This window comes from Kitasatospora kazusensis, assembly GCF_039529945.1.
GTDB classification, from domain to species: Bacteria; Actinomycetota; Actinomycetes; order Streptomycetales; family Streptomycetaceae; genus Kitasatospora; species Kitasatospora kazusensis.
In genome coordinates this window covers 1-55,596 of record NZ_BAAANT010000041.1, presented here as the reverse complement: position 1 = coordinate 55,596, position 55,596 = coordinate 1, and the positions used below count along the sequence as shown (strand labels likewise).

At 71.1% G+C, this 55,596-nt stretch carries 64 protein-coding genes; 44 read left to right on the top strand and 20 right to left on the bottom strand.

Going from position 1 to position 55,596, the window contains the following annotated elements; translation table 11 throughout:
* Positions 1-480: 480 nt before the first annotated feature.
* The 7 genes from ABD330_RS32565 to ABD330_RS26440 all read right to left on the bottom strand — a co-directional run bounded on the left by ABD330_RS32565 (position 481) and on the right by ABD330_RS26440 (position 8,652).
* A complete protein-coding gene (locus ABD330_RS32565) occupies positions 481-1,302 on the bottom strand; it encodes a DciA family protein (RefSeq protein ID WP_425555643.1) in 822 nt (273 codons plus the stop codon).
* Positions 1,303-1,363: 61 nt separating this feature from the next.
* Positions 1,364-2,542, bottom strand: coding sequence for a DciA family protein (locus ABD330_RS26465; protein WP_344468517.1), 1,179 nt, complete (start codon positions 2,540-2,542; stop codon positions 1,364-1,366).
* Entirely contained in the window at positions 2,539-3,339 is an 801-nt protein-coding gene (locus ABD330_RS26460) for a DciA family protein (protein ID WP_344468516.1), read from the bottom strand. The genes ABD330_RS26465 and ABD330_RS26460 overlap by 4 nt, the downstream gene beginning before the upstream one ends.
* Positions 3,339-5,945: a hypothetical protein gene (locus ABD330_RS26455; protein WP_344468515.1), complete on the bottom strand. Its 2,607-nt coding sequence runs from the start codon at positions 5,943-5,945 to the stop codon at positions 3,339-3,341. The genes ABD330_RS26460 and ABD330_RS26455 overlap by 1 nt, the downstream gene beginning before the upstream one ends.
* Before the next feature lie 877 nt (positions 5,946-6,822).
* Positions 6,823-7,506 carry a YdcF family protein gene (locus tag ABD330_RS26450; protein WP_344468519.1) on the bottom strand — a complete coding sequence of 228 codons (684 nt, stop codon included), beginning with the start codon at positions 7,504-7,506 and terminating at the stop codon, positions 6,823-6,825.
* Positions 7,506-7,850, bottom strand: a complete 345-nt coding sequence (locus tag ABD330_RS26445) for a hypothetical protein (RefSeq protein ID WP_344468514.1) — start codon at positions 7,848-7,850, stop codon at positions 7,506-7,508. The genes ABD330_RS26450 and ABD330_RS26445 overlap by 1 nt, the downstream gene beginning before the upstream one ends.
* Positions 7,840-8,652, bottom strand: coding sequence for a GntR family transcriptional regulator (locus ABD330_RS26440; RefSeq protein ID WP_344468513.1), 813 nt, complete (start codon positions 8,650-8,652; stop codon positions 7,840-7,842). Before ABD330_RS26440 ends, ABD330_RS26445 begins: the two co-directional genes overlap by 11 nt.
* Positions 8,653-9,046: 394 nt before the next feature.
* Between ABD330_RS26440 and ABD330_RS26435 the strand changes: the two genes are divergently transcribed.
* The 17 genes from ABD330_RS26435 to ABD330_RS26355 all read left to right on the top strand — a co-directional run bounded on the left by ABD330_RS26435 (position 9,047) and on the right by ABD330_RS26355 (position 22,047).
* A complete protein-coding gene (locus tag ABD330_RS26435) occupies positions 9,047-9,889 on the top strand; it encodes a hypothetical protein (RefSeq protein WP_344468512.1) in 843 nt (280 codons plus the stop codon).
* Between the two features lie 110 nt (positions 9,890-9,999).
* Positions 10,000-10,227, top strand: coding sequence for a hypothetical protein (locus tag ABD330_RS26430; RefSeq protein ID WP_344468511.1), 228 nt, complete (start codon positions 10,000-10,002; stop codon positions 10,225-10,227).
* 346 nt (positions 10,228-10,573) lie between these two features.
* Positions 10,574-11,065, top strand: a complete 492-nt coding sequence (locus ABD330_RS26425; RefSeq protein ID WP_344468510.1) for an ATP-binding protein — start codon at positions 10,574-10,576, stop codon at positions 11,063-11,065.
* Between the two features lie 94 nt (positions 11,066-11,159).
* A complete protein-coding gene (locus tag ABD330_RS26420; RefSeq protein ID WP_344468509.1) occupies positions 11,160-11,579 on the top strand; it encodes a hypothetical protein in 420 nt (139 codons plus the stop codon).
* A 31-nt stretch (positions 11,580-11,610) separates the two neighbouring features.
* Positions 11,611-11,862, top strand: coding sequence for a WhiB family transcriptional regulator (locus tag ABD330_RS26415; protein ID WP_344468508.1), 252 nt, complete (start codon positions 11,611-11,613; stop codon positions 11,860-11,862).
* Positions 11,863-11,962: 100 nt separating this feature from the next.
* Positions 11,963-12,220, top strand: a complete 258-nt coding sequence (locus tag ABD330_RS26410) for a hypothetical protein (RefSeq protein WP_344468507.1) — start codon at positions 11,963-11,965, stop codon at positions 12,218-12,220.
* 110 nt (positions 12,221-12,330) lie between these two features.
* Complete coding sequence (locus ABD330_RS26405) at positions 12,331-12,561, top strand: hypothetical protein (RefSeq protein ID WP_344468506.1); 231 nt, start codon at positions 12,331-12,333, stop codon at positions 12,559-12,561.
* Positions 12,562-12,593: 32 nt separating this feature from the next.
* Positions 12,594-12,938, top strand: a complete 345-nt coding sequence (locus tag ABD330_RS26400) for a hypothetical protein (RefSeq protein ID WP_344468505.1) — start codon at positions 12,594-12,596, stop codon at positions 12,936-12,938.
* Positions 12,931-13,515 (top strand): hypothetical protein, encoded by a 585-nt coding sequence (locus ABD330_RS26395; RefSeq protein WP_344468504.1) that lies wholly within the window; start codon positions 12,931-12,933, stop codon positions 13,513-13,515. Before ABD330_RS26400 ends, ABD330_RS26395 begins: the two co-directional genes overlap by 8 nt.
* 51 nt (positions 13,516-13,566) lie before the next feature.
* Positions 13,567-14,178: a hypothetical protein gene (locus ABD330_RS26390; protein ID WP_344468503.1), complete on the top strand. Its 612-nt coding sequence runs from the start codon at positions 13,567-13,569 to the stop codon at positions 14,176-14,178.
* A 303-nt stretch (positions 14,179-14,481) separates the two neighbouring features.
* Positions 14,482-16,020, top strand: a complete 1,539-nt coding sequence (locus ABD330_RS26385; RefSeq protein ID WP_344468502.1) for a DUF2637 domain-containing protein — start codon at positions 14,482-14,484, stop codon at positions 16,018-16,020.
* A gap of 162 nt (positions 16,021-16,182) precedes the next feature.
* Positions 16,183-16,701 (top strand): hypothetical protein, encoded by a 519-nt coding sequence (locus ABD330_RS26380; RefSeq protein WP_344468501.1) that lies wholly within the window; start codon positions 16,183-16,185, stop codon positions 16,699-16,701.
* 1 nt (position 16,702) lies between these two features.
* Positions 16,703-16,885, top strand: coding sequence for a hypothetical protein (locus tag ABD330_RS26375; protein ID WP_344468500.1), 183 nt, complete (start codon positions 16,703-16,705; stop codon positions 16,883-16,885).
* A gap of 118 nt (positions 16,886-17,003) precedes the next feature.
* A complete protein-coding gene (locus ABD330_RS26370; RefSeq protein ID WP_344468499.1) occupies positions 17,004-19,106 on the top strand; it encodes a hypothetical protein in 2,103 nt (700 codons plus the stop codon).
* A gap of 10 nt (positions 19,107-19,116) precedes the next feature.
* The gene (locus ABD330_RS26365) at positions 19,117-19,641 is read left to right on the top strand and encodes a hypothetical protein (protein WP_344468498.1); all 525 of its coding nucleotides are present in this window, start codon (positions 19,117-19,119) and stop codon (positions 19,639-19,641) included.
* Positions 19,642-19,747: 106 nt separating this feature from the next.
* On the top strand, positions 19,748-20,581 hold the full coding sequence (locus ABD330_RS26360) for a hypothetical protein (protein ID WP_344468497.1): 834 nt from the start codon (positions 19,748-19,750) through the stop codon (positions 20,579-20,581).
* On the top strand, positions 20,581-22,047 hold the full coding sequence (locus ABD330_RS26355) for a transfer protein (RefSeq protein WP_344468496.1): 1,467 nt from the start codon (positions 20,581-20,583) through the stop codon (positions 22,045-22,047). The genes ABD330_RS26360 and ABD330_RS26355 overlap by 1 nt, the downstream gene beginning before the upstream one ends.
* Here the strand turns inward: ABD330_RS26355 and ABD330_RS26350 are convergent.
* The gene (locus ABD330_RS26350; protein ID WP_344468495.1) at positions 22,041-22,265 is read right to left on the bottom strand and encodes a hypothetical protein; all 225 of its coding nucleotides are present in this window, start codon (positions 22,263-22,265) and stop codon (positions 22,041-22,043) included. The two genes, ABD330_RS26355 and ABD330_RS26350, sit on opposite strands and share 7 nt — an antisense overlap.
* A 106-nt stretch (positions 22,266-22,371) precedes the next feature.
* Between ABD330_RS26350 and ABD330_RS26345 the strand changes: the two genes are divergently transcribed.
* The 12 genes from ABD330_RS26345 (at position 22,372) to ABD330_RS26290 (ending at position 31,290) form a co-directional block, all read left to right on the top strand.
* Positions 22,372-22,566 carry a hypothetical protein gene (locus tag ABD330_RS26345; protein WP_344468494.1) on the top strand — a complete coding sequence of 65 codons (195 nt, stop codon included), beginning with the start codon at positions 22,372-22,374 and terminating at the stop codon, positions 22,564-22,566.
* A gap of 49 nt (positions 22,567-22,615) precedes the next feature.
* Positions 22,616-22,960, top strand: a complete 345-nt coding sequence (locus ABD330_RS26340) for a hypothetical protein (protein WP_344468493.1) — start codon at positions 22,616-22,618, stop codon at positions 22,958-22,960.
* Positions 22,961-23,042: 82 nt separating this feature from the next.
* Positions 23,043-23,777 (top strand): hypothetical protein, encoded by a 735-nt coding sequence (locus ABD330_RS26335; RefSeq protein ID WP_344468492.1) that lies wholly within the window; start codon positions 23,043-23,045, stop codon positions 23,775-23,777.
* A gap of 118 nt (positions 23,778-23,895) precedes the next feature.
* Positions 23,896-24,546, top strand: coding sequence for a hypothetical protein (locus ABD330_RS26330; RefSeq protein ID WP_344468491.1), 651 nt, complete (start codon positions 23,896-23,898; stop codon positions 24,544-24,546).
* A 126-nt stretch (positions 24,547-24,672) separates the two neighbouring features.
* Positions 24,673-24,933, top strand: a complete 261-nt coding sequence (locus ABD330_RS26325; protein ID WP_344468490.1) for a hypothetical protein — start codon at positions 24,673-24,675, stop codon at positions 24,931-24,933.
* A 129-nt stretch (positions 24,934-25,062) separates the two neighbouring features.
* Positions 25,063-25,593 (top strand): hypothetical protein, encoded by a 531-nt coding sequence (locus ABD330_RS26320; RefSeq protein WP_344468489.1) that lies wholly within the window; start codon positions 25,063-25,065, stop codon positions 25,591-25,593.
* 148 nt (positions 25,594-25,741) lie between these two features.
* On the top strand, positions 25,742-26,446 hold the full coding sequence (locus tag ABD330_RS26315) for a hypothetical protein (protein ID WP_344468488.1): 705 nt from the start codon (positions 25,742-25,744) through the stop codon (positions 26,444-26,446).
* 37 nt (positions 26,447-26,483) lie between these two features.
* Complete coding sequence (locus tag ABD330_RS26310; protein WP_344468487.1) at positions 26,484-26,729, top strand: hypothetical protein; 246 nt, start codon at positions 26,484-26,486, stop codon at positions 26,727-26,729.
* Positions 26,730-26,821: 92 nt separating this feature from the next.
* Complete coding sequence (locus ABD330_RS26305) at positions 26,822-27,061, top strand: hypothetical protein (protein ID WP_344468486.1); 240 nt, start codon at positions 26,822-26,824, stop codon at positions 27,059-27,061.
* A gap of 123 nt (positions 27,062-27,184) precedes the next feature.
* Positions 27,185-27,937: a hypothetical protein gene (locus tag ABD330_RS26300; RefSeq protein WP_344468485.1), complete on the top strand. Its 753-nt coding sequence runs from the start codon at positions 27,185-27,187 to the stop codon at positions 27,935-27,937.
* A 454-nt stretch (positions 27,938-28,391) separates the two neighbouring features.
* Entirely contained in the window at positions 28,392-29,609 is a 1,218-nt protein-coding gene (locus tag ABD330_RS26295) for an IS110 family RNA-guided transposase (protein WP_344468518.1), read from the top strand.
* 73 nt (positions 29,610-29,682) lie between these two features.
* Positions 29,683-31,290 carry an SMI1/KNR4 family protein gene (locus ABD330_RS26290; protein WP_344468484.1) on the top strand — a complete coding sequence of 536 codons (1,608 nt, stop codon included), beginning with the start codon at positions 29,683-29,685 and terminating at the stop codon, positions 31,288-31,290.
* Between the two features lie 206 nt (positions 31,291-31,496).
* Here ABD330_RS26290 and ABD330_RS32560 read toward each other — a convergent pair whose 3' ends face one another.
* The 3 genes from ABD330_RS32560 to ABD330_RS26280 all read right to left on the bottom strand — a co-directional run bounded on the left by ABD330_RS32560 (position 31,497) and on the right by ABD330_RS26280 (position 34,618).
* On the bottom strand, positions 31,497-31,589 hold the full coding sequence (locus tag ABD330_RS32560) for a helix-turn-helix domain-containing protein (protein ID WP_425555644.1): 93 nt from the start codon (positions 31,587-31,589) through the stop codon (positions 31,497-31,499).
* Between the two features lie 39 nt (positions 31,590-31,628).
* Positions 31,629-33,917 carry a hypothetical protein gene (locus ABD330_RS26285; protein WP_344468483.1) on the bottom strand — a complete coding sequence of 763 codons (2,289 nt, stop codon included), beginning with the start codon at positions 33,915-33,917 and terminating at the stop codon, positions 31,629-31,631.
* A gap of 233 nt (positions 33,918-34,150) precedes the next feature.
* A complete protein-coding gene (locus ABD330_RS26280; RefSeq protein ID WP_344468482.1) occupies positions 34,151-34,618 on the bottom strand; it encodes a hypothetical protein in 468 nt (155 codons plus the stop codon).
* A 173-nt stretch (positions 34,619-34,791) separates the two neighbouring features.
* Between ABD330_RS26280 and ABD330_RS26275 the strand changes: the two genes are divergently transcribed.
* On the top strand, positions 34,792-35,058 hold the full coding sequence (locus ABD330_RS26275; protein WP_344468481.1) for a hypothetical protein: 267 nt from the start codon (positions 34,792-34,794) through the stop codon (positions 35,056-35,058).
* Positions 35,059-35,211: 153 nt separating this feature from the next.
* On the opposite strand, the gene ABD330_RS26270 is transcribed toward ABD330_RS26275, so the two are convergent.
* Together ABD330_RS26270 and ABD330_RS26265 are read right to left on the bottom strand one after the other, a co-directional pair.
* Positions 35,212-35,364, bottom strand: coding sequence for a hypothetical protein (locus ABD330_RS26270; RefSeq protein ID WP_344468480.1), 153 nt, complete (start codon positions 35,362-35,364; stop codon positions 35,212-35,214).
* Between the two features lie 190 nt (positions 35,365-35,554).
* On the bottom strand, positions 35,555-35,929 hold the full coding sequence (locus tag ABD330_RS26265; RefSeq protein WP_344468479.1) for a hypothetical protein: 375 nt from the start codon (positions 35,927-35,929) through the stop codon (positions 35,555-35,557).
* Here ABD330_RS26265 and ABD330_RS26260 point away from each other — a divergent pair, their 5' ends adjacent.
* The 4 genes from ABD330_RS26260 to ABD330_RS26245 all read left to right on the top strand — a co-directional run bounded on the left by ABD330_RS26260 (position 35,930) and on the right by ABD330_RS26245 (position 38,583).
* Positions 35,930-36,205, top strand: a complete 276-nt coding sequence (locus tag ABD330_RS26260) for a hypothetical protein (protein ID WP_344468478.1) — start codon at positions 35,930-35,932, stop codon at positions 36,203-36,205.
* A 419-nt stretch (positions 36,206-36,624) separates the two neighbouring features.
* Complete coding sequence (locus ABD330_RS26255) at positions 36,625-37,434, top strand: hypothetical protein (protein ID WP_344468477.1); 810 nt, start codon at positions 36,625-36,627, stop codon at positions 37,432-37,434.
* Positions 37,435-37,450: 16 nt separating this feature from the next.
* Positions 37,451-37,843 (top strand): hypothetical protein, encoded by a 393-nt coding sequence (locus ABD330_RS26250; RefSeq protein WP_344468476.1) that lies wholly within the window; start codon positions 37,451-37,453, stop codon positions 37,841-37,843.
* Entirely contained in the window at positions 37,822-38,583 is a 762-nt protein-coding gene (locus tag ABD330_RS26245) for a type 1 glutamine amidotransferase (protein WP_344468475.1), read from the top strand. Before ABD330_RS26250 ends, ABD330_RS26245 begins: the two co-directional genes overlap by 22 nt.
* 103 nt (positions 38,584-38,686) lie before the next feature.
* Here the strand turns inward: ABD330_RS26245 and ABD330_RS26240 are convergent, their stop codons facing one another.
* The 3 genes from ABD330_RS26240 to ABD330_RS26230 all read right to left on the bottom strand — a co-directional run bounded on the left by ABD330_RS26240 (position 38,687) and on the right by ABD330_RS26230 (position 41,700).
* Complete coding sequence (locus ABD330_RS26240; RefSeq protein WP_344468474.1) at positions 38,687-39,532, bottom strand: hypothetical protein; 846 nt, start codon at positions 39,530-39,532, stop codon at positions 38,687-38,689.
* A gap of 357 nt (positions 39,533-39,889) precedes the next feature.
* Positions 39,890-40,969 carry a ParB/RepB/Spo0J family partition protein gene (locus tag ABD330_RS26235; protein ID WP_344468473.1) on the bottom strand — a complete coding sequence of 360 codons (1,080 nt, stop codon included), beginning with the start codon at positions 40,967-40,969 and terminating at the stop codon, positions 39,890-39,892.
* On the bottom strand, positions 40,969-41,700 hold the full coding sequence (locus ABD330_RS26230; RefSeq protein WP_344468472.1) for a nucleotide-binding protein: 732 nt from the start codon (positions 41,698-41,700) through the stop codon (positions 40,969-40,971). Before ABD330_RS26230 ends, ABD330_RS26235 begins: the two co-directional genes overlap by 1 nt.
* 623 nt (positions 41,701-42,323) lie before the next feature.
* Here ABD330_RS26230 and ABD330_RS26225 point away from each other — a divergent pair.
* The 5 genes from ABD330_RS26225 to ABD330_RS26205 all read left to right on the top strand — a co-directional run bounded on the left by ABD330_RS26225 (position 42,324) and on the right by ABD330_RS26205 (position 45,849).
* Entirely contained in the window at positions 42,324-42,536 is a 213-nt protein-coding gene (locus ABD330_RS26225; RefSeq protein ID WP_344468471.1) for a hypothetical protein, read from the top strand.
* A gap of 18 nt (positions 42,537-42,554) precedes the next feature.
* The gene (locus ABD330_RS32555; protein WP_425555642.1) at positions 42,555-43,721 is read left to right on the top strand and encodes a helix-turn-helix domain-containing protein; all 1,167 of its coding nucleotides are present in this window, start codon (positions 42,555-42,557) and stop codon (positions 43,719-43,721) included.
* 217 nt (positions 43,722-43,938) lie between these two features.
* Positions 43,939-44,427, top strand: a complete 489-nt coding sequence (locus ABD330_RS26215) for a DUF1877 family protein (RefSeq protein ID WP_344468469.1) — start codon at positions 43,939-43,941, stop codon at positions 44,425-44,427.
* A gap of 90 nt (positions 44,428-44,517) precedes the next feature.
* Positions 44,518-45,276, top strand: coding sequence for a DUF4241 domain-containing protein (locus ABD330_RS26210; RefSeq protein WP_344468468.1), 759 nt, complete (start codon positions 44,518-44,520; stop codon positions 45,274-45,276).
* Positions 45,277-45,633: 357 nt separating this feature from the next.
* Positions 45,634-45,849 (top strand): hypothetical protein, encoded by a 216-nt coding sequence (locus ABD330_RS26205; protein WP_344468467.1) that lies wholly within the window; start codon positions 45,634-45,636, stop codon positions 45,847-45,849.
* A 642-nt stretch (positions 45,850-46,491) separates the two neighbouring features.
* Here the strand turns inward: ABD330_RS26205 and ABD330_RS26200 are convergent.
* Positions 46,492-46,692, bottom strand: a complete 201-nt coding sequence (locus ABD330_RS26200) for a hypothetical protein (protein WP_344468466.1) — start codon at positions 46,690-46,692, stop codon at positions 46,492-46,494.
* Positions 46,693-46,837: 145 nt separating this feature from the next.
* On the opposite strand from ABD330_RS26200, the gene ABD330_RS26195 reads away from it, so the two are divergent.
* From ABD330_RS26195 to ABD330_RS26175, 5 genes are all read left to right on the top strand, one after another.
* Positions 46,838-48,277 (top strand): hypothetical protein, encoded by a 1,440-nt coding sequence (locus ABD330_RS26195; protein ID WP_344468465.1) that lies wholly within the window; start codon positions 46,838-46,840, stop codon positions 48,275-48,277.
* A gap of 473 nt (positions 48,278-48,750) precedes the next feature.
* Positions 48,751-49,992: a hypothetical protein gene (locus tag ABD330_RS26190; protein ID WP_344468464.1), complete on the top strand. Its 1,242-nt coding sequence runs from the start codon at positions 48,751-48,753 to the stop codon at positions 49,990-49,992.
* 1,052 nt (positions 49,993-51,044) lie between these two features.
* On the top strand, positions 51,045-51,632 hold the full coding sequence (locus ABD330_RS26185; protein WP_344468463.1) for a hypothetical protein: 588 nt from the start codon (positions 51,045-51,047) through the stop codon (positions 51,630-51,632).
* A gap of 74 nt (positions 51,633-51,706) precedes the next feature.
* Positions 51,707-51,970: a hypothetical protein gene (locus ABD330_RS26180; RefSeq protein WP_344468462.1), complete on the top strand. Its 264-nt coding sequence runs from the start codon at positions 51,707-51,709 to the stop codon at positions 51,968-51,970.
* A gap of 74 nt (positions 51,971-52,044) precedes the next feature.
* The gene (locus ABD330_RS26175) at positions 52,045-52,182 is read left to right on the top strand and encodes a hypothetical protein (RefSeq protein WP_344468461.1); all 138 of its coding nucleotides are present in this window, start codon (positions 52,045-52,047) and stop codon (positions 52,180-52,182) included.
* 182 nt (positions 52,183-52,364) lie between these two features.
* Here ABD330_RS26175 and ABD330_RS26170 read toward each other — a convergent pair whose 3' ends face one another.
* The 3 genes from ABD330_RS26170 to ABD330_RS26160 form a co-directional block, all read right to left on the bottom strand.
* Positions 52,365-52,586, bottom strand: coding sequence for a hypothetical protein (locus tag ABD330_RS26170; RefSeq protein ID WP_344468460.1), 222 nt, complete (start codon positions 52,584-52,586; stop codon positions 52,365-52,367).
* A 586-nt stretch (positions 52,587-53,172) separates the two neighbouring features.
* Positions 53,173-53,451: a DUF6225 family protein gene (locus ABD330_RS26165; protein ID WP_344468459.1), complete on the bottom strand. Its 279-nt coding sequence runs from the start codon at positions 53,449-53,451 to the stop codon at positions 53,173-53,175.
* Between the two features lie 467 nt (positions 53,452-53,918).
* Positions 53,919-55,596: tetratricopeptide repeat protein (locus ABD330_RS26160; protein ID WP_344468458.1), on the bottom strand; the 1,678-nt coding region annotated here is incomplete at its 5' end.

Genomic DNA, 55,596 nt, shown 5'->3' with positions numbered 1-55,596 from the left:
GCGGGGACCGCTCCCTGATCGTCTTCATCGACCCCGGGTACGAGACGTCTGCCCCGCGCTCGCGGGGATCGCTCCGCCTACATCGCGATGGGCTGCAACGGCCCGGCGTCTGCCCCGCGGTCGCGGGGATCGCTCCTCCACGGCCAGCTCCAGTTGCTCCGCCACGGTGTCTGCCCCGCGCTCGCGGGGATCGCTCCCGAGCACGATGCCCGCCTCGTTGTGTCGGCAGCGGCTGAAATCGGGCCGGTCCGGTCGGCCCCGTGCTCCCGGGGCTTGCTCTACGGTCTGGCGCTTCGACCCCTCCGGACTCGCGTCCGCCTCGCGCTCGCGGGGTTGCGGCCGGCCCTGTGTGTACGTCAGCTTGCTCGAACTGATGCTGTGCGGGGATGGGTGGCGGTAGCGTTGCAGGTCACGAAGCGTCAGCCCCGCGCTCGCGGGGATTGCTCCCCGCACCAGCCTGCGTACTGGGTAGATCATGCGTCAGCCCCGCGCTCGCGGGGATTGCTCCGGCCGGACCGTCACCGCTCCGCGCACCACCACGTCTGCCCCGCGCTCGCGGGGATTGATCCCGATTTGGCCCTTAAGGGTCTGGCCGTTCTGAGTCTGCCCCGCGCTCGCGGGGATTGCTCCTGAGGTGCTGACCGTGCCCACGGCGGTCGGCAGTCTGCCCCGCGCTCGCGGGGATCGCTCCTCCTGGACCAGCCACGGCCACGGGAGGGCCTGCTCTGCCCCGCGCTCGCGGGGATCGCTCCCTGTGACGTGAGGCTGAGCCTCCGACGTGGGACGGCCTCCCCTTCGGCGGCGGCCTCGTCGAACGCGGCCTGGCGAGCGGGGCTGGACCGGCTGTGTGGTCGGCCGGTCGCCGAGGTCCTGATTGTGCTGCACGACGGGGGCGGGCCCGACACGGACGTCGATGGCCCGGACGGTGCCAGGGCGCAGCTGGTCGAGGTCGGTGAGGATGCGGCGCTGGTGGAGGCGGAGTTGGGCGGCCCAGGTCGGGGAGTCGGCGAGCACGCGCCGGCGGCGGGTGGTGGGGTTGTAGCCGGCGAGGTGCCAATGGGCGGCGGCGTCGGGTCCGACAATGGCGGGCCAGTGGTCGCGCAGGCCTCCGCGTGGATCCGGGAGCACACCGGCCCAAAGGGCGGAGCCCAGTACCGGCTGTGCAAGGTGTGCGGCCCGAAGATCCCGTAGCGGCCAGGGAGTGCGGATGCGTCGGCTCGGGGCGTTTTCGCTGGTGAGAGCCACCGGGTAGACACGACGCAGGGCGGTGCGGTCCAGGTCGGCCCCTGTGGTCGTGGTCATCGGCTGCTCCCGGCAAGTTCGCGCTCACGGCGGCGGGCGGGTACTGGAGCGGGCGGCAGGATCAGAGTTCCGGGACGCAGACCCGGCAGAACTTGTAGTTCTTCCTGCCCTTCGGGCTGGTTCGTTCCTTCACCCAGGACAGCGCCTCCTCCCTGGTGGTCGCGAGAAGGGCCGGGTAGGGGTAGCGGGTTGCGAAGTTGTCGTCCCGGTTCTGCTCGGGCAAGTGACTGTAGGTCTGCAGGCAGAACTCGTAGCGACTTCCCATCGGCCGGTCGTGCGCCGAGCCGGTCCCTGCACCACGCATCGCGTGGGCAGCGCCGGAACAAGGCGTGCGGTGGAGCGTGTGCCTTCCGGCAGCAAAGGGATAGAGCTCCGGTTGCCCGTACCGACGGTAGCGCTCGTCGACATCGTCGAAGAACCGGTCGAGCCCTTCGCGGCCCCGGGTGCAGGCGGGACATCCCTCGCCTAGGCATTCTTGGCCTTCAGCCGCTGGTTGTTTCGCACCGGGTCGGCTGCGGTATCTCCGAGAGCTGCGAATGCCGCGCTCCAGGGCGACATCGTCGGTGTGGGGCGCGGCGGGATCGAACCAGCGGGTTGGGGTGCCGGCCTGCCGGACGTCCAGTGCCAGTTGCGTGGTGTAGGGGTTCCAGTCGTCCGGGTAGAAGGCGAGGGCCAGGTCCGGCCGGTCTGCCGCCAGGCGGGCGTCGCGGCGGCGGGCTGCGTCCGGGCAGTACTCGATCCAGTCTCGTTGGCGGACCCGCCGATGGCCGGTTTCGGTGGGGCAGTCGTGCGAGCAGAAGGCCCACGCGACCGTGCGCTGGGTGGCATAGATGCCGTTGTTCTCCGCCCATTGCGTTGCCCAGGTCTCGGGACCGTCTTGGCCGGTGGTCACGACCTCGATCCGTCGTCCGTCGTCCTGGGTGGCGTCGTGCCATGCCTCCAGAAGTGCTTGCTCGACCAACTCGCGGCCAAAGAGGGTGGGCGTGCCGGTGACCAGGACCCACCGGGCGTCCAGCGCCAAGCGGATCTGCCTGACCTCGGGGGTGCCGTCGGCGGCTGCGATCCGCTTCAGCAAGGCCGGGGTGATGAGGCGCAACTGGGTCCGCCAGAGATCGTTGGCGCACTGCAGGAGAAGAATGCCGTCCTCGAGGCGGCAGGCCTTGACTCGGGCCGCAATGGTCTCACCGACTAGGGCTGGCCACCATGCGAACTCGTCCTGCATCACGACGGCCGCAGTCACACGCCCCTCCTCGTCCCCGGCCCCTCCGCACGGCAGTCTCCCGCGCCGAGCGTGACGCTGATGGCAAAACCGCCGGTCTTCACCCGCTGCCTGTTCGGCCGTTCCTCAGCCGCGGGCTGCTGGGCGTCCTCGGGCTCGCGCAGCCGGTTGTAGTGCTGGCGCAAGATCGCCTCCCGCTCAGTGGCGGCCTCGTCGAGCGCGGCCTGGCGGGCGGCGGCGTCCTCGCGCATCCGGCGGCGCAGGTCCTGGTAGGCGTAGTGGTCGGCGAGCGGGGGCTGGCCCGGCTGCGCAGCCGATCCGGTGTCGCGGCGGGCGGGCCGCTCGTCGAGGTCCTGGTCGTGCTGCACCACTGGGGTGGGGCCGACACGGACGTCGATGGCCCGGACAGTGCCGGGGCGCAGCTGCTCGAGGCCGGTGAGGATGTGGTGGCGGTGGAGGCGGAGCTGGGCGGCCCAGGCGGGTGAGTCGGCGACCACGCGTAGGCGGCGGGTGGTCGGGTCGTACCCGGCGAGGTGCCAGTGAGCAGCGGCGTCGGCGCCGACGATGGCGGGCCATTGGTCGCGCAGGCCTCCGCCGGCGGTGCCCAGCGTCCAACCGTGAGCGGCGACCAGGGCGGTGAAGACGTCCGCGATCGGGGCCGGCTCACGGGCGTCGCGGCCGCGATGGCCAGTTCGAGGGATGGCGGGGGCGGTCCGCTTGGCGGGGGCGTTGCCGCGGGCGGCCGCGGCCTTGCGGGCGGCCCGCAGTATGGTCCTGGCCAAGTCGATGCCGCCGCCGCTGTTGCTGGGCTGGTCCATCAGGCGTTCACCGCCTCGCGGACCGCACCGGTGACGGTACGAATCTGCTCGGCACGCTGGCGCAGAGCCTGGACCGCTTCGAGGCGGCGCACGAGCAGGTGGCGGGCCGTGTTGGTGCGGGCTTGCTCGGCGGCACGGTCGGCTGCGGCCACGGCCGAGGCGTGGGTGGGGTGGCGGTGGGCGCGGCGCATCGCGGCGGCGTGGGCCATCTCGGCCTCGGCGTCGGCCTGCGGGGAGCGGGTCAGCAGCACGAGGGCGCTGGCCCGGTACTCGGCGGCGGCGTTCTGGACGGTGAGCAGGTCGGACGCGCGGATGCTGGCCAGGTCGGCGCCGATGGGCCGGCTCCGGAGCATCTCGGCGCGCAGCTTGCCCCGGGTTTGGGTGACAAGGGCGTTGACGTCCTCCCGATCGGTGAGGTCGGCGGATCCGGCGAGCACCAGGGCCACGCACTCGCGGATCGCTGACCGGGTCGCCCGCACGCTCCAGCACGAGGCGCACAAGCCGGCGGCCCGCTCGGCGCCGCAGTCCTCGCACGCCAGCGCCTGCAGGGCGGCCTCTGCGGCCGCAACCTGCGCCTTACGGACCGCCCGGCGGGCCTCGGCCTCGCCGCGCCGCTGCTCAGCCCGCTGACGGTCCGCCACCTGCTGCTCGGCGCGCAGCATCGCATGCCGGTGCAGCCGCTCGTCGACCGCCGTACGGCGCTGTTCGGCGGTGGCGCTGTCCGGCAGCACGGAGACCGCCTCGTGGACCAGGGCCCGGCGGGTCGAGCGGCGGTCGGTGAGGCGCAGCTCGCACGCCGTGCAGTTGGTGCCGGTGTCCAGGCGCATCCCGTCGTCGCAGGCCAGGTGGGCGCACTCACGGCGCTGCGGCAGGCCCTTGGCGATCAGCCAGCCGACCGGGTCGGTGACCAGCGCGCTGCCGCCCTGCTCACGCAGCCGGAACCTGAGCCGGTCGGCTAGCGCGGCACCGGCGCTTTCGTTGCCGGTCCAGGCGCCGATGCGGTCCAACTCGGCCCGTACGGCGGCCGTGATCCGGCGCCGCGCCCAGGCCCGGTCCAGGCGCTGCCACAGGCACTCCAGCGAGGCCAGCACCGGGGCGAGGTCCTGCGGCAGCTGGGGAACCACCCGTCGGGGAAGGCCCCGTCCGGACAATTCCGGCTGCTCCTGGTCGTGGTGGTCGATGGAGCTGGGGTTGGGCTTGTCCCCGCGCAGCGGGCCACCCTCGCCCTGGTGAACGGCCGTCTGGCCATCGACCGTGTCGCCCACGGCGGTGCCCGTGTGCTCCTCGCGCACGCCCGCGCGCTCCGGCCGACGGTGCTTAACCACGACGGCGGCTTCGCCGGAAAAGCCACCATCCACAGTCAGTTCACCCACTACATCAGCCACTGGAGAGTGAGAGGCGTGAAGGGGGGTCGATACGTCCAGGTCTGAAATCTGGGCCCCAGCCGCCTCCTCAACCCCGCTGACCTGCGAAGTCTCAGCATTCACAGAAGCCTCAACCGGGGGGGTCGCAGCGTCCAGGTCGCTGGCGAAACCCGCAGCGGTGCCCTGGGCGACCTCCCGGCACACAGAGCCGGCCGACTCCGCTGGCTTCACCAGCCCGGCCCGGTGCGCGGCCGCCACCGCGGGCAGCACCAGCCGCGACCGGGATAGCAGTCCGCCGACACCACGCCGCGGACGCTCCACCAGCCCGGCCTCCGCCAGCCGGGCCAGCACCGGTGCAGCCCCGGCCGGGGCGCAGCCCAGCATCCGCGCCAGCGTCACGGCCGGCCGCCCGGCCTTGGTGTCCACTACACCGCCGCACAGCCGCACCTGGCCCTTGTCGTTGGCCTCCAGCACCAGCAGCAGCGCCGCCAACCGGTCCGTCGCCGCCCCACGACCAGTCCGGCCAGCCAGCGGACCGGCCTCGGTCACCGTGCCGTCCCGGTGCGCCCAGCCCGGCGCGAACAGCGCCTCCACCAGGCCGTGCAGCACTGCGAACTCCTTCTTCGTCAGGTTCAGCGGATGCCCCGACTGCCCCCGGGCCGCCCACAGCGCGCTCATCCGGCATTTCAGCGCCTGGTCGTCGTTGTGGTCGCCCTTGAAGGTCTCCATCGAGGCGCAACCGCTGGCACGCACCTGACGCACCACGGCCTTCATCCGGTCTGCGGACAGCCCCAGCCACCGGCCCAGCTCCGGCTTACGGATCACCACCACACCGGTCTCATCCGGCGTACGCGACATCAGCACCACCGCGGCCAGCCGCACCGCATCCGATGCCCCGGCCAGACCAGGCTCCGCCAGCAGCGCCCGCACCGCGCCCCGCAGCCGCGAACGCATCACCGCGGTCAACGCCAACGGCGCCAACACCGCCTGCCGCTCACGGCCGGCCGATGAGCGTTCCTGAGGGGTACCGGCCTGAGCCGGAACCGTACCGGTAGCGCCAGCGGGCTCCTGGCGCTGGCCGGGAACGACCGGAGCGACCGGAGCGACCGGATCGAGGGGGGCGGGGCCCTCCCGTGTGACACCGACACCATCACCCGAACGTGTGATGTGCGACACACTCAGCTCAGAGTGCACTGCGTTTCCGTCAACCGGTCCGTCAACCGGTCTGCCAACAGAACCCAAGGCAGGAGCGGGGGAGGAGATCTCTCCCCCCTCCCCACCCCCGTCGTGCGAGCTCAAACCGGGGACACCACCGCCGACGACGGGGACACCACGAGACTGGAAAGGGGCCGTGAGCTGCTGCAAAATGGGCAGAGCCTTTCTAGTTAGCTGCTGCAAAGGCAAATGGACCGGCCCGCGGTTGCGGGTCGGGCTGTAGCCGCCCCGCTCAAACGGGTCGGCGACTGGCCCCCTCGGGGGCCTGGTTCGTGGAGAACCGCACTACCGCCCTTCGCGGGCCCCGGTCGCCAAACCGGAGCCCGTTCCGGGCCATCGCTCGACTGCCAGGTCGAGCGGACTCGTAAGACCGCAGGCCGGTGGTAGCACCCACCAGAAGCGGCTAGGGGTTGCTGGCCTCGCCAAAGGCCGGCGCCCCCAAGTTGGTCTAAGTCACCACACCAACCCCCTTCGGGGGAGAGGTGTGTCCAGACACGTCGACGGCACCCCGCCGGAGCGGTCCGATCCAATCGGCCGCGTCCACGGCGGGGTGCCGCGTGTATGTAGAGATGCGGGTACGGGTACCCTGCAACACGTCGACACCTCCTGTGTGTTCGACCGGGACGGGCCCCCGGCCAGGGGCGCCGATCCACTTAGATGCCGTCCGAGCTTGTCCAAGGCTCGGGCGGCACAGCTTTTTGATCACTCGGTCGGTAAGCGTACCCCTGTGGACAACGCGGGACGTAGCGGCATGCTCACCGTGTCGATCTGACAAGGCGGAGCTCTGATGGCCTGACAATTTGGCCGGGCGGCTCATGAGCGGGCCTTCACGAGAGCGTGAGTGCCAGGAGCCTGACGGCTCAACAGAGTCAGATTCACCTGGGCTCCCGAGGCCATCGAAGCTTCACCGCCCAGGCTTCGCGGGGCGAATCACCCTGCTGTCGAACCCGCTATCTCGCAGCCTCTCGTAGGCAGCGATCGCTTCAGCAGGGATCTCCTGGTCGACGATGAACCCTTTCTTGGGGTACTCGATCAAGCGCTGGAGCGTCCCCACCAGCATGTCCACGACTCTCTTCGCGCTTCCGATGCTGTCGATGTACTCGGCCAGGCTGGGTCGCTCTGAGGCACACACCACGTCGACCTCGGGCCAAATCTTCATCACCGTGGCGAGACTCCGGCGCTGTTCGTACGGCTTCGAGACGAGCAGCACGGAGATGATTGGCACGCTGGCGGCTTGCAGAACTCCACGCGAAAACTCAAAGTTCTCGGCGGTGTTGGTCGCGTGCGTCTCCAGGAGGATCGCGGAGTCGGGAACGCCAAGCGATACAGCGTGCTCCCTGTAGTGGACTGCTTCTCCGCGAGGGAATCGCTCCATGGTGGTGGGGCTGTTGGCTCCGCTGAACACAATGAGCGGCGCCCACCCCTCGAGGTAGAGCTGGGCGGCCTGAGTGGCCACACCAAGATCATGACTTCCTAGGCCGATAATCACCGAACACGATTGGATCTTGTGGTGAAGCTGGTGGTAGTCCCACAGCAACTGCGCATCAGCCCAGGCATCCCCTGAGATCTCCGGATGCGGGCCCCTCATCACTTGCTCTGCCTCTTTGCCGAACCGCTGAACGCGCTCTGGACCTCGGCCACCGGCTCGTCCAAAGCGGCGGCGATCTCGTCCCAAGAGCTGCCCTGCTCGACAGCTGCTTGGACAAGCAGGCGCTGTTCCAGCAGGATCACGCGGGTGAGAGCAACCCCAAGCGCCAGAGCCGCGAGAGGGTCACCCGAAGTCACGGGACCAAGGTCCTGACGATGGCCAACCGCCCGCGCGAGGTGGATGTCTCGACGGTGAACCATCGAGATGAGCGCAGCTGGCGGCACATCGGCAGGTGCTGCGATGTGAGCCGTGTCGATGGCGAGCGGACGGCCTTCACTGGGCACGAGAGTCTCCTGCTGCAGAGTCTGGGATGAGGAAGTTGTACTCCCACGAAAAGCGACTGGCCGAATGCACGCCGACCGCGTACTCGATCACAGTGCCATCCGCGGTATAGGTCGTTCGGTGGAGCACCATGACAGGTTCCCCTGCGGGCAGCTCAAGCTCAGCAGATTCAGCTGGCGTCGGCATCCGTGCGTAGAGTTCCTCGGTCATCTGGTGCGGCTCCAGGCCGAGTTCGAGGAAGACCCCGAATCCGCCGCCTTTACCCGCCGGCCCCGGAGTGGGGTCTTCCAAGCGGGTGCCCTCGACGTGCTGCACCTTGTAGTAGCTGGTCAGCGTGTGTGTGGGCACTCCCGCTTCCTTGACCAGACGGGCCCGACTGACGACCTCGTTACCCTCGGGGATGCCGAGCCCCGCCGCCACGGCGCGGGATGCCGCGAGGCGGGAAATGACCTGTGTCTGATCGTTCCGGCTGTACTCGCGGCCACTAGCAACCCGGTCGGCGATGAACGCGACTTCGCCGAGGTCGCGCCACTTGGCCTTGTCGTAGCGCTGGATGCCAAGGCGCTTCAGAGGGAGCTGTTGGCGCGCATACACGCCTCCACCTTGACGGCTCGTGACGACTCCAGCGGACTTCAGGCGCAGGACCGCCTGACGCACCGTCTCCGCCGTGACGCCGTAGCGAGCGACGAGCTGCTTGGTTGTCGGCAGCTTCTCCCCAGGGGCGATGTCGCCTGCGTTGATGGCAGCCCGCAGGTCATCGGCGATCCGTTGGGATGCCGGGCGCGGGTCGGGCGGTGTCGTCATGGCGCTAGGTTAGCCCACTTTTGGCACTTCACCAGTGAGCAGGGCTAATCATCACTGGTGAAAATCTCCGAACTTCACCAGTGAAGTCCTTGACTCGACTGAGGGTCGCTGCGTACCTTCATTCCGTGACGAACTTCACCAGTGAAGTCGGTGAAGTTCGCCGCGCCGTGCCACCAGCAGTTGCTCCCGCTTCGGCAGTGGCGCACGTGGCACGAAGCCGCAGGTAGTCGCCGCCCGAGTGGGCGCTGGGTAGCTCCACCAAACCCCCGCGACTGCCACGCAGCGCCGATGTGCTGTCCGCTTGTCAGGGCGCCGGATCCTCCGGCCGGCCTGGAGGGCGGAGAGAGCACCGCGACGCGGCCCTCAACCCCTCCGTACACACGAGGAGCACCTGATGACCACCTCGACCGCGATCCCCACGGCCCGGCAGCGCAAGGCCCAGACCCGTACCACCAACGTCTCCACCCGGCCGGCCCTCCTGCTGTCGAAGCTGCCGCTCAACTCAGTCGAGCTCACGCCCCGCGCCGAGCACCTGGCCTGCCCCGACTGCCAGACCTGGTGCCCGCTGACCCTGCACAAGGGCAGTCAGGACTGGAAGCTCGTGCCGCACCACACCGCAGCGGTCGGCACCCCCGGTGCCCGCCGCTGCGGCAACAGCAACCGACTGTTCGTCATCGACATGCCGCTCGCGGTGTGGCAGGAGCAGCGCGTCGAGGCTGTCGCCGACGTCGCTGCCCGCCGGCCGACCACGGTGTTGAAGAAGGTCAAGGCTCCGCTGCCCCCGGCGCTCCACCAGCTCCGCCCGGCCGCACCCACCGCTGAGTCGGCCCAGGCGACGTACGAGACGCACCGCGACCGCTGCGCGGGCTGCACCGACAAGAAGTACTGCACCGACGGCAAGCTCCTGGCCGTTACCTACCGCCGGCTCCTGCGCCAGGAGCCGGAGCGCCGCGCGGCTCAGGCCCGGGCCGAGAAGGAGCAGCGGATCGCCGAGCGCGACCAGGCCGAGCAGCAGCTGCAGCGCCGCAAGAAGGGGTGGGCGGACACCGAGCAGGCGGTCACCGAGGCCAACAGGGCCCGCCGGGACTCGCTGGTCGGTGCCCGGTCGCCGATCCTCGGCGCTGCTGTCCCTACCAAGGAGCGCAACACCCGGGAGGAGTCCCGGGCCCGCGCGAAGGCGCGCAGCTTGAAGGTCCTGATGGCGGACAACCCGGTGCGCAAGAGCCGGGCGGCCTGATCAGCACAACCACCCGGGTCCGGCCCGGTTCCAGAACCGAATCAGCATCCACCAGCCCGCGGCGGCCCGGATCTCTCCGGGTCGCCGCTTCGCATCTCCGGAGGTTTCCCGTGCGCTACGCCACCATCTCCCGCGAACTGCTTCCGCTGCTCATCCGGGCGCTCACCGCGCCGGAGCCCCGCCCGGCTGGCGCCGCTGCCGTCGACCGGCCGCGGACCCCGACCGAGGACAGGTTGGTCGCTGCCGCGAGCCCGCTGCGAGGCGGGCCGCGCCACCGCTTCCGCCGGCCGATGTTCTACGCCACCGGCGCCCCGGCCGCCGTCCTCGCCGCTGCCTGACCCGCACCGCTTCTGCGAGCTTGCCCGTCGCCTCCGCCCCGAGCTGGTGCGGAGACGGCGGGGGGACGGCAGGAGCCGCCCTTGAAATGCCGAAGGCTCCGGGATTGCCCTCCCGGAGCCTTCGAGTCCGTCGCCTAGTTGGAGGCAACGACCTTGCTGAACAACATCATTGCACGACCCACCCGCGCCGACGGCGACAGCGACCCGAACATGGACGAGGCGCTGCGCCGGGCCCGCCAGGGTGGAGGCAAGCGGTGAACGCTCCCGACCTCGCGGTCTGCCGCAGCTACATCGGCGGGGGAACGCCTGTCCCGCTGCCGCCCACCAAGCCGAAGGGCGGCACGCGATGACCGCCACCACCTTCGGTACCGGCACCGCTCCTGGTCTGACCGCGCAGGAGCCGATTCTCCCCGAGCCGCGTCCGGGCCTGTACCTGGTGCATCGTCTGGGCGGGATCACCGCCCACCTGACGGCCGACCGCGACACCGTGCAGACCGTGCGCGCCCTGGCCCTCACCGTCCTGGTCGCGCACGGCGTCTACCTGGGGAACGCCGAGTCGGCGCAGCTGGTCCTGTCCGAGTTGATCGGCAACGCGGTTCGGGCCTGCGGTCCGCACGTCCCGCTGGTCGTGGAGGTCTACCGCGCCGGGCACGACGCTGTCGTCGCCGTCCACGACCCGCTGGCTGGCACCGGCCCGCGCCGCTGCGGTACCGCGCCGGACAGCGACGAGGCGGAGTCCGGCCGCGGCCTGGTCCTCCTGGACGTCCTCGCCCCCGGCTGGACCGTCGAGCAGTCCGCGATCGGCAAGCGCATCCGCTGCCGCATCGCGGTCCGCTGACCGGCCGCAACCGCATCCCGCGCCGCTGCGCCCCAGACCCGAAACGGTCCGGGGCGCAGCGGCGTCCGCGCACTTCACCAGCTCGGAGGCCGTCATGAAGCAGAACACCACCACCACCGGATCGACTGCCAAGGCCCGGCGCGAGCAGGCCGCCTACCAGCGCTACGTTGCCCGCCAGCTCGGCCCGCAGCAGGTCGGCGGCATCTACCGGAGCGGCTACTGGGACGACGTGTACGAGGTCCTCGCGATCCGGACCGGGTCGCCCTGGCAGATCACCGTGCGTGCCCTCGGCGAGACCCGGATCCGCACGCACTGCACCGGCTGGGACGAGCGCCGCGACGAGGTTGTCGCCGAGCCCGGCGACGCCGCCCTGACCGTCTGGGCCGACAACGCCCTTACCCGGCTGGCCAGCACGGGCGCGCTCCTGGAGCAGCGCCACGCCCTGGACGAGGCTGCCCACCCGGCGACCGTCGCCGCGTTCCACCAGCTCGCCCGCACCGCCCAGATCGCCTGACCCGCACCACGACGCAGAAGGAGACACAGACATGGACTGGCGCCATCGCGCGGTGTGCCGCGAAGAGGACCCCGAGCTGTTCTTCCCGGTCGGCGAAACCGGCCCGGCCCTGTTGCAGATCAAGGAGGCCAAGGGCGTGTGCCGGCGCTGCCCGGTTATGGAGCAGTGCCTGACCTGGGCGCTGGAGACCGGTCAGGACGCCGGTGTGTGGGGCGGGATGAGCGAGGGCGAGCGTCGAGCGATGAAGCGCCGCGCCGCCCGCAACCGCGCCCGCACCGCCTGAACCCAGCTCTGCCGGTTGTCGTCGTTCGCCCCCGGGCCGCTGGCGCGGGGGCGTTCGACGGTGCCCGACAGCACCGCCACCGATCACGAGGAGCAGCCCGATGTCCCAGACCACCATCGCCCCCGCGCAGCCGACCGTGATCAAGCCGCAGGGCACCCACCACTACGTCCTGACGCTCCAGAAGCCCCTGCCGCACGGCGGCGGGTTCATGGTCAACACCTGCAAAGGCACCTGCTCGCCGGTCGGAATGACCCGCCACGACGTCTACGAGCGCCTGGTCGCCGAGGTGGTCCGGCAGATGCCCGAGCTGGACCGCGCCTCGACCCTCTTCTTCGACATTCAGCCCAAGCAGCTCTGACGCCCGTCGGTTGCTGTGGTTCGTCGCCGCCCCGCTTCTGTACCACGGAGAGTGGGGCGGCGGTGTTCGACGGTGCCCGACGCACCGCCTATAGAAGAGAGGACAGCTCGATGAGCAACCACCCCGCCTGGATGGCCGGACACCTCCCCCCGACCCCGCCGCCCCGCCGCCCGGGCCTGCTGCGCCGGATCGCCGACGCCATCGGCGGCTACACCACCTACTGCTGCCCCGAGATCACCTGCGACGTCCGGGTCCGGGTGCGCGGGCTGGAGCCGGGCGAGGCCCGCCGGTACCAGGAGCTCGCCGCCGACCACTCCCAGCACCGCCGCAAGTCCGGCTGAACACCGACCGCCGTTTCAAGGAAGGAGGCCCCGTGGCCGCCACCCGCACCTGCACCCCGGCCCGCCGCGCTGCGGCGAAGACCCCGACCAAGACCATCCCGGCGCTGGCCCCGGTCGAGCAGCCCGACACCACCCCGGCCGACCCGGCACCCGCCGCCGTCGACCCGGCCGTGGTCGCCGCGCTGCTCGACCAGGCTCGCACCGACGCCGACCAGCTGCTCGCCTCGGTTGCTGTCGTTCGCCACCGCGCCCCGCCCCAGCACCACCGGGGCCTGGGCGTGGCGGTGTTCGAAGGTGCCCGACGCACCGCCCGAAGCACCCCAGCCGACCAGGCCGGGGTGCACCTTCTCCCCTATATAGGAGGACACCGTGAGTAAGCCCGCCTGGATGGACAGCGTGGAGCGCGTCGTCGACCCGCTGGCCCAGCTGTCCGAGCTCGGCCAGCGGCTGGACGACCCGGCCCGGCGCCTCGCCTGGCGCAGCACCCGCAAGGAGCTGGACGCGGCCGTCACCGACGCCAACCGCGCGTACAACGAGGCGGCCCTGCGGCCCAGCCGGAAGGTCCCGGCCGCGCAGATCGCCGACCTGCACGAGCAGCTGGAGCTGGCGAAGGGCCGCGCCGGCGTGCTCGCCCTGGTCGAGGAGCTCGCCGAGCGGACCCGGCTGCGGGTCACCGCCACGGTGCTGCGGCCCGGCGAGACCGGGCACGACCCGCAGTCGTGGCGGCTGCTGGCCGCACGGGTCAGCACCGGCGTCGACGAGCTGCTCGACGCCCTGGAGGCCGACTTCGTCCACCCCGACGAGGTGCACCGCAGAGCCGAGGCCGCCCTCGGCGACCTGCTCAACCGCCACCTGTCCGTGGAGGCCACCGGCCAGCCCGACCAACTGCGCCGCTGGGCCGGGCAGGTCGAATTCGCGCTGGCCGTCATCCAGACCACCTCCACCCGCGCCTGACCGACCCCGACCCACCTCCGCCACGACCACCGCCTGGACAAGGAGAAGCCCGTGCTGACCATCACCACCACCCGCCGGATCGAGGCGCTGCGTCACCGCGCCGACCAGGCCGAGACCGCCCTCACCGACACCGCCCGGCGCCTGGAGATCAGCGAAGACGCGCAGCGCCTGCGGGGCTTCGACCTGCTCTCCGTGCAGGGCGACCTCACCACCGTGCGGGCCGAGCTGACCGCGCTGCGCGGCACCGCCGACGAGCTCCGGTCCGCCGCCGGCCTTCACCGCGAGGAGCTGACGGAGGCCCGGCAGGTCGCGCAGCGGCTGCTCGCCACCCACGAGCGCACCGTCGCCGCGTTGCTCGGCGAGCTGGAGCGGGTCCGGGCCGGTCGGCCGGCCGCCGACCCGGAGCTGCCGGAGCACACGGTGCTCCAGTTCCGGACCGCCCTGGGCGGCGTGGTCGTGGTGACCCGCCAGGTCGCGGTGCGCGACCACGACCGCGGCTACTCCTGGCAGTGCCTGGCCTGTGACGGCAGCAACAGCAAGTACAGGTCCTGGGGCCTGGACGACATGCGCGACGAGGCCAACCGGCACGCCGCCGAGTGCCGGGCGATCCCGGCGGTGCCGACCGTCCGGTCCGTCGCCGAGAAGGCCCTCGCCACCACCTGACCGAGCCCCGTTTCGGGCCCGGCCGCTCCTCCTTCGCCGACAACGGCGGCCGGTTCGCAGACCCGAGATTGCGTTTCGGGAGCACCGGCCGCCGTTTCGGCACCACCGATTCGAGCCCTTCCGGAGGCCCCTGTGACGACCATCGACCTGCCGCCGATGGCGGCCCCGACCGGCCCGACGCGACCCTCGCCGGGCCCCGTTTCGCCGCCGCCCGCCCCCGCTTCGCGCCCACCCGGGTTCGTTTCGGGCCCGGCCCCGGCGGTTTCGAGGGCACCCCGCAAGCTCTTCGGCGACAACCCGCTGATGCTTGCCCTCTCCCTCCTGGCGGCCGTCGGCGCGACGCTGGTGGGTGCCATCGGCTTCGCGATGTCCTACGACACGCTCGCCGCCGTCGCCCTCCACTGGGGCTTCAGCAAGGAGCTCGCGCCGTGGTTCCCCGTCGGCGTCGACGCGAGCATCGTGGCGTTCCTGGCCCTGGACCTGTACCTGATCCGCAAGATGACGCCCTGGCACGTGCTGCGCCTGGCGGCCCACGGCATGACGGCCGCCACGATCTGGTTCAATGCCTCCTCGCAGGGCTCCATCCAGGCCGACCCGGTGCGGGCGGCCTCGCACGGCGTGATGCCGTTCCTGTTCGTCATCGGGGTGGAGGCCGGCCGTCGCCTGATCATCCAAAAGGCCAGGCTGGAGGCGGGAACGGCCTCCGACCGGGTGCCGCTGCACCGCTGGCTGCTCGACCCGTTCAAGACCCCCAGGTTCTACCGCCGGATGCGGCTGTACGGCGTCACCTCCTACCCGGAGATGGTCCGCCGGGACCAGGAGCTCATCGCCTACGAGCTGTGGCTCAGCCGCAAGCACAAGGGCGACCTCAGCCTGGCCAGCAAGGACGAGCGGCTGCCGATGACGATGGCGCCCTACGGCTTCACCGTCGCGCAGGCGCTCGCGATGCCCGACGACCAGGACCGCGAGGCCGAAGCCCGCCAGGAGGCGGCCAAGCAGCGGCGACTGGAGGCGGATACCCGCCGCACGCTCGCTGAGGCCAGGGCGAAGGCCGCGGCGCTGCGGGCGCAGGGCCAGGTGGAGGTGGTGATGGCCGAGGTGGCGGGCGAGACCGGCCAGGCCCGCGCCCACGCCGATGCCCAGGTCACCGCGGCCGAGCGGACTGTCGCGCTGGAGAAGGCGGCGCTGGAGTCGGCCGTGGTGGCCGAAGCGAAGGCCCGCGCCGCCACCGCTGAGCGCCTTGAGGCCGACGAGCGCGAGGAGGCGGCGGCCGCCGACCGCCGGGCGGCCGCGCTGGAGAAGGCCGCCGCCGAGGACCGACAGGCCGCCGCTGAAGCGGACCTGGCCGCCGCCGCTGAGGCGCAGGCGATCGACACGCAGACCACCGCGATCGCCCGCAAGGCCGCTGCCGAAACCGAGAAGGAGGCCGCCGAAACGAAGGAGGCCGCTGCCGAAACGCGGCGGCGCACCGCCGAAATCGAGCGGCGCACGACCGAGGAGCGGGCGCGTCAGGAGGCCGCTCTCGCCGCCATCGAGCAGTCGAAGAAGGACGCTGCCGAAGCCACCCGGGCTGCTGCCGAAACGCGGGCCGCTGCTGCCGAAATCGAGCGGGCCGCCGTCGAAGCCGAGGACGTCGCCAAGCTCAAGCCGCGCGAGCGGGCGGTGCGCAAGGTCGCCCGGATGATCCTGACTGCCCACGCCGCCAACCCCGGGTCCACCCGCGCCGACCAGCTGGTGACGCTCGCGCAGATCCAGGAGGCGCTGGACGTCTCCTCGCCCGGCACCGCGTCCGAGTACCGCACGGAGGCCATCGAGCTGCTCGCCTCCGGCTACCGGCCCTGAGCAGCCGCACGCTTCACCCAGTGCCGGCCTCTCCGGTGGTCACCAGGGCGAGGAAAGCGCCCTGGTGACCGCCGAAGGCGCCGTAGCGCCGAGTACCACCGTAGCGACCCGGCCATCCGGCCGGAGCCCGGGTCGACCAACTTCCCCTTCCTGGAGGACGACATGTCCCAGAACAACAAGAGCGGGTGGACGTCGGAGCACCTGCTCAGGCCGAACGGCACTGCCCTGTACGCGGCCCAGCAGCGCGAGCGGCTGCGGCAGATGGCCAATGAGGTGCTCGGGCTGCTGCACGAGTACCAGTCGGCGCTCGGCGAGATCCGGATCGACGGCGATAAGCCGCTGGAGCACAAGGTGCGGGCATTCCGTGCGGCCCGGCCGATGGCCAGCCTGGAAAAGCACCTGCGGGATGCCGTTGCCGACGCCGGAAAGGTCGACACCGCCTACACCAGGCTGTACGTCGAACTTCCGAAGAAGCGCGAGGCCCGTGCCAAGGGCAAGGAATTGAAGAAGGCCAACAAGGGCGGACTTCAGGGCGTGCAGGAGGCGCAGGCGCTGAACACGGCGGCCAGCCTGCACGGAATCGGCGCGAGCGTCTACGCCGACCAGGACGGAAATGACACCGGGAATTCCTTGAAGAAGGGGCCGGTGCCGTTCCTGGATTTCCTGCAGAAGGAGGCGTGAAATGCCGCTCACGCCCGGCCAGGTGGAGTACTGGAACAAGCGCTTCGAGGCGACCGGTTCGAATCCGGACCGGGCCGCGGCGTTGTGGGATCTGGCGCGGACCCTGGCCGGCCAGGACGAGGCGGCGTGGGCGGACCTGGTGCGGATGCTCAGCATCTGGACGCAGGCCCGCGCCGGCACCTGACCGGCCCTGGCGGCAGGTGACTCTTCGCGCTCAGTTTTTCTGCGGCGAGTCCGTCATCCGGGGTCTCCAAGTGCGCGTACGTACGCGTACGCGAGAGACCCCGGATCGGTGACTGAAAGTGACGACGATTGGAGGCGGCCCGATGGCCGACGAGACCACCGGGGGGACCGTCCTCGGCTTCCCCGGCCTGATGGTGCCCGGCGCCGTGGGCGAGGGCGGGCCGCCCACGCTCGCCCCGCTGACAGGCGAATTCGCACCCCCCGCATCCCTTTCCGTTCCCGAAAGCCCCGCGCTCGGCGGGGCCGCCGAAACGGCCGCTCACGGAATGGAGGCGGCTCCGGCCGCCGGTCCCGGTTCGCTGGCCGGTGTGGCCGCGATGTCGTCCGTCATGATGGCCGGGATCACGGTCGCGGCCCTGCGCGGCGCCTATCACGCGGTCGGCTACCTGAAAGCCCGCGCCGAGCATTTCAAATCCGTCCGGGACCAGCAGGAAGCGGTCACCGGAAAGGCGAACAGCGAACTCGAAAAGGCCTGGCTGAATGCTTTCACGGCGCAGCAGCGGGGCCGGATGCAGTCCGGTCCAGAATTCGGCCGGGCGTCGAAGAATCCCGCGCCGAATTCGGGTCAGAATTCGGGGGTGAAGAATTCTTCGGCCCCTGCCGCGATGAAGCAGGGGCCGGTTGGCAAGCCGCTGGCCGATACGGCGAAGAAGCCCGAGGTGGCCCGCAAGGGCGGTCTGGACGCCCGGGCAGGCGCTGCGGGCAGCCCGGGGCCGGGCGCGATGCAGGACGCCCGCAGGAAGGCCCTGGAGGCTTCCGGGAAGAGCGGCCGCCCGGGCCCGAATTCCGGGCCCGAAAAGGGTCCGAAAGACCGGTCGGGGAAGCAGCTCGCCGCCCCGGACACCATCCGGGGAGCAGCCCGGCAGCGGGCCGCCGCCCGGATCGCGGGCGGCCCCGCACCGAAGACCCCCAAGCAGCCGTCGCCGCCGGACACCCTGCGGGGAGCCGCCCGCCAGCGGGCCGCGAACCGCATCACCAACGGCCCCACCCCCAAGACCCCCAAGACCCCCAAGCAGCCGCTCGGGCCGGACACGATCCGGGGCGCGGCCCGCCACCGGGCCGCCGACCGCATCAACACCGGCTCCTGGAAACCGACCGGCGCCCACCAGGGCAGCGGCACCACCCCCACCACCATCCGCGGCGCGCTGCGCACCCGGGCGGCCGGGCGCATCCTCAACGGCAAGAAGGCCAAGGCCCAGGCGGCGCAGCCGGGCACGCCGACGCCGCCCGGCCCGAAGGTGAACCTCACGAAGACACCGAAGGCGCCGGGAGCCACCGGCGCTGCCGGTGCGGCGGGTGCGGCGGGTGCGGGAGGAACCGCGGCCGGCGCCGCCGCAGGAGCGGCGGGGCGGAAGGCGAGGCGCAGGGCCAGGCCCAAGCCGAGGGCGACGGTCAGGCCCAAGGCGCGGGCACGGTCGAGGTCGAAGGCGAAGGCCAGGTCGTCGAAGGCGGGCAGTGCCCAGGGCCAGTGGCAGCGGGCGGGCACCCGAAAGTCCCAGGCGGCCGGCGGCACGTCGGGTCCGACGGCCGGGTCGGCGGCCGGCGGGTTCGGTCCGCCGCCCGGCTGGGGCCACACCCAGGGCCCCACGGTCACCTACTCCCAGGCCAACCGGCCCGGCTCGCACACCGCCGGTGCTATCGGCAGCGGCCCGACCGCCCTGCCCCGGGCGCCTTACATCAGCCCCCACGCCCGGCCCGGCACCACCCGGCCCGGCCCGACCCAACCGCCTGCCGGAGGACCACCCGTGACCATCCCCGCGCCGCGCGCCCCGCACGGCACGCAGTACGCCGACTCGGACCTGACGATCGGCGACGTCATCGAGGCCGACGCCGACATGGCGGAGGAGATCATGCAGGGCGCCGACGACGCCCGCCTCGCCGCAGAGGGCTGCGAGAGCCTGCTCGGCGGCCTGGAGGCGCTGCACGCCATGGTCCTCGAGCTGAAGGTGCCCGGCGTCCTGGAGGGCATGGTCGCCTGGCTGATCGAGCAGGCCGGCCTCGTCCAGGCCAAGGCGGAGGCCGTCGCCGAGGCGATCCCCGGCGCGGCCGAGGCCATCGCCCAGGCCGGGCACAACGCCGAGCGGCGTGACAAGCCGGTCGCCGACGTCGTCCGCGACCAGGGCCACATCGCCCCGGCCGAGCGCGAGTACCACGAGGAATAGGAGACACCCGATGCCCGACACCGAACTCACCCCGGTCACCACCAGCGAGGCGGCCACCGTCTCCACCGCCCCGTCCGTGACCGACACGCCTGCCGGCTCCGATTCCGGGCCCGGGGCCATCGAGGTCGCGGGCCAGGTCATCGCCGTCGCCGGTGAGGTGATCAGCGACGCCGTCAAGTACGGCCTGGTCGTCGCCCAGCTCGGCCTCGCCGCGGTCAAACTGGCCCACCTGTCCGGTCAGATCCGCGCGACCTACGCCTACGTCGAGGGCTGTGCCGCTTCGGTAGGGCGCCTGGCCGACCAGGCCGCAGGGATGAACGTGGACAAGGACACGGTCGGCGAGCACCGCGAGGCCGCCACCGTCATGCTCTCCGTCCTGGCGGAGGCCGAGGCCATGGCCGCCGCCACCGAGGAACTCTCCGTGATGTTCCAGCAGACCGCCGACGCCCACGAGAGCGACTACGGGCCCGTCGCCGAGGTCATCGCCAACAAGGAGGGCGCCATGGCCGACCGCGAGTTCTACAGCAACCGCTGACCCCACCACACAGGGGCGGCCGGCGCCGCCCCGCGCGACACCGGCCGCCCCTTCGCACACCCCCATCCCATCGCCTCCCCGGCCACCGCGAAGGAGCCCCACCACCATGCTGTCGCTCGGCCCGCTGCGCGGGCGCATCGCCACCGCCCGCGGCTACACCGGCCGCGCCGCCACCCTCGCGGGCGTGGCCGGCCTGGCCACCGCCGCCTTCACCGACACCCCCATGCCCTACGTCGCCGTGATCAGCGGCGCGGGCGCCGCCACCGCCTGGGGCCTGATCTGGTCCGCGACCCTGCCCAAGGGCCGGGTGCGCGACGCCGCCACCGCCCTCTACCTCGTCTCCCCCGTCAGCGCCGCCGCCCTGCTCGTCACCGAGCGCCTGGTGCACGGCCTGCACTGGTGGGAGCTGGCGCTGGACGCCGCCTGGACCGTCGCGGTCTGGAAGTGCCGCCCGGCCCGCACCGCCCGGGTCATCACCGGCCGCGAACGCTCCCTGACCGTCGAGGCCGTCCAGTACGCGCAGCAGGAGCAGGCCGCCGCCCTGGTCCCGGCCGGCTCCAACCACCCGATGTCCCTGTGGTGGGCGCAGCGGGTCGGCGTCGAAGGCGGCGCCGCCCCGGGCACGGTCCTGCTGGACGTGGAGCAGACCGGCCCCAGGTCGGTGACCGCGATCATCGCGGCCGCCGTGCCGGGCACGCCGGTGCCCACCATCTCCATCACCGCGCTCTCCGCGCTCCTGGACTGGGAGGAGGAGGAGATCACGGTCGCCAAGGTGGCCGGCCGCGGCGCCGGGGTGCGGCGCCTGAGCGTCGGCATCGCCCCGGAGGGGGCCGACGACCCGTACGCGCGCTGGGTGAAGCACATCGCCCCCAAGGGGATGCCCGGCACCTGGATCACCGACATCCGCATCGTCGACACCGACGTGAAGGAGCTGACCTGATGGGCAAGATCTACGAGCTCGCCGTCCGGGTGCCGGCCGGTGACGTCATCAATTACGACCTGGGACGTCTCGCCGACGCGATGGACATCAAGGACCCGGCTCGCCTGGCGGTGGAGATCAGCGGCAGCCAGGGCCTGGTCACCATCTACCCCGAGGACCCGCTCGCTGAAGTCCTCATGCCCGACCCCGAGTCTCTGCTCATGGATTCCACCGGCCGGATCTGGGTCGGCCTGCACCACAACGGGCGGCGGACCAAGCTGCGCCTGTACGACCCGAAGTCCGGGTCGGCGCAGCGGATGCTGCTGTTCGGGACCACTGGCGCGGGCAAGTCCACCGGCGGGCAGATCATCCTCGCCGCGATGAAGCGCTCCGGGATCGGGGTGTTCTACGCGGACCTCAAGGGCGGCCAGTCCGCCCCGGAGGCGCGCGGGAACTGCGACTGGTGCGTCTACACGCAGGAAGGCGCGATCGCCCAGCTGCGCGTCTTCTGGAACATCATGAAGGCCCGCGAGGTGCGGTACGCGGCCGCCGGCCGTTCCAAGTTCCTGCGGGACCGCCCCGACCCGCTGATGTACCTGATCCTCGACGAGGCGAACAGGCTGCTGGAGAAGGGCGCCCCGTACCGGGACGAGGCCACGTTCTACATCAAGGACATCGGCCGCACCGGCCGCTCGCTGGGCATGGGCATCGCGCTGTTCGCCCAGGCCGGGCACCTCGAGGAGCTCGGCGGGTCCGACACCCTGCGCTCCATGCTCAAGGAGGGCGAGGTGATCCTGCTGCGCTGGACGTCCAACCTGATGCGGCAGCTGGTGGCCGACGGGCTGCTGCCCGCCGGGCAGAAGCTCATGCCGATCCCCAAGTACGCGGGCGCCTTCGAGCTGAAATCGCAGTTCGACGACACGGAGGCGGACGAGGACCGGCCCGGCACCCAGGGCAGCGGCTACCACCTCTCCGGCCTGCACCCCACCGCCCGGATGCGGTTCTTCAAGGTGGGCTCGGAGATGCCGACCGACGGCCTGGACCCGGAGATGCTCGCCCTGTACGGCGACGGCCCGCACGCCGTGCTGGAGGAAACGTCGTGGGAGGACGCGGGCGAGGCCTACGCCGGACGCCTCGACGGGATGGACGCCTACAAGCTGGCGTGCCCGGAGCAGTTCGAGGAGACCAAAGAGGGCGGCGGCGGGAAGGCGAACGGCCGGGGCGGCAACAGTGGTGGCGGCGGTCGGCCGGCCCGCAGCATCCCGGTGCCGGTCATCCCCGTCGCCGTACCCGAGCAGCAGCAAAACCCGGCGCGGCGCACCATCGGCGACCGCGTCCTGGCCGTCATGGAGAACAGCGACGGCGAGATGGACATCTACGAGATCCTCGCCGCAGTCAACGCCGACGGCGGCAAGACGGTGAAGCTCGGCTCGATCCGCAGCGCCCTCACCGGTCTGAACGCTGCGGGCCGCGACGGCGATCAGTAGTCGTCGTCATCCACGAGGTAGACCCGGCCCCACTCGTCGGTGCGGGCCTCGTAGACGAACCCGCCGATCACCACCCCGGCCACGGCGATCACCGTGCCCGGCTCGTAGTCGTCCGTCAGGTGCACGACCCCGTCCTCGTCGGTGTAGCAGTCGTAGATCAGGTCGTCGTCCGAGACGACCTGATCGAAGACGAACCCCGGACGCCGGATGAACCCCACCGAATCTCCCCCTTCAACGGCCTGCCGGAGCCACCAGCCTGACGCACCAGCAGTCACTGCGGCAGGCCCTTCGCCACACCCGTCACCGTCACCGCCAGGAGCCACCGTGGCCGTCACCGTCTCCCTCGCCGTCTTCTTCGGCATCCTCACCGTCGTCCTCTACCGGGGCCGCGCCGTCGGCTTCTGGCCCGGCCTGACCCTCGTCCTGTTTGGCTTCACCCTCGCCAGCACCGGCCTGGGCCCGACCATCAACCAGCTCCTCACCGGCCTGGTCCACCTCATCGGCAGCATCCGCTTCTGACCACCCGCCCGCTCCGCCCGCCAGCACAGCCGACCCGGAAGGACCCGCCATGAACACCACCCACTCCCCGCTGCCCGTCGGCCCGGTCGACCAGCTCCTCGCCCAGGCCGCCCTCGACCCGCGCACGCGGCCGACCGTCGCCGGCCCCCAGACCTTCGAGGACACCCTCGCCGTGCTCACCGACCTGTGGGAGGCGATGCAGCTGCGCAGCCGTCGGGCGCTGCCCGCCGCGCCCCGGCGCCCGCAGCTGCAGCCCGGACCGCCCCGCGTCGTCATGGTCGACGAGGGCGCGCTCCTGATCGGCCAGTCGCGCAGCGGCAAGCAGTCCCCAGAGGTGGCCCGCCTGATCCGCGAGCTCCTCGCCGTCGGCCGCACCACTCGTATCAACGACTGACACCACCCACCACCACCCGACCGTGCCCGCCGCCCACCCCAGGGCGGCGGGCACTACTCGTCTCCCGAAGGGAATCCCCGCCATGACCTCCGCCTCCGCTCTCGCGCGGTACGCCGAGCTGACCCGCCAGCACGAGGAGACCGCCCGCCTCGCCGACCCGGCGCCCCGCCCGCCGGCCGACCAGCTGATCGACCCCGCCACCGGCACCGCCGCCATCGGCCGTCACCCCGACGGCAGTCCGGTGCTGCTGCCGCTGTGGAACGCCAACGGCGCCGTGCACCTGCACATCAGCGCCCGCACCGGCGCCGGGTCCAGCACGCTGATCGACCACCTGGTCGCCGCCGAGCACGCCAGCCCGCTCACCGAGCCGTGGGTCGCCGACCCCTACGGCGCCCGCCCCCACCTGGCCGCCCGCACCGCCACCACCAAGGCCGACACCGTCGCGCTGCTGCGCGAGGCCGTCGGCCTGCTGCGCAGCCGGCTGCGCGAGGGCGACAGCGGCGAGGGCGCCTACTCCCCCACGCCGCAGCGCCCGCTGACCACCATCACCCTCGGCGACTGGCCCCACCTGTCCACCTGCGAGGAGACGGTGCTCCTGGCCGAGGAGATCGCCCTCACCGGCCCCCTGGCCGGCATCGGCCTGCGCATCGAGACGTGGCGAGTCCGGTTCCAGCCCCCGCTCCCGCTGACCACCACCGCCCTGCGCGACGCCCACCAGATCACGCTCACCGCGCGCCTCACCCCGGGCCTGGGCACCCACGCCCCGCACCCGGCCGCCCCCGCCCGCCTGTTCCGCACCTGGACCCCCGAGCAGTAACCGCTCCCGGCCTCTCCGAGGGCCGCCGGACCCGCCCGCCACCCAAGCCGGGCGGGTCCGGCGGCCCCAGAAGGCGCCGCGGCGCCCCCGCCACCCCGCCACCCCGAAGGAGACCACCGTGCCCGGCACCGAACCCACCCCGAACAACGACTCGCAGGTCATCCTCCTGGAACGCGGCTACGTGCCGACGACCATGGACGGGCAGATCGTCGCCGTGCCGCTGAGCCCGGACCACGGGGACGCCACGTGTGTGCCCGCGATCGTCGACGGCCAGGCCACGGCCGTGCCCGTCTTCGACGTGAGCGCCCACCTGGACGCCATGGCCTCCCGCCTGGCCGACCACCGCCGGGCCGTCGACGCCCCGGCCCCCGTCCCCGCGGCCGCCCCGGCCCTCGACCCGGGCCTGCCGCTCGCGGTGCGCCAGTACGTCCTGTACGGCTCCATCGCCTCCCTCGCGGCCGGCGGGGCGGTGTGGATGCTGGGCGCGGCCGTAGCGGAGGTCGCCCCGCACGCCGGTGAGCTCGGCGACCTCCTCAAGTGGGCAGCCGTCCTTGTCGGCCTGGTCGTGCTCGGCGTCTCCGGTCTGCTCGGCAAGCTCCGCTCGGTCGCCGCCGGAACCGGCACCGCGTCCGGGACGGGCGCGAGCGCCAGCGGCCAAGGCGCCAGCGCGACCGGCACCGTCCTGGCCCTGGTCCACCGCACCCACCAGACCACCATCGGCAAGCAGTCCGCCGGGTGGCGTGGATCCGTCACCAACAACAACGGCTGACCAGCCGGTTCGTCGGCCTCGCCCCCGGCCCGCCTCCGCCCGCCCGCCACACCGGCGAGGCGGGCGGGCCGCCTCCGGGGACGTCGCCGGCCGCCCGGCCGGAACCGACCCGCCTTGGAGGACCCGATGGGATACGCCTACTACACCGTCACCCGCGCCGACGGCACCGAGATCGAGGCTGGCTACGACGTCACCGCCACTTGCGAGCAGGTCGGTTGCACCGAGGAGATCGCCCGCGGCCTGGACAACCTGTGCGGCTCCGAGCCCGGTGCCCCGGAGGACGGCTGCGGCGGCTACTTCTGCTCCCGCCACCTCGGCTACAGGGACTGGGAGAGCGAGGAGCCGCAGCCAGAGAACTGCAAGTCCTGCTTCGAGAAGCGCGACTGACCGGCCGTCCGGCCCCGTCCCCGGCCCGCTCCGCCGCCCGCCCCGCCGACCCCGGCCGGGCGGGCGCGGTGCATCCGGGGACGGGGCCGGCCGACCGGCCGGACCGCCCCTGTCGATGGGAGCCCTCCCGTGAGCATCACCGTGACCGAGACCGCCGCCCCCCGCGACCCCTCCCAGGTGGCCGCAGCCGCCGTCACCGCCATCACCAAGGCCATCACCGCCGCCGACCGGCACACCGCCCCCGCCGGGCCGCTGCCCACCGCGTCCTGGCGCAGCCGCCGGTTGAACGCCGACGACCTGCTCGCGCGTCTGGCCCACCTGCCCGACCACGCCCCGGTGATGGTCGACGGCGAGCTGCTGACCGACGCCGACTACGACGGCACCCTCCACCTCTACACCCCGCACGCCGCCCCGCCCATGCCCGGCACCGAGGGGCCCGTGGCCCCGGCCCCGGCGTGGCGCAGCGCCCGGACCCGGCTGCTGGCGGTCGGCGAGCTGCGCGAGCGTCTCGCCGCCGCGCCGGACTTCGCGCCGGTCACCGTCGACCACAACGCGCTGACCGACGCCGACTACGACGGCGCCCTGCACCTCTACACCCCGTACACCGGCGCCCCCGACGACGAGGAGGACGAGGACGACGACGAGGACCTCGAGGACTGACCCGGCCCGGCTGATCCGACCTCGCACCCGCCCGCGACGCCGACCGCGAGCAGCTGGCCTTCTTCTGAACCCGCCCGCCCCACACATCGCCCGGCCGCATCCCGCGGCCGGGCACCCGCCGCACGACCGACCGAGAACAGGACTCGCCGTGACCCAGCACCAGAACCAGCCCACCGACCCCGCCTCCGGCACGCTGCGCGAGGCCGCCGCCCGGCGCGCCCAGCAGCTCACCGCCCCCGGCGGCTGGTCCGACCGCCGCCGCCGCGAACTGGTCGCCGCCCTGGACGACTTCTCCACCGCCCAGCCGTGGGTCCGCGCCTTGGCCTATGCGCTCGCCCTCGCCGCCGGCGCCCTGGTCCTCGGCACCGTCGGCGGCATCCTGCTGAACGCGGCCGCAGCCCTGGTGGGCGCCGTGCACCTGCCGCAGCACATCCCCGGCACCGGCGACGGACTGGCCACCACCATCACCCGCCCCGTCCACACCTATCTCGACAGCAGCTCCGGCCACCTGCCGCTGACCGCCACCACCGCCTACGCCGCGTGGAAGACCTTCGGCCTGGCCGCCGGATTCCTCGCCTTCGCCTCACAGGCCGCCATGGCCCGCCTCGCCTGGACCACCTGGTCCGCCGCCACCCTCGCCATGGTCTGGCAGGCCGCCCCGGAAGCCGGCCGCCCCGTCGCCACCGGCCTGACCGCCGCTGCCATCATCGCCGTCTCCCTATTCGCCCTGCGCGGCATCTCCTTCAGCCTGCGCCCGTTGGTCATCAACCGCACCGACGTACAGCCGCAGATCACCATCCAGACCCCCGAGCGCACCCGGCACTGCCCGACCGGCCCCTTCGACCAGCGCTGACCCCACCCGACCACGACGACCAGGAGCAGCCACACCCGTGCCCGACCCCGCAATCCCCCACCCCGCCGCCCCCGGCCAGCGGCTGGCCGCCGTCATCACCCAGCGCACCCAGGCCCTGGCCGCCGACGTCGCCCAGCTGCGCGCCGACGCCGACCGCCTCGCCCTCGACCTGGCCCGAGGAGTCAGCACCGAGGACACCGCCCGCCTGACCGTCCTCGCCCAGCGCATCCACGGCCAGGCGTCCCGGATCGAGGGACTGCAGGACGCCCGCAGTCTCACCTGACCGACAGCCAGCCCCGGGGCCGGTGCCCAGCGCGCCAGCCCCGGCCGCACCTCCCCAACCCGCCGAGCAACGCCGACCGGAAGGCATTCACCGTGGCCCTGGCCGTATCCCGCGACGCACAGATCGCCGCGCTCTACGAGAGACTCCACCACCGCTCGGGCATCCTCGCCGGCCTCACCCCCGGCACCCCCTCGCACGCGGGGATCCAGGCCGAATGCGACGCGATACACGCCGAGATACGACGCCTTCAGTCCTCCACCAGCATCTCGCCGAAGGCCGTCCTCGTCGGCCTCGCCGTGCTCCTGCTGATCATCTGGAACGCCCTCCACTGACGTCCCGGCATTCACGCTGCCCACCACCACGCCCCGCCCCCGAGCCAGCCAGGCCCGGCGGCGGGGCGCCGTGGTGAGCGGCGCGGCCGCCCGGCCCAACCCCGCTCCCCTCGGAGGTACCTGATGATCGAGCAGACGACCCGCGCCCGCCTGCTGAGCAACGCCCTCGACACCGCCGACAACATCGCCATCGCCGCTGCGGCGGCCACCGCCGGCCTCACCACCTACCGCACCCTCGCCGCCCGCCCGGCCGAGACCCGCCTCACCCTCGCCGTTGCCGCCGCCGGCCTCGCCGCCTGCCTCGCTGACCAGGTCACCACCCAGCTCCGCCAGCCGTTGCGCCGCCGACTCGGCGTTCCCGCCCACGGCTACGCCTCCGCCGGCGTCGCGCCCGCCCTGGTGGCGTCGATGGAGCAGCTCCTCGAGGAGGTCGCCGTCGACGCCGCACAGCGCGCGGCCACCGGAGCCACCGGCCTGGACCGCAGCGGCGGCAGCCTGACCGACGCCGCCAACTGGGTGGGCGCGGAGGACGGCACCGCGACGTGCGAGCTGCCCGGCGGCGCGCACCTGCTGTGCGTCCCCTCCCCCGCCTCACACGGCTACACCAGCCGTACCTACCTGCTCGTGCGGGACAGCGAGCAGCAGATCCAGGTGAGCAGCATCAGCGAGCTGGTCGCGCTCCTGGACAGCCCCGCCGCCGACACGGCGCAGCCCGACGACAACGAGGACCAGGCCGACGACCCGTGGTCCGCCCTCGGCCAGGACCTCGCCATCGCCGAGCTGTGCCCCGCCGAACCGCTCGACGGCGAGGGCCAGGCCGACGAGGACGACGACGTCGACCAGGAGGCGGAAGCCCACGCCGCCGGCCTCCTGTAGGTCGATAGCAGCCCCCGGCGGCGGGCCGACCTTCACCAAGGACCGGCCCGCCGCTCTCCTCCCCCGCCCCGAGCAGCCGACCCGAACCAGCTCACCTGCCTGTAGCCCGCTGACCTGACGGAGGACCACGTGCACCGCGTCATCGCCCCCCGCCCCGACAGCCCGAGCAGCCAAGCCGTCGGCGTGGACTTCGACGAAACCCTGATGTTCCCTAATAAGACCTACCGAGGCTCCATCCGGCAGACTCGGTGCCCGGTAGCCGCCAGCAGGTGAGCACTCTCTTTTCCCTGGACATCGAGTCCTGTTGACAGATCGTGCCCCTGCCGGTCGGCCAGGAGCGAAATCGCTGATGGGATGTCGTGCCCGCCCGGTTGCGGCGTGAGCACAGCCTTATTAGGTCGCTGATGGTTCTCCTGCGGGCTACTGCCGATCGAGGTCGATGACGGAGGACGAGTTGCTGTTCGTTGGGGACGACTGGGCCCAGGACCACCACGACGTCGAGCTGATGGACGCCGCAGGCCGCCGGTTGTCCAAGGCCCGGCTTCCGGAGGGTGTGGCCGGCATCGAACGGCTGCACGCGATGATCGGTGCGGAACTCGGCGAAGACAGCACGGCCGAGGTCGTGATCGGGATCGAGACCGATCGCGGCCCGTGGGTGCAGGCACTGATCGCCGCCGGCTACACGGTGTACGCGGTCAACCCGCTGCAGGCATCCCGGTACCGGGAGCGCTTGGCGGTTTCGGGGGCCAAGAGCGACGCGGCCGACGCGCACATGCTCGCCGACATGGTGCGCACCGATTCCCACCAGCTCCGCCCGATCTCCGGGGACACCGCCGACGCTGAAGCGGTCAAGGTGGTGACACGCATTCACAAGACCCTGATCTGGGAGCGGACCCGCACCACGCAGCGGCTGCGGCACGCCCTGCTCGACTACTTCCCCGCCGCGCTGGAGGCGTTCGAGGACCTGGACGCCCCCGATGTCCTGGAGCTGCTGGCTAAGGCGCCTGATCCGGTAGGCGCGGCGAAGCTGACAACCACGCAGATCAGTGCGGCCCTCAAACGCGCCCGCCGACGCAACATTGCCGACAAGGCCACCAGGATCCAGGCCGTACTGCGCGGCAGGCACCTGGGCCAGCCCGCCGCGGTTACCGCGGCATACGCCGACTCGGTACGCGCGCTCGTCGCGCTGCTGGTCACCTTGAACGAGCAGGTCAACTTCCTGCACGGGCAGGTAGAGGACTACTTCGGCCGGCACCCGGACGCTGAGATCATCCGTTCCCAGCCCGGACTGGGCTCGATGCTCAGCGCCCGGGTCCTCGCAGAGTTCGGCGACGACCCCCACCGCTACGCCAGCGCCAAAGCCCGCAAGAACTACGCCGGCACCAGCCCGATCACCCGCGCCTCCGGCAGAAAGAAGGTCGTGACCGCCCGGTTCGTCCGCAACGACCGGCTCATCGACGCCCTGATCGCCCAAGCCTTCTCCGCGCTTCGGATCTCTGCCGGAGCCAGGGCCTACTACGAGCAACAAAGAGCCCGCGGCATCGAGTTCAACGCCGCCCTGCGCCAACTCGCCAACCGACTCGTCGGCATCCTGCACGGCTGCCTGAAAACCGGCACACCTTACGACGAGGCGACAGCCTGGTCCCACCGAGCCCACGCACTTGCCGCTTGACACTCCAGCTCATGGGTCCGTCATGGCCTCCTGCGATGATCACCCAGCAGTGCCGACAGAACGGGAGCAGACCATGGCCGAGCTGATAGCGCGGGGCGTTGCGCGGGTGGCCGGGAAGGTTGCGGCGAACGCGCCCGAGGGATGGACGGAGGCGGTGCTGGTCGGCACCCAAGGCCTGTTCGGCCTGGGCATCTCCACTCATTTCGCCGTCCCCGGTGCGAAGCCGCAGGCGCTCCATGCGACCCAGGCGGTCCAGCTGGCCGGAGCCTTCCAGGACCTGCAGGACGTGGCGGCGGCGGTGGGCGCGGCCCGCGGCTGGGAGCGCACCAGGCTGGAGATGCGGTGTCGGCCGTCCGGGGAGTTCGATCTGCTCGCGTCCCGGGAGACCGTCTTCCGGCAGTACCAACATCCGGGCTTCCTGGCCGTCCTGGACCACGCCTACCGGCTGCCCCTTCCGGGTCTCGCCCAGGAGGGGGGCACTTCCGCCCCGGCGGGCGATCCCGACCTGGCGGTCGCCCGGTTCCGGGCCTACCTGGAGCGGCGTGCCGAAATCCTGGGGCACCCCGAAAAGCTGCCACTCCCCGTGACCACCACGGCGCTCGATGACGCGGAGCGTCGGCTCGGCCGGCCGCTGCCCGCCGACCTGCGCGCGCTCTACCTGATCGCCGACGGCAGCGGGGACGAAGCGCCCGATCTCTTCGACAACCTCCGCTGGCTGCCGCTGGAGCGCCTGGTCGCCGCCAATGAGCACGACCGGGAACCGGTGTGGTCCGGCTGGGAGACTTCCTGGAACTCAGTCGTGCTCGACGCCGACCCGCTCGACGCAGTCCGCCGCTGCCGGCAGCACCCGGGCTGGCTCCCGTTCGCCACCGCCGATGATGGCAACTACCTGGCGGTCGACATGTCCCCCGCTCCGGCCGGTCGTCCCGGCCAGGTGATCCAGAGCGGCCGTGACTACGACGACGGGCCGCTCTACGTCTGCGACTCCGTCACCTCACTCCTCGCCCGCTACCTGGAACTGCTGGAGCAAGGCGCCTACGAGGTGGAGGAGGACGAGGTCGACTACATCGAATTCACAGAAGACCCTCGCGGAACCGGCTTCGACCCTGAGCTGCGAACCGACGGAATTCCCCACGACGTCCCACCCGGCATCCAGGCCGTCCTGATCCAATCCGGTGCCCCCGCCGGACCCATGGACCTCACCCCGCTCACGGCCGCTCCCCACCTGCGGCGACTCGAACTCAAACGCCGCCCTGTCGCTGATCTGTCCCCGCTCCGGGCCCTGCCCGTCGAGTCCCTGGGAGTCACCCTGCACGGTGGCGACCTCGCACCACTCGAAGGCCACCAGTACCTGACCTCCCTCGACCTCGCCACCTCCGTCCCGATCGACATCACTCCACTGCGCACCATCCCGAACCTACGCGGCCTGGACCTCTCCGAGGCCGTGGTCCAGGACCTGACCGCGCTCGCCGGCTTCCCCGACCTGCGCTACCTGGCCCTCACCGGGAGCCAGTGGGCCGTCCTGCTGGACCAGGGTGAGCTCCCGTCCACGCTGGCCGCCGCCCGTCTGGCCGAGGCGGACGCCTCCCGCGGCGAGGCGCTGTCCTGGGCAGAACGACTCGGCCTGACTGCCGGCGAGCCGTTCTCTGTCACTGGCACTCTCGATCTTGACGGAGAGTGAGATCGGCCGCGACCGATGGCCGTCACCGCCCCGGGAGCCATCTCGAACCAGGCCACTGGGTCCACGCACTCCCTGTTTGACACTCCAGCTCATGGGATGTCTGTCAAGCCAGCGTGTTGAGGAGAGAGCTGCCTCAGGGTCGTGTGCGACATCCCGCGTGTTCCCCTGAGCCCCGGACGGAGTCCAGCCCCCTGGCCAGGGGGCGGCTATGGCTTGGCCGGGTCGGTGTTCTGGCTCAGGTGGCGGTAGATGGTGGGGCGGGTGACGCCGAATTCATCGGCGATCTGCTGAACGGTCAGTTACATAGGCGTGTACACGGCATGCATTACAGTCGCGGCCTACGGAATCGTCAGGTTGATCTTCGTGTATCGCCAACCGTTTGTGCGCTGCCACCACGGTTGGGCCGGCGAACCGTCAGCTTCCAGGCCGAATCGCTGCAACCCCTCCGCTCCTTCGACGTCCCCGGCCTCTTGTCGCCACTCCGCAAGCGTTATCAGGGCCTCCGCCTCTCCGGCGTCGACGGCCCGCAGGGCGAGCCGTTCCGCGCCTTCCATGTCCCCAGCGTCTTTGCGCTGGTATGCCAGCCAGATCAGGGCCAACTCCGTGTCTCCGGCGGCGGCGCCCCGCTGGTACAGGTCCGCCGCTCCCTCCCTGTCCCCTGCCTCGTAGCGCCGGTTCGCGAGCCATGCCAGGGCCCAGAGGTATCCGGTGTCGGTTGCCCGCTGGGCGACCCGTTCCGCGCCCACGGTGTCCCCGGCCTCTTGGCGCCACCGCATCAGATCGATCAGGGCCTGCGGGTCTCCGGCGTCGGCGACCCGCTGGGCGAGCCGTTCCGCGCCTACGGCGTCCCCGGCCTCTTCGCGCAACCGCGCAAGCTCGGTCAGAGCCCAGAGGTCTCCGGCGTCGGCGGCCCGCTGGGCGAGTCGTTCCGCGCCTTCGGCGTCTCCGGCCTCTTCGCGCAACCGCGCGAGAAACGTAAGGGCCCGCGGGTCTCCGGCGTCGACTGCGCGCTGGAACAGGTCCGTCGCGCCCTCCCTGTCCCCGGCCTTGTCTCGCCACTGCGCAAGCAACGTCAGGGCCTCCACCTCTCCGGCGTCGGCGGCCCGCTGGGCGAGCCGTTCCGCGCCTGCGGCGTCCCCGGCCCATTCGCGCGATCTTGCGAGATCGGTCAGGGCCCGCGGGTCTCCGGCGTCGGCGGCCCGCTGGGCGAACCGTTCCGCGCCCTCCCTGTCCCCGACCTGTGTGCGCCACAGCGCAAGCGTTATCAGGGCCTCCACCTCTCCGGCGTCGGCGGCCCGCTGGGCGAGCCGTTCCGCGCCCTGCCTGTCCCCGGCCGATCCGCGCCATTGTGCGAGATCGGTCAGGGCCCGCGGGTCTCCGGCGTCGGCGGCCCGCTGGGCGAGCCGTTCTGCGCCCACGGCGTCCCCGGCCCATTCGCGCCACCGCGCAAGCACCCCCAGGGCCTCCACCTCTCCGGCGTCGGCGGCCCGCTGGTACAGGTCCGCCGCGCCCTCCCTGTCCCCTGCCTCGTCGCGCCACTGCGCAAGCAGCATCAGGGCCTCCACCTCTCCGGCGTCGGCGGACCGCTGGCACAGGTACGCCGCGATGCGGTAGCGGGCCCGCTGATGGGCTGCGCGTGCCAGGGCGTTCCGGTCTGATGCGGTTGCCGCGTGGCCCTGGGCGGCGGTCCAGAAGGAGTCCGGCGGAACATCGTGGCGACGGACGGTGCGGGCGTGGTGGTCGAGGTAGTCGCTGAGGCGGTAGATGTCCGGCACGGCGCCCATGCCGTCCGTGTTGGCGACGGGTTCCAGTGAAGCGGCCACGCCCCTGACGCTTTCCCGGGCGTATTCGAGAGCGTGGGTGAACCAGGTGCCGGGGTCTGCGGCGGCGCGCTGCTGCGCGGTCAGGTAGCCGGGGGCGGCGGCCATAAGGAGCGCGGCCGGTAGAGGTGAGGTGTGGCCCAGGCGCCGGGCGTCCATGGCTGCGGTGATGACGGCATGAGCGTAGGGGCCGTAGGGCCCGGTAGCCCGCTCGTAGTGGTCGACCAGTTGCGGGCCCGCCGCGAGGGTCTGGGTGATCCTCCTGCCGGTGCTCGTGCTCAGGGCCGTCGCCAGCGACCGGTCGCGTCGGACGCGCGGGTTCTCCAGGTCCTCAGAGGCAAAGGACCCCGGGACGTGGATCAGTCTGGCCTGGCTGAGCAGGAGGCGGGCTTTCGCGTGTGCGTCCCTGCCGGGCTGCGGGGTCTCGGTCAGGAGGCGGTAGTACTCGGGCCACAGCGTGCACACGATCACGACCGGTCCGGCCTCCTCCAGCCGGCTGTGCAGAGCGGCAGCAGCCTCCGCCGCGTCGGTCCCGATGAGGAAGTTCTGGGCCTCGTTAAGCCACAGGATGGTGCGCGGGGCGAGGGTGTCGGCGTCGAGCAGGGCGAGGAGCCTCGTGGCGGTCTTCGGGAAGACCAGCTGCCAGTCCGGCAGGCAGGCACGGACAGCCTCGAAAGCGGTGCGGGTCTTGCCCGTGCAGGACTCCCCGCGCACGACCACGAGTGCTGTCTGCCCACCGCAGGCCGCCGTGACCAGGTGGGCGCGCAGTTGCCGATCGTGGTCGCGTTCGATGTAGTCCGGGAGCACGAATACGCCGTCGCCCTCCAGCAGGGTGGAGCCGTGGATGGCAGGGTGGACGCCGAGCTGCTGCGCGGTCCATGACTCGACAGGTCGAGGGCGATCGATCCGAGCGGCAGTCCCAGGCCCGGAAATGTGCTGGTGGAGCTGCCCGATGCTGTAGGCAGCAACCCCGCCATCCGCGGCCCGGACCGCGACGAAAGGGGCCTGGTTCGGGGCTGAAGTGGTGGTGCCGGGCCCGCTCAGCCCTGGGACGGCCCCGGCTGCGGAGGGTTTCCCAGGGTCACGCTGCCCATATTCCAGGCGGCCGCCGACCCGTGGTCGGCTCGGATGCGTACACCCTCGCCGACGGCCACACCGCCCTCTCCTGCCGACACTCCGCCGACCTTGCGGGACAGGGCCTGCATCTCCTCCACCGTGCGGTCCAAGGCCTCCGCGAAGCCGGGATCCTGCTCGAAGGCTTCCTCCAGCGCGTCGTGGACTCGTCGCCGGGTGCGGTCGCTCGGCCCGTCCTGCCCCGCCTCGGCCTCCTCGGCCAGTTTCTTGAACGCGGGGTCCTCGCCCAGCTTTCGGCTGACCAGGTCGTGGAGCCGGTCCATCCCGGCGTCCAGCGTGCGGTCGACCTCCGTGTCCGCTCGGCCGGCCACCCGCCCTGCCTTGCGGACCGCCCACGCGAACACATACCCGACCGCGATCTCTATGCCTGTCACCGAGCCCCCTGGGATCCCCATCTGGCGATGCATCAGACCGTACTCGCTGCCCGCCTGGAGAAGAAGCCGATCACGAGAAGAGAAAGAACTACACGGCGCCGTAGGGCGGTCGGCGCCGCGCGCGGTTGCTTTACGGTGGCCTGCGGAGGTCGTCGCCGTGCGCCGACCCGCTCGTGCGAGCCGCCCTCGCCCGCCCCGGCGCCCCGGCGCTGATGACCGGCGCCATCGTCGCCACCGCCAGCATCACCGACTGCCACCGCGACACCGGCTGCTGCCGGCCCTGGGGCCTGCCCGGCCTGTGGCACTGGACCCTCGCCGACGTCCAGGCCCTCACCGACCCCATCCCCGCCGCCGGCCGCCTCGGCCTCTGGAAACTCGACCCCGGCCAGCACGCCCTGCTCCACCGCCGCCGGGCCGCCGCCCTGCCCGCCCACCACTGACCCGCCCCGTCCCGCTGGCCGGGCGGCACCACCATCGCGGCCCTCGCCACCCCGGGGTCACCGCCTGACCTGGCTGCCAACGCGGAGAAGGCCCGCACCCCCGGAGAAATGGGGGTGCGGGCCTTCTCCGCGTTCTGCCGACGCCAATGCCGGTCAGGCCGCCGCCGACTCCGGGGAGGCGGACTTGATCTCGACCTCGATCCCCACGGACGACGACAGGGCCTCGATCAGCTCACGGACCATCGCCCGCGTCCCGTCAGGGTCGCGCTCCAGCGCCGCCTGGACGGTGTCCGTGTCCAACTTCATGGTGACCCGGCGCAGCGTCGCGAACGGGTCGGCGGCCGCTTTGGCGGAGATCCCCGTCGCGCCCTCCAGGCCCGCCAGGTAAGCGAGGACTGCCTCCTTGGTGGCCTTTTTCTTCCCGATCGCATCCGGGGCAGTGCCTTGGCGGCACCAGCCACCATCGCGGCCGTGACGGCCATGCCCTTGACCTGGATCAGGGCCACGTAGAGCAGTGCGGCGGCATCGACGCTGTGCTGCTCGGATAGGGCGACCAGTTCCCATGCCTGTCCGTAGCCCAGCCGCGTGGAAACAATTGTTTCCAAATCGTTCGATTTTGACCCAGGGATTCGAACATCTTCTCTGCGATCCGCCACGACCGGATCAGCTTCCCCGCGTACTGCGGGGTGACGTCCCACTGCTCCAGGCAGTACGCCTCGAACGTGCCGTGAGCCGCCCGGTACAGCCGACCGCCCCGGATCGCCTCCAGCGCCTTGCCCGCCGCCCAGTACGCGACCCGCAGGTTCTCCAGCGCGGCCTCGCACTTCACCAGCAGGTCCCGCTCCTGCGTGCCTACGTCCTCGGCCAGCACGTGAACCACACCGACCAGCGCATCGACCACCACCTCCAGGCCCACGCCCTCGATACCACCCAGCTCGCCGACGACGCCCAGCGCTACGCCACCAACCTGGCCCGGGGCATCCAGCCGTACGACGCCGACCGCATCGCCGACCTCGCCGCCCGCCTCGCCCGCCAGGCCCACCGCATCGACGGCATGAAGGACATCGCCCGCCTAACCGCCGCCACCGGCCGGACCGGACCGGCCGCCACCGGCCTGGGCGACGACCCGACCGGCGCCTGGACCTGACCACCCACCAGACCCGCCCACCCCGGCCCGACGAGAACCAGCCCACCTTCCTGTAGGCCACCAGCCCGACGCAGGACCACCACAAGCACCCGTTCCGTACCCCCGCCCCGGCCGTCCAGCCGGGGCGGGACCCATTTCGACCCGACCACCGAGGAGACCCACCGCGTGACCGTCATCCCCCTCGCCACTGGTCAAGCGGCTGAGACATCTCGCGAACCGGAATCTCGGCCCCTTCTTGCGTCGAGCCGGATGCGCTGTCACAACTCCTCACGCAGACTGATTTGCGTTCGCCGACGGGGACAGCCTGCCAAGGTGAATCGGAAGCGGAGCTGCGAACAGGACGGCGTGCCGGACGCCTGTCATGGGGATCACGGAAGTCGGCAAAGGCTGGAGATGCCTGATTCGCTGGGGGCGGTCGCATGGACGGCGCTGGACCTGTCCGGGACAAGGCCGGACTGCCGGGCGGAGTGCCGATACCGCATCCGCGTGAGGCTGCTGCGCCGCCGCCTGCGGAGTCGGGCGTCGACTTCTGCGGCGACGCCCTGCTCCTGCTGACCGGGCCCTTTTTCCCTGGGTCGGTCTCGCTCGCGGACTCTTCGGGCTTCGCCGTTCCGGCGGACGGTGGGCTCGATCCGGAGGGGCGCCTTACGCTGGTGCACCGGTCCCTGGACCAGTTCCTGCGCGGCTCGCTCACCTTCGGCAATCCGCCGGTCGACCTGCTCACCCACTTCGCCGGGTCGGAGGAGTTCGACGCGCGGCTGACGGCGATCGTGCGGGAGACGACGGCGCTACCGGTGGAGCTGCACGTCACCGGCATCCTGTTCCCGGACGGCTACGGGTCGGTGGCCGCGCACATGCGCGTCGTTGAGGGGTGGACCGTGAGGCGGCGGGAACAGCTCATCGACGACTTCGGGCCGAAGGGGCGCGACGGCCTTACCGCGCGTATCAGGGACGAACTGCTGCCGGCCCTGACCGCGATGTCCGACCGGTGCCGACAGGGGCCGCCATGTCCCACAGTCCTGCCCTACTTCAACCTACGCGGGCGGCACCACCCATCCGGCACCCGGCCGGGCGACCCTCTCCGATGCGCTGCGGTACCTGATCTACCCCCGCTCCGCCGCGCCGATCCCCTCCGAATCAACGTGGCCCCAGGAGTTCTTCTACCCCGGATACGCCTTCTTCCTGCTGGCCTCCCGAGACGGCCCCAGCGACACGCTCGGCCAACTTGAACACCTTCTCGGTCAGTTGAACGTGCACTACGCCCGGCTCGAACGCTCCGCCGGTGCCGCGGAACGGATCATCCGCGAAATGGCACTGGACGAGGACCCCGAACTGCTCATCGCCCTGGAACGACGGCTGCGCGCCGACTACCAGGCGCTGGTACGGCCCACGTTCAGCTACGACTTCCACGTGCTCAAGCTGCGTGACAGCGTCCTGGAGGCGTGGGAGACCGAAAAGGTGCGCGAGCGCACCGACACCCTGCTCGAGATGGCGCGGCGCGCGGTGGAACGCAAACTGGAGCACGACCAGATGCGCCGGGTGACGCGAGTCAACCTCGCAGTGACGATCGTGGCTATCCTGAGCTTCGTCCAGTGCGTCGACTCGGCCCTCAACCTGTGGTCGAGGTTCTTCGAGTAAGAGGGGTGGGGATTGTGCCGGTGGACGTGCAGATCTGCGTCGCGGACGGGCTGATCTACGACAGTCTCGACTACGCCGACCGGATCGAGCAGCGGCTGACCCGGGCCGGCCTGAGCTGCGGCCGCCTGAACCTGGTGACCGAGGCAGCCGATCTGACCGCGCGACGGCCACCGGCCCTGGCGTACGTGTTCACCGGAGGCCAGACCTCGGTGCACTCTGACGCCGCGTGGATGCGCGCGACCATCAAGCTGATGGGGGAACTCGTCGCCGACGCGAACGGGCGCGACGGCGACACCGGCCCCGCGGTGGTCGGCGTGTGCCTGGGCTCCCAGCTGATCGCCGAGGCGTTGCGTCCGGGCTCGATCATCGACACCGCGGGCATCGAGGTCGGCCTGACCGAGGTGAACCGGGTCGGCGACCACCAGGGCATCGGCGTCGTGCCATCGTTCCACTACCAGGCGATCAATCCGCAGATCGAGGAAGTGGACGGCGTGCGTATCGAGTACCGCAACGAGCACACCTCCGTCCAGGCGCTGAGCTACGGCGAGCGGGTCTTCGGATGCCAGTTCCACCCCGAACTGACCCCGGACGACGTGCGCCAGCTGATCGACTTCAACGAGGACGTCATCAGCTGCTGGCACGGCGACGCGGCCGCTGCGCATCGCTCGGTCGAGCAGTACCAGGACGAACTGCCCGAGGACCTCTTCGAGCGCCTGGTGATCGACCGCATCACGCGCTGACGCCGCCGGGGTCTGTCCAGCGAACCGTCAGTTCTCAGCATCCTTGCTCTGGCGATCACCGCTTCGTCGCTCAGCTGTACCCTGCCCGAAGAAATATGACGGCCTATCCGTCCGGGAAACTGGTGACATCCTGGATCTTCTGATCGAAGGTCACGCTCACCACGACCTGATACGGCACGGTGTGCACCGACCTATCTGGAAGTAACACACGGGCTTCGCCGCATTGCCAGATGCGTTTCCAGTCCAGCACGATCCGCAGAGCAGTACGTGCTGGGACTGTGACGCCGAATTCCTCTTCGAACAGGTGTGTGCTGCCAATCGCCAGGGAGAGACTGTGCTGTAGCTCAGCCTCTATGCTGCCCTTGGCCGAGAGCCAGAGAAGGTTCGCGCTCACGTTGCCACCTAGGGTCCGGCTGCGGCTCTCGCCTAATGTCAGAGTGCGGGTCCACTCGCGGCTGGCTTTCAAGCTGCGGGTAACGGGGGCAGGGCTGGCACGGTTGTCGATCAGCCGCACGTCCTCACCAAGCTGTTCCTCGATGCGCTTCATCTGAGTTACTGCCAGGACCCTGGCGTCCGCAGCCCCGGAAACAGATGGCGCCGGAGTTGAAAGATCTCCGAGGTGGTGCAGTAGGAGTCTCCGCACCATCGGACCATTATGGATCTCGCAGTCGAGGTTGATGTCCTCGCCCGGTCCTACGAGGACGTGCAATACCTCGCTCTTCCCCAAGCTACTAAAAAGCGGCGTCACCCAGCGTAGTTCCACGCGATGGGGGCCCGATGGCACCGGGGCGACGAATTGTTGGCTGGCGCGCAGCAGGCCCGCCGTGATGTCGTCGATCCGCACTGTGATGAGAAATTTGGTCGTGCCGTACAAGCCGCTGGGCTCCGCGCGGTATCGGTTGATTCGTATTATCCCGTCAGGGATGGCCAACCTCTCCTGACTGCTCATCATGTAAGTATGACTGGTGTCGCTGGCTGATCTCGGTGAGTTGGACGAAGTACCCGTCAAGGCCCGAGCCGATCAAGCCACCAGCTCGCATCCGCTCTCGCCTGCACATCCGGCCAGGTGAAAGTGGTCAGGGATCCTCGCCGTCCCCGCCCTTTCCGAGCCGCTCGTGCCATCGACTGAGCCGCCCGCTCCGCTGGCCGGCGGACGCCACTATCGCGGCCCTCGCCGCCCCCCGGAGCCACGGCCCAACCTGGCCGCCAACACGACGAAGGCCCGCCCCAACAGGGTGAGAGACGAGCACGAAGGGGCTCGTACCCGGCATCATGCCGGGTACGAGCCCCTTCGCCATTTCTGTTGTCAGAGCCCGTTGATCAGGGCCTCGGCCAGTTCGCTTATCTTCTCCTTGCCCAGCACCGTGCGGATCGCGGTGGCGAACGCTGGAATGTCCTGCCAGTCGACGCTGTGGGCGCCTCGTTCGTGCGAGCGCTCGCGTTGCTCGGGTACCGGTCGTTCGTCGGCCGGTGCCGATGACCCACCCGTCTCGTATACCGCGGTATACGGTTCGGCCGGTTCGGCCGGAGCCACCGAGTCGTCCCCAGGGGCGCCGGCTCCGGCGTATACCGCGGTATACGCCGGAACCTGAGCGCGGTCCTGCTTGTCCTTCGGAGCTGCGGCGGCCTTGCGCTGGCCTTGCACCTTGTTGGAGGCGGCGGTCTCCCGCTGGGACGACCGCATCTCGTGCACCGCCGCGAACTGCTGCTCGGCGTTCATCTGGTCCAGGTTCGGCCGGCCGCACAGCCACCGTGCATCGCGAAGAGCCATGCCTTCCCCGCCCCGGGCACGCTCCCGCACGCTCTTCTGCACCTCAGGTGCCAGCAGCAGCAGACGACGGCGCTGGGACACCCAGTTGGTGGTCCAGCCCTCCGCGCCCGCGGCCGCAGCCGCCGACGGGTACTCGCCGACGACGGACTCGACAGCGCGGGCCTCCTCGATCGGATCGAAGTCACGGCGCTCGGTGTTCTCGTCCAGCGCGGTGCGCAGCAGCTTGGCCCGCGACTCGGCGACGCCGTCGTCGACGATGCAGATCAGCTCGTGGCGGCCGAACCTCACGGCCGCCGCATGCCGACGGCAGCCGTTGACGACGACGTAGTCCGTACCGCGTAGGGCATCGGCTTCGTCGGGCCACAGGCGCAGGTAGGCGGCCTTCGTGACGACCAGGCAGCTCTGCAGCTGGCGCTCGGCGATCGACCTCAGGTCTTCCAGGTCGCCGATGTCATCGCGTGGGTTGTGCGGGTTGGCCAGCAACCGGTCCGTCTTGATCCGAACTGCTGGGACGTCCCCGTCCATCTGCGGTGAGGTGGCCTGCCCATCCGCGGCACTGTCCTTGACGTTTCCGCCGACGAGGTCGGCAAGGCTCCGGCGCTTCGTGGAGGCCATCAGGCACCTGCCTTGGTCTGGACGAACCGCAGCTGCAGCTCAAGCGCCAGGTTCGTGAAGTCCTGCAGACACTCCTGGGCAACGCGGGACTTCGGGTACCGGGTGACGACCTGCCCTTCAGCGGCGGCCCGGGTGTGCAATTTGTAGTGCCTGATCACCGTCCGGGCGAGCGGCCACCCGTTGCGTCGTACGAAGTCCTTCGTTTCGTCCAGGTCCGACTTGCCGTCCCTCGGGTCCCAGTTGGAGATGACGACCGTGTAGGGGATGCCGCGCGGCTTCAGGATCTGCTCGATCGTGCTCTTCGTCGGCATCCAGCCCAGGGGCTCCGGCTCGATCGGCACGATCACGTGGTTCGCGTTGTCCAACGCGGCCCGGATCGAGTCGGCCACCGGCCCGGTTCCGAGAGGGTCGCCGGCACCCTTCTTGCGGGCAGCGGGGTCCATCCAGCCGGGCGTGTCGACGAGCACGTGCTGGACGGCTGTCGCCTCGCGGAGGTTCTTGATGCCCTCGGTGTCGTCGTACGCGTCGACGAACACGAAGGGCAGCTCGTCGCCGACCCGCTCTGCCCACCAGACGGTGGAGCCCTGGGGGTCGATGGAGACTGCGGCAACCGGCGCGGCCTCGCCGTCGAGTCCGCCGAGCACCTCGGCGATGGTGGCGGCCAAGTTCACCGTGATGGTGCTCTTGCCGATGCCGCCCTTCTGGTTGAGGACGACAGTGACGAATGCCATGGATACTCCCGTTCCGTTGGCTTCCCGAGACGTTCTCGGTACTTCGGACCGGGACAGGATGTCAGAACAACGGACAAGCGGGACACTTGCCCCCGCCATGGGCGTGGCGACCGTAGCAGGCCGTGGACGGGCATCAACGCGAGGGACGCAGCCGAAGCCGGCCGCAGCGGGTTGAGGGTGGCTGCACCCTTGGGTGCGCCACCCTCTGGGGCCGCGCGGCAATTCGCGGCTCCCGGTCCCTTGTTCCATGGAGCACCCACGACGCCAGGGAAGCTCCGGCGGTTGGCCGGATATGCGCTGCTGCGAGAGTTGCACCGCATCCGCTCCCGTGGCAACCGGAGCGTGGCCGAACATGAAGGAATACACAGCGCCCAGGCCCGTCACCTGCATGGCTCTCCGAGGTGTGACACGGATGTTCACAGGGCCAAGTGGCCAGGAGTGAATCAAACCGGGACTGCGGGAGGGCACGGATTGTGATCGCCTGATGACAAGTGCGAGGATCACACGAGATGGACCGAGCTGACGCCAAGGGGCCGGCAATCCCCTGTCAGAACGGTCGACTTGGAGCACCCACCTCACGCGTGCCCGCGAACGGGGCACGCACCGATGCTAGGAGAACCGACATGCGCTCGATCATTCCGTTCGGCCCGGGACAGCCTCGGCGCGCCCTGGTCCCCGGGGAGATGGTGATCGTGGTCGTCATCATGATCCTCGCCACGGCACTGGTCATCGCCGGCCAGACGATGGCCGCCACCCTGGAGTTCCTCGGCGGCGCAGTGTTCCTGGCCTGCCGCACCGTCAAGGGCCTGCGCGACCTCCCGACCGCAGGCATCTGACCGGGAGAGCAACCAACCATGGGACGGCGCGAAAGCGCTGTTGCCGCAGAGACCCGACAGTCCGAAGCGCTGGCGCTGTGGCTGCGCGATCAGCGCCAGCGTGCCGGACTCACCTACACGGCAATGGCCCTCACCACCTCGTACAGCGCCTCGATGCTCTCCCGAGCCGCCAGCGGCCGGAGCGTGCCGTCCTGGCGGATCGTGGAGAGCTTCGCCAGGGCGTGCGACGCCGACCTCACCGAGGCCAAGCAGCGGTGGCGAAAGGCCCGCTGGGCGAACCAGAAGCAACGCCGCGCCCGTGGCGGCGACCTCGCCAAAGGGGTCCGTGATCTCTACAGCCACCAGCTCGTCCGACCTGAACTCATTGAGACCTTCGGGCAGCTCAGCCGGGCGATGTGGGAGCTGCGCGCCAAATGCGGCCAGCCCTCGGAGGCCGAACTGCAACGCCGGGCGGGCCTCACCCCGGACGGAGAATTCCGTCTCCCCAGGAGCAGCCTGGGCGCGATCCTGCGTGGTGAGCTCGTGCCCAGGATCAGGCACGTCACCGCTTTCACAGAGGCACTCGGCCTCCCTCCGCGCATGGTCGCGAAGTGGGAGGAAGCATGGGAGCGGGCCGCCGACCGGGAGCGGTCCAGAGCATCCCGCCCCCCTGCTCCCGGACCGGCCGCCGACGCGGGCCAACCTGCCCCGGTCCGGATCCGGATCAACATCCCCGGGACACCCCCCGCCCGGCCCGGGGGCACCGTGGGGCGAGTACCTGCCCCGGGACGTGACCTACCTGGCTACCCACGGTCTGCCGGTGGACGTCACGCTCGGCAACTATGGATGGCCCGGCCCCAGAAAGCCGTACCCGCCAGCTGGTACCACCGAGGCGGGACTGCCGATCCGCGTGCCCCGCCGGTACGACTTCTTCCGACCCCACTGGCTTCGCGAACAGGCACAACGCAAATCCAGCCGCCCGGCGCCCCCCTGGCACTCAGGCCCCTCCAGCTCAACACCTATGCGCGGTTTCCTGATCGACGACTGAGTACCAGACCACCCGCCGCACCCTCGTACGGCGGCTCATTCCTCCACCTGCGCAACGTCACCTACCGCGCCAGCCGCACCACCCGCACTCTGTCCACCTGGCGCGGCCCCATCGACGTAATCAGCGGCTGGACGCTCGGCGAGCCCGACCAAGACTGAGACGCGCCCCCGACGGCACAGCCAGATCCTCGACACCCACTGACCGGCAACCGCCGGTGCAGCTCTGAGCCTGGAACAACTCCAGCTCACAGCCTGGCTGCCAGCCAACCGCTGACGAACGATCCTGCCTGAGCCGTCATCGGCGCACCGTCGGTGTCAGCGGTTAGGGTCCGCTCACGACCGGACAGCCTCACGTCAGAAAGCGTGGACCCTTGCAATGAGCTTCCACATGCACCTTCGTGCTGTTCCACAGGACGAGATTCAGCCCCAGAGCGGATGGCTGGCGACGTTCATGCAGAACTCCTGGCGCAGGGAGGAAGAGTTCACTACCGGGATCGCATGTGCGATCGAGAAGGACTTCGACGACGTGGAGCAGCTCTACACGGGCTCTGCGGAAGGCGCCGGGGACGTCGGTGGGCCAGCCGCACTGCCCGTGTTCGGGGGCTCCTCCGTCGACTCCGAAGTCGGTCCGCCGTTCTTGATCATGACTCCGCTCCAGGTGAAGCAGGCCGCAGAGTTCCTGGAAGCCGCAGCCTTCGACGTCCTCTGGTCCGCCTCCAAGGAGGCGATCTTCGGGCCTCGCGGCAGCTACGCGTACGAGGCTGAGATCGAGGCCATCTTCCTGCAGCATCACCAGGGCCTGCTCTCCTTCTACCGTCAGGCGGCCGGCGCGGGCCACTCCGTAGTCAAAGCCTTCTGGTTCTAGGCGCCCCGAATCTCGCCCGGACCTGATGCCAGGGGTGCAACCGTCCACGTGGACCAGCGGGGTGTCGGCACAGCCGCCTATCGTCTGCGCATGGGTTACACACCAGATGTCCGGCTGGCTGCCGGCACCGAGGAGAGCTGGCTCCTCGGCGCGGTTTTCACTCCGGGGGCGCGGCTTGGAACGCGTCTTGATGATTCGACGATCTCCGTCCATGTCGTCGAGGTGGCGGAGGTGGCCACGGTCCGCATTCCAAGCGGCCGCGTCATCGTCGACTCGCCGTGGCCGGACGCCGGAGACATGCAGCTGCGGACGCCGGTCGGCCGGGAACTGGTGGAGCGGATCCCGCCCGGGACCTACCAGGTTGAGGCAGCGTGGACGGAGGCACCGTATGAGTTCATGGGCGAGCACTTCGACGGGCGGGAGGTCGGCGCCGTCCGCCTGCGTGTCCTCGACGAGCTCGTAGCTACCTGGGAGATGGCCCTCGGCGTCGACGACGACATCGACGCGCTCAGCCCCGGTGACCGGATCGGGTTCAACTCCGAGACGAACACGGGCAGCTTCGCCGACGCGTCAGCCTGGGAGGCGCTGGCTGCCCCGTTCCGCCGGTTCTGGCAGGGACTCCAGGCCGGAGACTCGCAGCCTCTTGCCAGCGAGAGTTTGTGCAACGGGTCCTTCGAGCGGACGATCGACGAAGCCATCGGAGCGGACCTCCTGACGATCCCGTCCGAAGGGACTACCGTCGTCTGGCTCGGGCGAACGGGGGCCGGGACCATCGCTTCGATCGTCACCGCGGTCGCCGAAAGCCGGCATTGGTGCCACGAGCGGAGGATGGCCACGGGCCAGCTGTAGCCCACCAGGACGAGGACGGGCAGGACGATTTCGGGAAACGATCACAACACCTGCGGGAAGCGATCTTCGCCCTGCCCACTTGCGGCCAGCTCAGCCCCACTCGTGAACACCCCACACCACCATCGCCACCAGGCAGGCCGCCCTCCACGAAGAGCTCCGCCGGGCACGCGGGTCGAGCTGCCCCGGGCCGCCAACGCGCCTGCGGCCCGGCGGAGAGGATCCTCCCGCCGGGCCGCCGCGCGCTCCCCAGGGCATTGGAAAGAGGGAAGCGCCTGCCCATCATCGCGGACAGCAACACACCCCCCCGCCCCGGGGCTGACGGCCGGTCACCCCCGGCGAACTGCCACACTGACGACCATGACCCCCGACCGCCGCCCCCTCGCCCTGCCCGCGTTCTCCGAACCCGCCACCGACGAACCCGCCCGGCCCGCCGGCCGACGGCTGCTCCCGGTCGAGCAGAGCCCCGACTTCCGGCAGCCACCGAGTGAGGAGATCCCCGCTCCCCGCCCCGCCCGCCGCCCCCTCGGCACGGGCGCAGCGCCGAGCGTCGCCGACCCCGACCGGCAGATCTGACCCTGACCCCACCGGCGCCACCGCAGGGTGCGACGGCGGCGACCGGGGTGCACCGTTGATCCATGGGGCTGATCGCGCCGCTCGAACTGGTGGAGCCCGTCGACCTGAGGACCATCCTGGCGGGCGGGGAGCCGGCCGAGCCATCTGCCGTACGGCTGGTCCACGCCGCACCGTCCGACCCGGACATCCCCGGCGACCCCGGCCCGGCCACGGTGTGCGGCGGGACACCGCCGCGCTGCTGGTCGACCACTGGCAGCCGGAACGCCCCGGCGGGCACTGGTGGCCCCCGCGCTGGGCGGGCCGGATCTGCCCGGACTGTGAGAGCGCCGTCCGGTCCGGCTGAGCGGTGACCGGGGCCGCGCCTGGTCGTTGAAGCAGGGAGAGCGCCCCGACCAGGGCGCGCGGCGACGCCTGCTCCACACCCCGGTGCCCGGACACCCCCCAGGACGTCGGGGCCGCACGGCACCGCCCGCCGGGGGTGGCCGGATGACACTCCGGCCGCCCCCGATCATGCCGAAGGCCGCCACCCCGCGCGCAGGGTGGCGGCCTTGTCCGTGTCCGTCCTGACCCCGCAGAAGCCCCGCCTGGCCGTACGGCTGGGCAAGCTGGCCGCAGGCACACGGCCGGGGTGGTGGTCAGGTGTCAGAACAACAAGCCGAGGGCAATCAGGACGCTCATACATACGGTCATGGAACCGGTGAAGGTCTTGCCGCCCTGGAAGATGCACGCGGGGATGGTGTTGTGATCGGCGCGGTGGAGTAGGCCGCCACCGAGGCCGACCACAACGGAGATCAGCAGGGCGACCCCAACGAGCAGGACGTGGATGGTGAGGTGACTGGCCAACGGGTGGACGCTCCTAGGTGAGAGGGTGGTGTGACCGCGCTTAGCACGCACCACCACGATCCATCTGATTCGGGAGGGGTCGGCGCGGGAGGGCGGGGGCGCCGATTGTCCGGTGTTTTCCGCGGAAAACTACGGAGGGGGAACGGTGCCGCAGAAGGCACGCCGAGGCCGACCGCAGTCCAAGCAGTTACTCGGAAAAACGGAGCAGGCCAACGCCCTGGTCGGGCTGATGACGACGTGGCGCGACACCTGTGGCCTGACAGGTCTGCAGGTTTTTTCGGCGCTCACGTCCGAGCACTTCGCCGACGGCCAGGTCCCCCGGAAGACGACCTACTACCGGATGCTCAAAGGCGCGGACCTGTCGTGGGAGTTCGTCGAAGCGCTCGCCGATGTGTGCTCCGGGTCCCTGCAGGAGCAGCAGGCGTGGACTGCCTCGGCGAAGGTCCTCTGGGACGGGCACCTGAACTCCCCGAAGGTGGTCGCGGATCCCACCGCCACCGAGGTCCTGGTATTGCAGAGGCAGCTGATCAGCAGCCAGGAGGAGCTGCTGAAAGTCCGTGACCTCTACGTGGCGACGAAGGACGCGCTGGTGTCGGCGGACCGGAAGGTGGTAGCGCTGACCACGCTCGTGGCGCAGCTGGAGTCGCAGGTCACCATGCTCAAGCACCACCAGGTGGAGCTGCTCGTACAGAAGGAGCCGGACTCCGCACAGGTCGGGGAGGCGAAGCAGCGTCTGGAGAGCACGGACCGGCAGCGTGCCGCGGCCACCACGCAGTTGGGCCGGGCCCAGACCGAGCGGGAGAGGGCGCTGACGCTCACCACCCGTGCCACCGTTCAGACCGCCGAGCTGCAGGAGAAGGTGATGGAACTGCGGGCGGTCAGCGGCAGGGAAGTCAGCGACGAGCTGACCGAGCCTCTGCCGTCCTTGATCGTCGCGGGTCCGGCGATCCTGCCGGCCTTCACCATCACCGACGACGTCCCTGCGGTCCTGGCCGACATCACCGATGACCTCGAAGCTGCCGCCCACCACCTTGACGAGGTCAGCGAACAACTCGGCCGCACCGACGAGCCCGTGCCGGACGTCGAGAAGACCGAGGCGTTGGAGGTGATCGATGCCGAGGTGGTGGGGTCCGCCAGCGAGGTCGTGGACAGCGACGCCACGTCCGAGTACGTCGACGCACCGCGGGAGCGGCTGTCAGAGCCGGGACCCGCACCCGAACCCGGACTTGCTTTTTCCGCGAACAACACCCGGGCCACACCCGAGGAGATCATGCGTCTGGCCGATGTCGCGCGCCACGATTTCCGTGTCCAGGAAGAACTGAGCGGGGCAATACGGGCGGCCGCCGGAGAGTTCAGCTTCCCCGAGCTGACACGCACGACCGAGCTCCTTCGCCGGGTGAAGGACAACGGCTTCTCCTTGGGCCTGCTCCAGCGAGCGCTGTGGACGGCTGCGCGACCACTGCCACGCCGTCAGCCGGGCCACCTGCTCCGCCAGGGCCGGATCGCGGGGGACGCGGAACTCGTTCGCCGCACCGACCCGATGCGCGAACCGTTCCACAACGGCGGCGCGGCCTCCTGGTCATGAGCCCTGACGGTGTGCGGCAGCAGGCAAATCGGTCCGCCGCACACCACCGAAGACAGGCCCGCTACGCCCACTCGACACCGTGCTCGGCGAGCTGCGCCAGCTGTCCCGCCGTCAGCTTCGCCCGGCGGGCCTTCTGATTGTTGAGCCAGGTACCCAGCGCGAAGTGCGACACACTGGCATCCCCGTACCGCGCCCCGCCCGCCGCCCCCTTGGCACGGGCGCAGCGCCGGCCTTCTCCGACCCGGATCGGCAGATCTGACCCGCACCCCCACCGGGCCCGGTGTGCGGGGTCGGCCGGGCGGGGCGGCCGTCAAGGGTCTCCGCCGGGTATCTTGACGGCCCCGTAGCTGCCGCGCCGGGGTGACGACCTGTCCGGTGCGGGGTGCGGGCGGGCGCCCTTGTGTACGGGCCCGGTGCGGGGCGGGTGCGGACCGGGGGTGGTGCTGTCCGGGGCGGTGGCTACCATTCCGATCATGGAGCAGAGTTTCGACGCGCGGGGAATCGCGGTCACCACTGGAATCGACGCGCGAGGAATCAAGGATCCCGAGGAATCCGACGCGCGTCGAAACGAACCCGGGCCGGACGTACCGGCCTGCCCGGAGTGCCACGCCGCGCTGCGCGCCTCCGGCACCGGGCGGCGGCCGGTCTACTGCGGCCGGGCCTGCTCCTCCAAGGCCTACCGCAGGCGCCGCACCGAGGGCCACCGGGACGCGGTGGCGGACGCGCTGATTGCCTCGCGCGTCGAATCACCCGCCACCCCCGACGGCGGCGCCCGGGAGGAGCTCCTGCAGTCCGCCCGGGCCCTGGAGCGCCTCGCGGCCCGCTACCTCGACCAGCTCGACGACGCCCGCCAGGCCGCAGGCGACGGCCAGGATCCCCTGGCGCAGCGGGCGCTGGAGCGGCTGGAGGCGGGCGTGGAGGGCCTCGGGCGGCGGGTGCTGCGTCAGGCGCGCGGGCTGCGGTACGAGATGCTCGTCGCCCGGCGCGAAGCCGCGGTCGGGGCGGTGGAGCTCCCGTCCGGGGCAGACCTTGATTCCTCGCGCGTCGAATCATTCCCGGCGTTGGTGCCGGGCGGGTACGCGGCCGCGCCGGCGCCGGAGGCGTACGACCCGGCGTATGACCCGGCTGTTCTGCGGCGGGTCTCGCCGGCCGTGCTGCGGTCGCCGGTCGGGGCCGGGGATTCGACGCGCGGGGAAATGGGCATCGGCCCGGATTCGACGCGCGAGGAAACAAGGGGCGGCCTGGATTCGACGCGCGATGAATCCGCCGGGACCGGACGGGCGGCGGACCCGGCACCCGCGGCCCGCCCGGCACAGCCCACCCGCCCGCCCGTACAGGGGCAGCGGGAAGCCGCCGGGACCGCACCGGGCCCCGTCCCGGCCGAACCCCGGCTGGCGCTCTCCCAACCACTGCCCTCCGTCCTCCCCCCGACCGGGCGCGGCCTGGGCGAGCCCGTGCGCTCCTACACCCTGGGCGGCGGCCTGGTCCACCTCACCTGGCCCCGGCACCCGGGCGTCCAGGCCGTCGAGTACGACCGCCGGCTGGTGGGCTGGGTCGAGGAGGGCCTCGTCGACGTCCCGCAGGACCAGGCGTGGGCCGCCGTCCTCGACGGCCGCCTGGTCCTGGACGCCGACGACGGCCAGCCGATGCTCTCCCTCGACCCCGGCCCCGCGCTCACGCTCCTGGGGATCGCCCGCCAGCAACGCCTCGCCTGAACCGCGAGCACCGGGCCCGCTCTGCTCCGGGCCGCCCGCCGTCCGCGCGGTTCTCCGTCACCGGGTCGGACCGGACCCGTTGAACGGCCGTGAGCACCCCGGGCGTCCGCCCGGCGCGCCCACCCGGCCCCGGCGCCCCAAGGCCGGCGGCAACCGCCCTGGCAGGCCCGGCTGCCGTCCCCGGGCCCGGCGGGGCCGGTCGCGGGCCCCTGACGGGCCGCCAGGGGCCGTGGCGGGGCCCGCCGGAGCGGCCGGTAGGAGGTGGTCTTGGAAGGCGCCTTGAGGTGGTCCTGCCGGGCGTCTCGCAGGTGGTCTTGTACGCGTCCGCCCCACCGCCCGAATCCCGCATATCCGCAGTTCAGAGCCGATGCGGGTGCCCCGGGAAATCCAGACACCCCCTGTGTCCGTCCCTCTCTTGTGGTGCTGGTTGTGTGTGGCGCGGTAAGCGGACGGGACGGACGGCGGTGGTCCTGCGCCCGCGGCGGACCGGTGGTGGTCGGGGCGCCCTGCTTCGCGGCCACCAGCTCGGCGTCGGCCTCGATGCCGACGCCCGTGAGCAGGTCCTGCCAGTCGGGCTCCAGGCCCGGCCGGCCGCCGCGCTGTGCCTGCACCCAGCGGCCGAGCCGCTCGCCCTCGAAGACAGCGTCGGCCGCAGCTGCGCCCAGTCGACGCGGCCGTCGCACTCCAGCCACCACTGCCACGCGGGCACGGGGACACGGGGGCAAGGGGGCAAGGGCGAGCAATTATGCAAATACCGGATTAGTGAATTCCGCATAGGATCGTTGGCAGATTTCACCCGAACCTCAAATATTGCTCAAATGAATCGCATGCGGTGTGAACCTATGAAATGATCTGGTCATTGTTCGGGCATCGACAACCGGGGGGCTGTCAATGAAAGAGAAATGCCCATACGCTGACCCCCGCCTGCAATCTATCGGAAAGCGGAGAATTTAGTGCGTAAGTTCTATGCAGCGGCCTTTGTGGCTCTGCTGATTTCGGGGGCAGGCATCCAGGGGGCCCAGGCGGCGACAGTAACGCCCAAGGCCTACTCCATGGCCCAATCCGACCCACGGTCCGACGTGGCTCGACTGACGGCCACTCAGGCCAAGACACTCCAAGCGCAGATAGACAGCCAGCTGAAGAAGACGCCGGGCGGCACCCAGGTGAGCGCCAACGAAATATCCTGGCAGAACGGCAACATCATCATGTCGTTCCCACTCCCCTCGCAGCGCACGGCCCCGGAGACGAGCCCCAAGCTCGTCTCCACGGCCAAGGGCAACGGGGTCTCCCCGCGAGGCACCGGCACCTGCTACGACAGCGGCACCTGCCAGTACCAGAAGTGCCCCTACGGCTTCCACGACCAGTGGTACTGCCTCTACCAGGACGGCGACTACGGCGGCCGCCGGCTCCAGTGGAAGGACCACTACTCCTACCTCAAGCAGCTCTCCGAGTGGGACTTCGACTACAAGGCGAGCGGCTGGGTGAACACCAGCATGAGCACCACCGTCGAGGTCTTCGGCCCCGGTGACGAGCGGCTGTGGGTGGAACCGTCCCGCGACAACTTCTTCTCCGACCCGACACACAGCGCCTACGTCGGCGACTACGCCAACGACAAGGCAACATCCTTCGAAGCCAACTAAGCAGGTAGCATGGCGACTTGCCGCAGGGGAACCTGCGGCAAGTCGCTTCCAAGCATCGAGGGGGATGGCGGCACATGCTGCTCATCGGGTTCGCGGTACTGCAGTTTCTTACCTTCATGGCAGTAATGGGCGCCCCTGTCCGCCATTCCATTGGCCCCCGGGCTCAGTACGTGAAAATGTGGGGCCTTTCCGTGTCCGGGGCCGGAGCACTCGCATTTCTGGTCGGCCTGGCCACATTCGGAACCGGCTTCGAGCTCCTTCTCTGGATATCGCTCTTCTTCTTCTGGATGGGAACGCTGTTCCTAATCTTCAGCAAGTGGTGGGCAATCGCCCGCTAGTAAATCCGGGTGCCCTCTTGGACGCAGCAGCCCTTCGCACGCGCACACCATCACCCCGGCCGGATTGGGCCGGATTGGGCCGGATCACGGGGAACACGGAACTCGACGGCCGCCTGGTCCTGGACGCCGACGACGGTCAGCCGATGCTCTCCCTCGACCCCGGCCTCGCGCTCACGCTCCTGGGGATCGCCCGTCGGCAACGCCTCGCCTGAACCGCCGACACCGGGCCCGGAGCAGGGCACCGGGCCCGCCCCGCCTCCTGTGCCGGCAAGCTTCCTGCCCCCGTGCCCCGCGCCACCGCAGCGGCCAGGGCGACTGACACGGTGGTGGCCCGGGAGGTCCCGGACCACCACCACCGGGCGGGTCCGGCGTCAACCGCCGCCGGACAGGCCAGTCACCGCCAGGTGACGGCGATGTGCAGGTGCTCCCACACCCTGGTGAGCACGAAACCGATGCCCGGGCTCACCGTGCTGAGGACCAGACCGCCCAGCATCCGCTGCGGGTCCCGCCAGGCCGGCACCCCGACCCTCACCTCCGGCCCGCACCGAGCCCTTCGCTCCGTACCGTCCCACTCGTCCGCGCCTTCTCCCCGGCCGCGCGGCACCATCTCGTCCACGGTCGTCTCCTCTGTCTCGCGTCTGATGGAAGACGGACCAGGCCGGGGTGGAGCCTGGGCATGACGGTGCGCCAGCGCCCGCCCCGGGCGGTCCGTGGTGCTGGACAGTAGGCGGGTGAACGAGCCGGTCAAGAGGGACAGGCCACCGAACTTCCGGCGGGCCGCCCGCGGCGCACTGCGGCGAAACCTGCGCCCGATACACCAGCCAGACGGCCGGTCAACCCCCTTCCACCTGCACCGCAACCGCCACCGGCCGCCCCGGGTGTCGGCTGCGGCGGGGACGCTTTGCGGGACAGACGAGGAACTGCCGCACGGCCGGGCCCACGACGCCGACCACAACGACCCCGGACCCGGGCCGGCCACCCCCACCGCGAACCGGTCACCAGTTCCCCTCCGGCCCGCTGCCCGACACCACCCGCCGCCGCAGAACTCGCCCACAGCGCCACGCTGCTCACGGAGACCGCAGCGTTCGGGACCAGCGGGCGGGCGCACCACGAGCCCCGCCTGCCCGCCGTATGCGCGGGGCCGGGCCCGCACGCAGGCGACGCCCCTCCAGACGGACGCTGCTCCCGGCCGTTTCTTCCGGTCAGTGCCGTCCTGCCGGGTAGCGGCCACAGGGGAAGTCGGCGAGCAGCAGCAACGGCCGGCAGCCGTCGTCGGTCAGCCCCGGGATCGGACCGCTCGCGGCGACGAGAACCAGACGCTCCACCCGGTCATCGCCCAACATCACCGTGCCTGGCCCGGCCGGCACACTCACCAACACCGGAAGACCGTCGGGCAGCCCGGCGAGAGCCTCACGGAGTTCACCCACCCGCAGCGCCGTCACCGTGTGCTCGTACGTACCGCCTACTCCCGGGATGTCCATGCCTGGCGAACGCGACTGCCCCTACCCCTGGCTTTGTTCACGAGTCGTGAAGTCGGTTCGTCACGACTTCGGGAGGCATGCGCTGGTCGGCGGAGCCGGTGTTCACGAGAACGGAAGGCACATACCGACGCCCGGCAGCGGAGCGGTGGTCCCTGCCGCCTGCGCCCGTAGCCAGCGCTTTTGCCCCGAGCCCCGAGAAGCGGTAGCCAGCGTTCTTCCGATCACCACCGAGGTGCTGCCCGTTCTCGTGAGCATCCAGCTCGGCTGCTGACTCCCGAACTGCTGTCGAAACGCTGCTCCGCGAGGTGAACAGAGCCACTACCCCGGTCACGGCCGCGACCGATCACGGCACCGGGTGGGCCCGGGCCACAGCGGGCCGAGACCACCAGCTCGCGCGCAGCGATCCGCTGCGCGCCGCTCCCAGGCAGCGCCCCGTGCGGCGGGAACCGGACGGGACCTGCGGTATTTCAGGTCGCTTTTTCTCCGCTGCCCGTCTCTCCCTGAAGCCAGGACTGCACCCGCAAAGCCATGCCGAGGTCGGGGAGGTGGGTGTCGGGTCGGGCGGCGGCGAGGTTCCGGTAGGTCTGGACGGCTTCCTGGATGGCGGTCAGGGCCTCCTCGGGTTGCCCGAGGTCCCCGAGCTGGATGGCGAGGTTGTTGAGGCTCATGGCGAGGTCGGGGAGGTGGGTGTCGGGTCGGGTGTCGGCCAGTTGCCGGTAGGTCTGGACGGCTTCCTGGATGGCGGTCAGGGCCTCCTCGGGTTGCCCGAGGTCCCCGAGCTGGATGGCGAGGTTGTTGAGGCTGCCCGCGAGGTTGGGGAGGTGGGTGTCGGGTCGGGTGTCGGCCAGTTGCCGGTAGGTCTGGACGGCTTCCTGGATGGCGGTCAGGGCCTCCTCGTGTCGTCCGAGGTCCCCGAGCCGGTTGGCGAGGTTGTTGAGGCTCATGGCGAGGTCGGGGAGGTGGGTGTCGGGTCGGGTGTCGGCCAGTTGCCGGTAGGTCTGGACGGCTTCCTGTCCGGCGGTCAGGGCCTCCTCGTGTCGTCCGAGGTCCCCGAGCTGGATGGCGAGGTTGTTGAGGCTCATGGCGAGGTTGGGGAGGTGGGTGTCGGGTCGGGCGTCGGCCAGTTGCCGGTAGGTCTGGACGGCTTCCTGTCCGGCGGTCAGGGCCTCCTCGGGTCGTCCGAGGTCCCCGAGCCGGTTGGCGAGGTTGTTGAGGCTCATGGCGAGGTCGGGGAGGTAGGAGGCGGGTCGGGCGTCGGCCAGTTGCCGGTAGGTCTGGACGGCTTCCTGGCCGACGGTCAGGGCCTCCTCGGGTCGTCCGAGGTCCCCGAGCTGGATGGCGAGGTTGTTGAGGCTGCCCGCGAGGTTGGGGAGGTGGGTGTCGGGTCGGGTGTCGGCCAGTTGCCGGTAGGTCTGGACGGCTTCCTGGCCGACGGTCAGGGCCTCCTCGTGTCGTCCGAGGTCCCCGAGCCGGTTGGCGAGGTTGTTGAGGCTCATGGCGAGGTCGGGGAGGTAGGAGGCGGGTCGGGCGTCGGCCAGTTGCCGGTAGGTCTGGACGGCTTCCTGTCCGGCGGTCAGGGCCTCCTCGTGTCGTCCGAGTACCCCGAGCTGGATGGCGAGGTTGTTGAGGCTCATGGCGAGGTCGGGGAGGTGGGTGTCGGGTCGGGCGTCGGCCAGTTGCCGGTAGGTCTGGACGGCTTCCTGGCCGACGGTCAGGGCCTCCTCGGGTCGTCCGAGGTCCCCGAGCCGGTTGGCGAGGTTGTTGAGGCTCATGGCGAGGTCGGGGAGGTAGGAGGCGGGTCGGGCAGCGGCCAGCTCCCGGCGGATGTCGACGGCTTCCTGGATGGCGGCCAGGGCCTCCTCGGGTCGTCCCAGTGCCCCGAGCCGGTTGGCGAGGTTGTTGAGGCTCATGGCGAGGTCGGGGAGGTGGGTGTCGGGTCGGGCAGCGGCCAGCTCCCGGCGGATGTCGACGGCTTCCTGGATGGCGGCCAGGGCCTCCTCGGGTCGTCCCAGTGCCCCGAGCCGGTTGGCGAGGTTGTTGAGGCTCATGGCGAGGTCGGGGAGGTGGGTGTCGGGTCGGGCAGCGGCCAGCTCCCGGCGGATGTCGACGGCTTCCTGGATGGCGGCCAGGGCCTCCTCGGGTCGT

Bases quoted from the DNA above. Each gene is read 5' to 3' on its own strand.
- ABD330_RS26420 (WP_344468509.1), top strand. From the start codon at position 11,160: ATGAAGCAGAACACCACCACCACCGGATCGACTGCCAAGGCCCGGCGC.
- ABD330_RS26240 (WP_344468474.1), bottom strand. From the start codon at position 39,532: ATGAGCAGTCAGGAGAGGTTGGCCATCCCTGACGGGATAATACGAATC.
- ABD330_RS26165 (WP_344468459.1), bottom strand. From the start codon at position 53,451: ATGGACATCCCGGGAGTAGGCGGTACGTACGAGCACACGGTGACGGCG.
- ABD330_RS26215 (WP_344468469.1), top strand. From the start codon at position 43,939: ATGAGCTTCCACATGCACCTTCGTGCTGTTCCACAGGACGAGATTCAG.
- ABD330_RS26405 (WP_344468506.1), top strand. From the start codon at position 12,331: ATGAGCAACCACCCCGCCTGGATGGCCGGACACCTCCCCCCGACCCCG.
- ABD330_RS26360 (WP_344468497.1), top strand. From the start codon at position 19,748: ATGCTGTCGCTCGGCCCGCTGCGCGGGCGCATCGCCACCGCCCGCGGC.
- ABD330_RS26380 (WP_344468501.1), top strand. From the start codon at position 16,183: ATGTCCCAGAACAACAAGAGCGGGTGGACGTCGGAGCACCTGCTCAGG.
- ABD330_RS26460 (WP_344468516.1), bottom strand. From the start codon at position 3,339: ATGGACCAGCCCAGCAACAGCGGCGGCGGCATCGACTTGGCCAGGACC.
- ABD330_RS26205 (WP_344468467.1), top strand. From the start codon at position 45,634: ATGACCCCCGACCGCCGCCCCCTCGCCCTGCCCGCGTTCTCCGAACCC.
- ABD330_RS26440 (WP_344468513.1), bottom strand. From the start codon at position 8,652: ATGACGACACCGCCCGACCCGCGCCCGGCATCCCAACGGATCGCCGAT.
- ABD330_RS26255 (WP_344468477.1), top strand. From the start codon at position 36,625: ATGGACGGCGCTGGACCTGTCCGGGACAAGGCCGGACTGCCGGGCGGA.
- ABD330_RS26300 (WP_344468485.1), top strand. From the start codon at position 27,185: ATGATCGAGCAGACGACCCGCGCCCGCCTGCTGAGCAACGCCCTCGAC.
- ABD330_RS26335 (WP_344468492.1), top strand. From the start codon at position 23,043: ATGACCTCCGCCTCCGCTCTCGCGCGGTACGCCGAGCTGACCCGCCAG.
- ABD330_RS26235 (WP_344468473.1), bottom strand. From the start codon at position 40,969: ATGGCCTCCACGAAGCGCCGGAGCCTTGCCGACCTCGTCGGCGGAAAC.
- ABD330_RS32565 (WP_425555643.1), bottom strand. From the start codon at position 1,302: ATGACCACGACCACAGGGGCCGACCTGGACCGCACCGCCCTGCGTCGT.
- ABD330_RS26325 (WP_344468490.1), top strand. From the start codon at position 24,673: ATGGGATACGCCTACTACACCGTCACCCGCGCCGACGGCACCGAGATC.
- ABD330_RS26210 (WP_344468468.1), top strand. From the start codon at position 44,518: ATGGGTTACACACCAGATGTCCGGCTGGCTGCCGGCACCGAGGAGAGC.
- ABD330_RS26425 (WP_344468510.1), top strand. From the start codon at position 10,574: ATGACCGCCACCACCTTCGGTACCGGCACCGCTCCTGGTCTGACCGCG.
- ABD330_RS26365 (WP_344468498.1), top strand. From the start codon at position 19,117: ATGCCCGACACCGAACTCACCCCGGTCACCACCAGCGAGGCGGCCACC.
- ABD330_RS26450 (WP_344468519.1), bottom strand. From the start codon at position 7,506: ATGAGGGGCCCGCATCCGGAGATCTCAGGGGATGCCTGGGCTGATGCG.
- ABD330_RS26375 (WP_344468500.1), top strand. From the start codon at position 16,703: ATGCCGCTCACGCCCGGCCAGGTGGAGTACTGGAACAAGCGCTTCGAG.
- ABD330_RS26270 (WP_344468480.1), bottom strand. From the start codon at position 35,364: ATGAAGTTGGACACGGACACCGTCCAGGCGGCGCTGGAGCGCGACCCT.
- ABD330_RS26290 (WP_344468484.1), top strand. From the start codon at position 29,683: ATGGCCGAGCTGATAGCGCGGGGCGTTGCGCGGGTGGCCGGGAAGGTT.
- ABD330_RS26340 (WP_344468493.1), top strand. From the start codon at position 22,616: ATGAACACCACCCACTCCCCGCTGCCCGTCGGCCCGGTCGACCAGCTC.
- ABD330_RS26415 (WP_344468508.1), top strand. From the start codon at position 11,611: ATGGACTGGCGCCATCGCGCGGTGTGCCGCGAAGAGGACCCCGAGCTG.
- ABD330_RS26190 (WP_344468464.1), top strand. From the start codon at position 48,751: ATGGAGCAGAGTTTCGACGCGCGGGGAATCGCGGTCACCACTGGAATC.
- ABD330_RS26185 (WP_344468463.1), top strand. From the start codon at position 51,045: ATGGCCCAATCCGACCCACGGTCCGACGTGGCTCGACTGACGGCCACT.
- ABD330_RS26355 (WP_344468496.1), top strand. From the start codon at position 20,581: ATGGGCAAGATCTACGAGCTCGCCGTCCGGGTGCCGGCCGGTGACGTC.
- ABD330_RS26230 (WP_344468472.1), bottom strand. From the start codon at position 41,700: ATGGCATTCGTCACTGTCGTCCTCAACCAGAAGGGCGGCATCGGCAAG.
- ABD330_RS32555 (WP_425555642.1), top strand. From the start codon at position 42,555: ATGGGACGGCGCGAAAGCGCTGTTGCCGCAGAGACCCGACAGTCCGAA.
- ABD330_RS26410 (WP_344468507.1), top strand. From the start codon at position 11,963: ATGTCCCAGACCACCATCGCCCCCGCGCAGCCGACCGTGATCAAGCCG.
- ABD330_RS26225 (WP_344468471.1), top strand. From the start codon at position 42,324: ATGCGCTCGATCATTCCGTTCGGCCCGGGACAGCCTCGGCGCGCCCTG.
- ABD330_RS26180 (WP_344468462.1), top strand. From the start codon at position 51,707: ATGCTGCTCATCGGGTTCGCGGTACTGCAGTTTCTTACCTTCATGGCA.
- ABD330_RS26435 (WP_344468512.1), top strand. From the start codon at position 9,047: ATGACCACCTCGACCGCGATCCCCACGGCCCGGCAGCGCAAGGCCCAG.
- ABD330_RS26385 (WP_344468502.1), top strand. From the start codon at position 14,482: ATGCTTGCCCTCTCCCTCCTGGCGGCCGTCGGCGCGACGCTGGTGGGT.